This window comes from Candidatus Omnitrophota bacterium, assembly GCA_028693815.1.
Lineage (GTDB): Bacteria > Omnitrophota > Gorgyraeia > Zapsychrales > Aceulaceae > Aceula.
Genome location: JAQUUP010000016.1, coordinates 1 through 44,809, shown reverse-complemented (window position 1 = coordinate 44,809; position 44,809 = coordinate 1). Strand labels below are relative to the sequence as shown.

The window sequence follows — 44,809 nt, the reverse complement described above, 5'->3', positions numbered from 1 at the left end:
CCGAATTTAGTGGATCGCCCAATTTTTCCAAGATCCAAAAACCAGCCCACTCCTAATAGGCCATTCGAAGAACCAGAATTGTACGCAAGCGCAAGTGCCGGCTCAACGCCACCGCGGCCTCGAGGAACCTGGAGAGGAATACTTGCCGAAGCAGTACCACTCGCAGGATCAACGTCTAACTTTTCCATAGACTCAAACGGCCTGTCTCCAGTGATCATCGCTTTTGGTGCAATTTCTGTTTGTTTAAGATCATCTTGATTATTTATTTTCTTTGGCAATTCTATATTTTCTAATATGCTTTGATTTTTAATCTCTTTTCCTTGAACTTGCGATGTCTTTTCTTGAGATTCTTCTGCTAAAGCAGGTGTTGCAGAGAACAAAAATGGAATAATAATTAATCCAAATAAAAATTGATTTTTTTTCATTTTGCTCTCCTTTTTAATATTTATAAATTTTTTCTCGCCAACAAGCTGCAAAAACTTATTTGTGTATTTATTTTTCTACCTTTTGATCTTCTTGCTTTAAGGCAACTTTCTTACTTTCACTTTTGTCGCTAACCACAAGATCTTCTTTGTAGCATCGACCGCAAGGTGTATAACCTTGATCAACAGCTTCTTTTTTGTCCATTTTTGTTATCTCTTTGTCTTTAACAAATCGACATGTTTCTTTGTGATACTTTGCACCGTTTTGTGTTATGTAAACATCTTCGGCAAAAGCAAAGGTGCTTGCCGAAAGAAAAACTAAACATAACACAGCTAGAATTATTTTCTTCATATCTATGCTCCTTGTCTTGTTTCTGCAGCTGTTGTGAGAAATTTATTCTTAACATTTTTCGCTCTTTTCATTAACTATCGTTCCATTTTATTTTGATCTCCTGGCTAAATTGACCGCCAGTTAAAGCATCAATAAGAGCCGTAAGTTCCTCAACCCTCATCTGCTTATCAATAAGAAGCTGATACTCTTGTTCATTCTTTGTTAAGATTTCCACTTGAATTCGCCTACGCTCAAAATAAAGACGCGTGACTTCATCCAAGATATCTTCTCTAAGCTCTACCATCATCTTCGAACGCGAATCAATTGAAGTTTGATCAGAATTCCAAATAATATCTCCTAAATCCCAAGACAAAGAAACATCCCATCCTAAATTGTTATAAGCCGTTTTGTCATCTGTTCCAACATACTGCTGACCTCCGCCTGTATAGCTTCCATAAACACTATCCGACATAGTTAAGTTTCGATCCCCATCTAGACCAAGAGATAAATTCGGAAGCCAGGCCTTATTTCGCGCTTGCTGTCGCCATTGTTTTATTTTGCTAGGACTGACTTCCGCATATTCAATTGCCTTTTTCTGAACCCAACCAACTGAAGGCTCATTCTCAAAAAAATCCTTAATTTTTCTATAATCTGCAAAAAAATCACTTTTCATAGTATCCTGCTTTCTAAGCATAAAAAGACCCTTATCAGACCCGGCATAAACATCTCCCTGCACGCTAAAAGCCAAGCAGTTCGTCTTGTTTGATGGAAAGCCTTTATATAATTGCTTCCACTGATTATCCTTAAAATAGAAAATACCTTTTTGAGTTGAAGCCATCAGCTGATTCTTTTCGATAGCTACTAGAGAAGTCAGATATTCAGAAGAAAAACCTGAAATGAGAATACTGCGCCAAGACTCCTGATCCTCTATCCGATAAAAAATCCCATTTCTTGTGGCAACAAAGAAAATTGGATCTCGTGAATCAAAGATATAAAAACTTAGGATTTCTTTGGCCAGACTTAAAACATCGTCTTCATCTGAACTTTCCAAGGATTCCGTCCTTGAGCCTGAAGATCGAACAGAGAAAATCTTAACAGCATCCTTGTTCTCCATATCTAACTCAAAAATATCTTTTTGAGAAACTGCATATACAAAATTACAACTTTTTTGAAGAAAAAATACTGGATCAGACCCAAGAACACCACTCATTCGATGCCAAATAAAACCTGTCTTTGACCTAAAAAAGAGCCCAGTTGTTGTTGCGACATATATCGTCTTTTCACTATCCAAAACAGAGAAACAGCGCTGATTCTTAGAAGAATCAGCGCTAAAAATCTTTTTCCATCGCTTTCCTTCTCTGTCACCAAGAAAAACACCAGCATCTGATGCAATATAAACAAGATTTTGTTCGGAAATATAAATATCATTAACTCTTTGCTGGCTTCCCTCTATATAGAGCGCAAGCACATAATTCTTTCCACTGTCACTAGATCGATACACGGCCTTTGAAGTACCAACATAAACAATTGATGGCTCTGAGGGAACAATGTCAATAGCTGTGATCTCAAGCTCATTGATTCCATTTCCTGATTTTTCCCAGATATAGTTTTTTAAAAGAATTTCTATTTTATTTTCTTCGGAAGGCTGCCCTATAAAACTTTGCGCTGAAACTGGCCAAAAGATAATTAAAAGACTAATTATCCCAACCATAAAAACAAAGCAATTATTCTTTAAACATAGCTTTTTCATATATTTTCTTCGTGTCAATAAAAAGCAGCGCCCTTGTTACAGCACTCTTCATTTGAATATTATTATTTTCGATCGTCTCGACATTCTTATTCAAGTACTCAAGCATTGCCTCAAGTCCTAACTCTTTTCTCATCATTAAAAGAATCCGTAAACTTGTATACAATGCAATAATGCTTCTCGGCGAGGAAAAAATGTTATTATCGATTTCTGGTGAGTTTGAGAATTCATTCTTAAAATTATCTTCGTTCATTACTATCTCCTTTGGAAGGCAATAACAAGAATAGCATATCGTTGATGATTTGTCAAGAGTATATTGATGAATAATCAATATTAGATGAAGTCGCATCATATTTCATTGCAATAACTTGCAATGTTCATAAAAAGATATACTAAAATTTATTTGTTTTTAATCAAAATAATATTGACTATTCGTCAAAATATGTTATTATTAAAAAGATGAAAACAGGAATAAAGAAATCCTCAACTCGCTTGCGCTCGTGAGGATTAATTCAATCAATAGTTTTACATTCACGAAAGTTCTGTAAAACTAGAGTTCATTAAGATTCACACAGCTATTTTATGTTCGCTAACACTCCGCGTGCGCTTAAGCGCAGCGTAAGTATAAAAATGGAGCTCATTTATGTTAATCGGAAAAAGAATTAAAGAAATTCGAAAACAGCAAAAAATATCGCTAACGGAACTGTCTAAGAAAAGCGGCATTCAACTTGCCACTTTAAGTCGAATAGAAAATTTAAAAATGACGGGGACGCTTGAATCGCACATAGAAATTGCCAAAGCACTTAACGTTGAAATCACAGAACTTTATCAAGATATTTCTCTTGAAACAAACAAAGTTGATGTTAAAACGGAGGAATCTTCAGCTGATTTCTTTAATTACAGCGATAGGTCATCTTATGAAATCTTAACTAACAAAGTTTTATCTAAGAAAATGATGCCTATTCTTTTGCGCATTGAGCCAAATGGAAAAACAAATGTCGAACAAGGTTCAAAATCAAGCGAAAAATTTCTTTTTGTCTTAGAAGGATCTATTTCTGCAAAAATTGGGGATAACAGCCATATATTAAAGGAAGGCAACACGCTCTATTTTGATGCCTCCCTCCCCCACTATTTTGAGAATACTAATACTAAAGTTGCCAAAGTGATTTGCGTAGCAACGCCAGTAGAGCTGTAAAAAAGGAATAAAGGATTAAAGGACTAAAGGAATCAAGTGGAAAAGAAAAAAACTTTAAAAACCTATAAAGATCTAATCGCCTGGCAAAAATCCTATAATTTATGTTTAACAATATACAAAACAACGCAAACATTTCCGAGAACTGAACAATACGGCCTAACATCTCAAATGAATCGAAGCGCATTATCGGTTCCTTCAAACATTGCAGAAGGATATACTCGATTTGGAACAGCGGAATATTTGCGATTTCTTTCTATTTCTTACGCGTCTCTTGCAGAACTCGAAACGCAATTATTTCTAGCAAGAGATTTAAATTATTTAAAACAAGCTAGCTTTAACAAAATTATTGAATTGCACGACGAGGTACAGCGGATTATGCACAAGCTTATGTCTGTTTTAAAAAATAAGCTTTAAACTTTTATCTTTAATCCTCTATTCCTCTATTCCTTTAATCCTTTTATATGGAGTTCTAATATGTCAAACCTAAAAATTCTAATTGTTGATGACGAAGAAGGAATCAGGGAGTCGCTTAAATTAATCCTCGAAGATTATTATAATCTCATTTTAGCCGAAGACGGCGAACAAGCCTTAGAAATTCTAGAGAATTCTTCGGATATTGCTCTTGTCTTAATGGATATCAAGATGCCAAAAATGAGCGGCCTTGAGACACTCGAATCCATGAAAGAAAAACATGCTCAACTTAAAGTTATCATTGTTACAGGATACAAATCAGTCGAAACTGCTACAGAGGCTGTACGCCTAGGCGCTTCCGGTTACATTGTTAAACCTTTCAAGTCAGACGAGGTCTTAGCTACCGTAAGATCAACGATGAAAAAATAAATGCCTGAAAATTTCTATTCATATCTTCAAATATTTTCTTCAATCTTGATTCTTTGGTCAGGAATTATTATTCTGACCAGAAATCCTCGGCAAAAAATAAATCAAATATTCTTCTTTCTATGTCTCACAACATTTTCTTGGCTTTTTCTTTATAAGATTATTTCTCTTTTTGACATAAATAAAAACTTAGAACAGCTCCTCGCAAGAATATCTTATTGCGGAATAACTGCTTTTCCAGCTCTAACTTTTCATTATACACTTCTATTTTTAGATACTAAAATAAACAAAAAACTAATAAGAGTTGCCTATGCTACTACACTAAGTTTTTGCCTCTTAATTCTTAAAACAAACCTAATCGTAAATGGGTTCTACTACTATCAATGGGGTCCATACCCAAAGGCAGGAAATCTCCACTACATCTACTTAGCATTCTTTTTTATTGGCATTCTTTTGTGCCTTAAAATACTTATTAATTTTATTGCAAGAAATCAAAAGCCAAAATCAAAAAAAACTGTTCAAGCAAAATATATTTTAACTGGATTCTTAATTTTTACCCTTGCATCTATTGATTTTATTCCAAATTATGGAATTAATTTTCAACCTTTTGGCTTTATTCCATCACTTTTTTTTATTTCAATATTTGGGTACGCAATAATTAAGCATCAATTAATGGACATTCAAATAATCTTTAAAAAAAGTATTATTTACTCTATTTTAATCACGCTCATTTCTTTGCTCTACTTAATAATTATCATTTTTATAGAAAGAATGCTGCAAGAAATTCTAGGATATCGTTCAATCTCTTTGAGCATTATTACAGCATTTGGATTAGGTCTTATTTCTGTTCCATTACGAAATAAAATTCAGTTTTTAGTAGATAAAGTATTCTTTAAAAACACTCGAGATGAGATTGTTAAGGAAAATGAATTACTCAAACAAGAAATTGTACAAACGGAAAGACTAAAATCTATTGCTACATTGGCAAGCGGAATGGCGCATGAAATTAAGAATCCTTTAACAGCCATTAAAACTTTTTGTGAATATTTACCCGAAAAATTAGAAGACAAAGAATTCCTTAAGAAATTTAGTCGTATTGTTGGAAATGAAGTTGAGAGAATTGACAATATCGTACATCAGCTACTCGAATTTGCACGACCTTCTCCTCTTGCCCTTAAAGATATTGATATTCATAGTCTTATGAATAATATCTTAGAGTTTTTGAACAGTGACTTTATAAAACATAAAATTAAAGTCTCCAAAGAATTCGATAGTGATTATCTAGAATTATTTATTGAAGCTGACTCCAATCAACTTAGGCAGGCTTTCTTAAATATTTTCTTAAATGCCATTGATGCCATGAAAACAGGTGGAAATCTATCGATAAGAACAAAGATTGCCAGTAGCACCCTAAACATCGCAATACAAGATAGCGGTCCTGGAATTAAAAAAAAGGACCTTAAACATATCTTTGATCCTTTCTACACAAGAAAAGACGAAGGAACAGGATTAGGTCTCTCTATAACCCAAAGAATTATAGCAGAACACCGAGGGATTATCTTTGCTGAAAGCCAAATTGGAATTGGCACCAAATTTATTATTCAACTTCCAATAAAATCTTTGGTTAAATTTCCTGCCTAGAACACAGATCAACAAATGCATTGGCCACAATAGGATGAAACTGAATGCCGGCATTCTTTTTAATTTCTTCAACAGCAGTTTCTTTCGAGAGAGCTTTTCGGTAGGTTCTGTCTGAAGTCATAGCATCGTACGTGTCAGCTACAGCCACAATGGCTGCAATAATAGGAATCTCCTCGCCTTTTAATCCTTCAGGATAGCCTCGCCCATCATATCTTTCGTGATGATATTTGACACCTTCGAGACATTGTTCGAACTCAGGAAGATTCTTTAAAATTTCGGCACCGCGAAGCGGATGCTCTTTAATTTGGACAAACTCCTCGTCTGTCAGTCCTCCCTCTTTACACAAAACACTTTCAGGAACACCAATTTTTCCAATATCATGCAAAAGGCCTGCAATATATAAATTCTCAGAAAAACTTTCTGGCAAATCAACTGCTTTACTTCTAACTAATTCATTAGCAATTGTCAGAGAATAATGCGTAACACGCTCGGTATGTCCTCGTGTATATTTATCCTTCGCTTCAATGGTTGAGGCAAGTGAAAGAACAGTATTAATAAAAAGGGCTTTGTTTTGATCAACCTGTTTTTTTAGATCATCAATAAGCTGAGCGTTTTGAATCGCCATCGCCACATTTGATGCTAGGGCCGATAAAAAGTCAAGCTCCTCGGCGTTGTATCCTTCATTGGTAGATTTTTCCCCTAGCAAAAGAAGCGCCAAAAGGTTACCATGAAAATATGCCGGAACGCATGCCAAAACATTAAACATCCCCATTTGACGAATAACACTATTTAAGAATTCCTTTTTTTCTTCTTGGCTTGCTAAAACACTTTCCTGCCAAATTAATTTATTCAAATCGGAAACAATCAAATACCCCTTTTTAGCAAATTGCTCATAGTATTGTTTTTGCGTAAAAAGTTTTACAAGAGAATTTTCTTTGGTAAATTTTGCAAACCCAGGCGGGATTTTCATCCCTTCTTTCCCGCCGGAGATGGTTAAAACATAACAATCTTTTTCAGGCTGAAAAAGCAAAACACCGGCATGCTTGGCATGAACTTTGCGTACAATCAGGCGGATAATCAATTTGATCAAAAGATTAGGGTCATGAACCAAAATCATGCTACGACTGGCGTTCTCAAGTTCTTTTTTATAATTTATTTCCATAATTTTTAAAAATAGTGAAACGTTAAAAGTGAAACGTGAAGCGTTTAAATAACAGGATTGAAAATACTAAAAAACATGCTGAGCTTAAAGTTTCTTAATTAAATTTCTGATCATCCTAGTTTCATAATCAATCTTTTCTAATAAACTATCAAGGCAAACCTTCGTTAGATATTTTAAATCATAGCAGATTTCAGCTTGCGTTTCCAGCTCTGCGCACGAACCAAGAGCAATATACAAAAAATGCTTATATTCTTTATTATGATAACGATTAAAACCTTCAGCTATATTTCACGGAATCGAGACTGCAGCTCTACGCATTTGAGAGCTAATTCCAAAAACTTCTTCTTTTGGAAATCCCTTTATTGTTTCATATATATCAATGACAATTTCTTTTCCAAGTTTCCAGATTTCAAGATCTCTAAAATTTTTTATTTTTTGCATTTTTTCTTCACTCTTCACGTTTCCCGCTTCACAAGCTCGCTTATGCGAGCTCTTTCAGTACAATCTGTTCTAGCTCATCTAAAGCCAGAGGCTTATGAACATAGTTGACCACGCCAAGACTTTTTGTCTCATCAATAACGTCTTGATCCTCAACACCTGTAACCATAATAACTTTGACATTGTTTCCTTTTTCTCGAAGCTTTCGTAACGTCTCAACTCCTGTCATCTCACCCATGCGCACATCTAAAAGCACAAGATCAGGATTATCTTCCTCGATAAGAACCAAAGCCTCCGCACCTCCAGAAGCTGTTCTTACGTCAATCTTTCGCTTCGTAAAAAAACTCTTTGCAAATTCTCTAACATCTTGTTCATCATCTACAATTAATAACTTTGACATTGGTTTTCCTCCGGAAAGAGTGAAGAGTGAACCGTGAATAGTGAAGCGTATAAACAGACAAAAAAATCATTTGGGATTTTAGCCTTTGGTCTTTCTTCCCACTCTTCACGTTTCACATTTCACGCTTCACATTTTTATTATTTCTATTTCTATTTCTTAAATATAGGTAACTTTAAAATCGTAAGTGTGCCAATATTATTTTCTGATGACATAAAAACTTTGCCTCTATGATTCTCTTCCACAATTTTTTGAATCACATAAAGACCAAGACCTGTACCTTTCTTGCTCGACAATTTGGTTGTAAAAAAAGGTGTGAACAATTTATTTTGGTCTTCTTCTTTAATGCCAATCCCGTTGTCCAAAATACTAATCTCGAGAAAACCGTCTGTTCTACGAGTTGATATTTGAATTTTTGCTTTATAATGAGGGTCTTTTTCCTCAGATTTTCTTTGCATGACTGCATCATACGCATTATCAATAATATTAAACATAACTTCTTGAAGCTGTGTAAAATTACCACAAATAGCAGGAACATTTGAATCATAATCTTTAATAATGGTAAGTTGATCTTTTTTAATCTTAAACTGTGCCATTTCAATGGATGCATCAACGAGTTTTCTAAAATCAACAGAGCAAAATCCTTCTTCTCCTTTTCGCGTGTAACGCAAAAGACCTTGCACGATCTCTCCCCCTTGACGAACATTTTCTTGAATTTTAAGAAGAGCACCTGTAACATCACGCAAAAGCTCTTTGATTTCTTCTGAAGACTGATTTGCAGTTTCTGCTTTTAGCTTAATTGAATCGAGCGCATCCCCTGCAATAAAACCAAGAGCATGCAAGCGATTGTTGATTTGATGCGAGAGCCCATCTGCCATAGTACCAATAGTGGCCATTTTCTCTGCTTGAAAAAGCTGAGCTTGCGTTTTTTTAGACTCTTCATAAAACTGAGCATTTTCAATAGCTAATGCAACTTGATTTCCAAGGATTGTAAAAACAGCTAAATCATCTTGGCTATACATCTCTTTAGATTTCTTTTTTCCTAGAATACCGATTGCAATAAGCTGTTTTTCTGTAAAAATCGGAACAACAACCTCAGCTTGCAAACTTCTCATTCCTTCTTCCACTTCTTTGTATTCCTGACCCCCATAATCATGCATTCTTTGTTTTATTTCCTCGTAAACAATCGGAGCATTAACTTTCTCCAAATAACGGATAAAAGTAGAATGCTTTTTGATCACACAATCAAAACTATCCAAACTTTTTCCTCTTGCAGCTTTAAGCAAATACTCTTTCTTTCTAGAATCATAAAGATAAATGCAAGCATGATCTAAGTTAATCGTTCTAGATAAAATATAAACAATTAAATTAAGTAATTTTTTTAAGTCTTTGATGCGCGTCATTCCAGAAGAAGCTTGTTTTAAAGTTGCCTGATATCGTTTTTGATCACGCAACAATTGATTCTCAGCTTTTTTCTGAATAAAAAGATATAAAAATGGTCCTCCAGTAGCAAGCAACGTTGAGGACACCAAAGGAATAAGCCACCACAAATCACCCAGCCAAGCAACAAGCGTCTGCTTCCATCCTAAGGCCATAGCAAATGGAATACCAAGAACGATAGAATAAACAAAAACAAAAGCGCCTGTTCTCGTAATTGCTACGGTTACATCCAAGAACCTATATTTTAAAATCGCGTAACCGAAAATTATCGGATACAAAAACATAAAAATAAAACCAACAGGAGGAAAATTAATCCCATAGCTAGCAATAAAATCAAGCGCACCTAAAGATCCAACCACAGATCCAAACAATGCATACTTAATTCTTGTTCTTTCGATTTCGTTGAACTTATCTCCACCGCGGAGAAGCCTTACGGTCATTAAAAAATTAGAAATAGAAAAAAGCGAAATAAAGAAAATTAAGAATATAAAATGGTTTAAAACAAACGTGTTTGGATAGTACCCCCACTCATATGAAAAAAGACCAACAACTAATGGAAACTTTGTAAAATTTAAAATCACGAACAATAAAGCGATTAGATAGTTCAAAAAGACAACTATCCTATCCTTCTCTCTTCTTGTTAAATAGTAAACAAATGAATAAAAACTGGCAGGTATTCCGATTATTCCAATATATCCTAACCGAAACCAATAAATCTTCTCAGAGAGATCTTTAACGCAATATCCTACTGCGAAAGAAAAAAGCCAAATTGATATAAAAACACCAAAGATGGCAAAAGAGAAGTTTACTTTAGATTTTCTATTCTTGAAATAAACTAAAAAATTAAAAAACAAGACGAAAACCGACGCCGCTAACATTAAAAACGGTTGTAATTTAAAGAATACAGCGGTCATTTTATTTTACTTTCTTAATAAAACCAACATTCGCACAATAGTTAAAAAGTCGAAGATAATAATCATTGTCAATTTTAGGATATTCAAATTTATAATCCTTAAGAGCTTTTTGTGTTTTATCAGATAAAAAAGTAGCTTTATAGTTAAAGTATGACAAGAATGGTTGTATTAACTTATATTGCACTGGGGTCAATTCTTTCATGTTGAATTTCTCTATTGGAATGAATTCTGGGTTAGTGTACCCAAAGAATCTAGCTGCCAAATCAACAAAATCTCCTGCCCTCACATTCGTAGGATTTACGACATGGTATACTGCATTCTTTTTTTCACTCTCTGCCAATAAAAAGATACCTTTGGCGACAAGATCAACTGGCACTATATTTTGAGAACAACGAACATTTGCTGGTACAGAATTAAAGATTCCCTTCGAAAAGAGATACAGCGGCTCGTAGAACATCTTAAAATTTGTTGTACCGCCTGTGCAAAAATCTCCCAAAATTATGCTTGGCCGGAAGATTGAAATAAAAAACTTTTCATTCTTAAAATTTTTTCTGACTATCGACTCTGCTTCAAATTTACTTTGTTCGTAGTGATTATTGAATTTCTGACCGCAATCAAAATCATCCTCAGAAAAACTTCCAACTTTGTTCCCTGCAATAAAAGCGGTTCCAATATAGTTAAATTTACTCAAATTTAAACAATCTGAACAGAAATCTAAGAGGTTCTTTGTTCCGAAAACATTTGCCATCTTTGCCATTTTAGAATCAATGCTAAAACCGGTAAGAGCCGCAGAATGATAAATGCTATTGATTTTTTTACATAGCTCACCATATTCAGACCCTGTTAAACCCAACTTCTTTTTAGAAATATCTCCTGAAACAACAATAACTTTTTTTTCTCTCAAACTACTCGCACAAGAAATTGTCTTTAAAACTTTCTGAGCGCGAGCAATTGAGGTCTCTTGATTGCTCCCTCGAATCAGAAGATAAACAACATTGATGCCTTTGTCTAATAAAAAAAGCTTTAAAAGATACTTGCCAAGAAAACCAGTTGCGCCAGTTAAAAGAATATTTTTCTTGTTAATCATATTTATTCTCAATTGATTTCATGCTCCTTCAGCAAAAGACACGCATTGTTCCCGCCGAAAGCCTGCGAACTATTCAGAGCAATATCAACTTTTTGCTCCCTAGCCTTGTTCGGCACACAATCAATATCACACTCAGGATCTTTGGTTTCAAAATTAATTGTTGGAGGTATTTTGCTATTTTTTATTGATAAACAACAACTTATTGCCTCTAGAGCAGCTGCAGCTCCCATGGTGTGTCCAAGCATTGATTTTATCGAATTAACTGGAATCTTATTCGCACGTTCTTTAAAAATTGTTTTGATTGCCTGAGCTTCAACCTTATCGTTCTCTGGAGTTCCTGTTCCATGAGCGCTAATATAATCAATGTCTTTGAAAGAAATACCTGCATCTTTAAAAGCTTTTTGAGTTGCTTTTAATATTTGCTCATAAGCAGATGCTGTCATGCTGTATGCATCGCAAGAAAGACCGTAACCTAAAACTTCTGCATAAATGTTTGCTTTTCTTTTTTTTGCGTTTTCTAGAGATTCTAAAGCAAGAATCCCTGCACCTTCTCCAAGCATCATGCCTTTTCTATTTTTATCAAATGGTTGACATTTTCTAGGAGCCATTGCAAGTAATCTCTGAAAACCAGTAAACGCAATTTGAGATAGGGCATCGATGCCGCCTGCAAGCATAAAATCCAAAGAACCAGATCGAATAAGATCAAATGAATAACCTAGCGCATAATTGCTTGCAGAACACGCATTTCCAAAAACAATATTATTTCCTTTAAGTTTTAATTCGTGGGCAAGATTTAAAGAAATTGAATTGGATGGATATGCTAAAGCAGAAATACTATTAACTTTTAAAGAATTACTTTTTTTAAGAGACTTTACATATAGATTCTCAAGAATTTGCGGCTCTCCCATGGTTGTACCTAAACACACTCCCATTTCTTCTTGAGGCAAAGCTTTCAAATCGAGCCCGGCATCTTCTATAGCAAGCTTAGCAGCAGCAATTGCCATCTGCGACGCGCGCCCCATGTGAGAAATCTTTTTTCTTTGTATAAACTTTGAAGGATCAAAATTCTTAACCTCTCCACCATAGTGGCGATCATAACCAGAGGTATCAAAAGATTCTATTTTGCTAATACCGGATTTACCTGCAAGTAGATTTTTCCAAAAATCTTGCCAGCCGATTCCAAGCGATGAAACAACGCCCAGGCCTGTTATAACAACACGCCTTGAATCGCTTTCTTTTGTTTTCTTAATCATTTTTCCTTTACACTATAAAATATTTGAATATTTGAAATTTTTTCTTGATTAACGTAAACTTCAATGTTTGGGTATCCGCCTGCTCCCATGCTCTTACCAGAGACAACCTTTATAATAAGCTGATCACCAACATTAGCCTGCCCTAAAAACTCTGCCTCTACTTTTCCCAAAAAGAATAAATTATCTTTTTTCCCACTATTTAAAGAATGAAAAATAATCGCTGCCTGAGCTGCCGCCTCAACCATCAACGCTTCAGGAAAAACGTCTGTCGCCTGCTCTCCTCGCTTAGTCGCCCATTCATTTCCCGTGATGTTCTTTATCGCAGTTAGACTCTTATTTTTTTCATATTCAACAATTTTATCAATCAAAAGAAAAGGATACTTTTGAGGAAGAATTTCCTGTATCTCTTTGAGCCCAAGCATAAATACCTTTTATATTAATATTAATAAATATAATATAAATAATTATAACGTGGAAAAGTTTGGAAAGCACGAAGTTTTTGAGAAAAATGAAAGAAATCTTTGATGCAGAATATTTGATGCTTCATATATAGCATTCAAAAAAAATTATTTCTAAGCTTATTATTCAAAATGCTATATACCAAATACTAAATACTAAATACTAAATACTAGCGCATGAATTTCTTAAAATGGTAAGCTTTCTATGTCACCAGGTTTTTCAATATTGTGCACGCGCAACTCTCTGTCAATCTTCCTAATCAAACCCTTCAAGACAGTGCCAGGCCCAATCTCGATAAAATCAGTGATGCCCTCTGCCGCCATAAAACGAACAGAATCTTCCCAAAGGACAGATGAAGTGATTTGTTTTGGTAGGTTATCAGCAATAGCCACGGGATCTGTCTCAGCTACAGCTTTCACATTGCTCACAACAGGTATGATAAGCGGATTAATAATAATTTTATTAAGCTCGCCTTTGAATTTATCAACAGCTGGACCCATAAGGCTTGAATGAAATGCTCCGGCAACATCCAAAAGAATAACGCTTTTTGCACCGGCCGACTTAATCATTTCGCAGGCCTTCTCAACTTTTTCAACTTCACCACTTATAACAATCTGCACTGGTGAATTAAAATTTGCCACCTCAACACCTGCTTGGCTGCAAATCTCTTTTAACTTAATCTTATCAAATCCAATAACAGCGGCCATCGTACCTTTATTAATATTGCACGCCTCTTCCATAAATGCACCGCGGCGCTCAACTAAACGAATACCGTCTTCGAAGGAAAATGCTTCAGATGCAATAAGAGCAGAATATTCGCCCAGACTTAAACCTGCCGTAAACTTTGGATTAACATTCTTAAACTTTGGACTTTCTTTGAAAGCTGCCAATGCTGCAATACTAAAAGTAACAATCGCAGGTTGACTGTAGGAAGTAAGTGTTAGTTTTTCTTGAGGACCATTAAAGACAACATCCAATAAGTCATTGCCTAAAACATTTTGAGCTTGATCAAAGATTGCTTTTGCCGCCGGAGAGCCATCATAAAAACTTTTGCCCATGCCAACGGTTTGTGCGCCTTGTCCGGGGAAGATGAAAGCAACAGCGTTTATTGAGTTCATAGTGTTTATTGGGTTTGTTGGGTTAATAGAATTTATTAGATTTTAGCATTAATGGTGTTTTTCAAATAAGAAATAAATTTCGAAATTAATCGAGCTGTTTTATCCGAAAGCTGAAAAACCTCATCAAAATCTTTCTTCGTGATATATTTTAAGTCTAAGGCAATATAAAGCTGACTTTGCAGTTCTGATAAAGAACCTTTTGAAATAAAAAGAAACCTTGCAAATTCTTTATTACCGCCTCTGGAAAACCCCTCCGCAATATTAGACATTACAGAAACTGCACAACTAGTTATTTGTGATTTAAAGCGAAGATCCTTTGAAAAACTTTTATTGCTTTCAGAAAGCTCATATATTTTTCTTGTTAAAATTCTGCTTTCTTGCCATGCTTGGATATCTTCAAATTTATTAATTTTCATTTTAACTCAACGAACTCTACAAACACCATAAGCCCTATAAACTCTTCTAAAACTTCAGCACCATCGCTCCCGAAACAAGCCCTGCACCAAAAGCAACTAAAACAACATAGTCCCCTTTGCGAATGCGGCCAACTTCTACCGCTTCGTACAAGGCAACCGCAGCTGATGCCGCAGACATGTTGCCATATTTTTCAATATTAATAAAAACTTTTTCCTTCGGAATTTTCAATTTCTTTGCCACACCGGCAATAATCCGATCATTGGCCTGATGAGGAACAATGCAAGCAACATCAGAGATATCAATCTTTGCTTTCTTGATAGCAAGCTCAGTGCACTCTGCCATGGAATTAACAGCAATCTTAAAAAGCTCTGATCCGCGCATACGAATATACGGAAGCTGCCCTGATCCATGTTTTGGCTTAGACGGGTGACGAGTCTCAGGAATAACAACTTTCATTAAATCGCCATATTCACCAAAACTTTCCAGATGTTCTGACAAAATCCCTTGGCGTCTTCCTTTTGCTAAAATACAAGCTCCTGCTCCATCACCAAAAAGAACACAAGTGTCTCTGTCTTCCCAATCAATCATCGTGGTCAATCGATCCGCTGCAATCACAAGCGCATTTTTATACATTCCCGTCAGCAAAAACTGATGTGCCACCGATAATGCATAAACATATCCTGTGCAAGCCGCCGAAACATCAAACGCTACTGCATGCTTAGCCCCAATACCTTTCTGAACCAGACAAGCCACAGACGGGAAATTGCTGTCCGGCGAAGTTGTCGCAACAATGATCAATTCTATTTTTAATGCAGGAAGTTTTGCATTATACAAAGCTTGCTCCGCAGCTTTGATCGCTAAATCGCTTGTTTTTTCATGCTCGCCTGCAATACGACGCTCTTTGATTCCTGTGCGCGTAGTAATCCACTCGTCGGATGTATCAACAATTTTCTCTAAATCTGCATTAGTTAATCTTTTGGAAGGAACATAATGGCCAAGCGAAAGAATTTCTATATTCTGCATAAATTAGCCTACCTCTTTAATCATGTTTTCAATCAAATTATCTTCAACTTCGCGAATCGTTGCACGAATAGCATTCTTGATTGCCTTGGCACTTGATCGACCATGACTAATCATAACAAGGCCATTAACACCCAAAAGAGGCGCTCCACCATATTCGGTGTAATCAGCATGCTTTTTAATATGCAACAATCGCGACTTCATCAAAAACGCTCCCCATAAAGCAAGAGGGCTTTTTTTGATTTCTCTTTTAATCAAAGCTCCCGCCGATTCCATCACACTTTCAGCCACTTTGATTACAATATTACCTACGTATCCATCACAAATAATGCAATCGCAACGACCAGAAAAAATTTCGTTGGCCTCAATATTTCCAGCAAAATTATAAACCCGTTCGGACAAAAGCCGATGGGTTTCTTTGCTAAATTCTGTCCCTTTAGTTTCTTCAGCTCCAATATTAAGAAGTCCAATTTTAGGTTCTTTGATATTTAGAATTTTTTGAGCATACACATTCGCCATCAACGCAGAATGAAGAAGATGTTGCGGTTTTGGATCTGTGTTGGCACCAACATCAATCAGAAAAGAAAAACGCTTTTCCGTCGGAATAACCAAGCCAATGGCTGGCCGTTCAACACCGGGAAGCATTTTTAATAAAACCGTAGACGCGCAAACAACAGCGCCCGTGTTGCCGGCACTGATAAAAGCATCATATTTACTTGAATCTTTTAAAAGATCGACACCTGTGGTAATAGAAGAATTCTTTTTTCTTCGGATAGATGATGTGGCAGGATCATGCATGCCGATCACGTCGGGTGCATGAACAACTTCAATACGATCTTTTGAATATTTATATTTAGAAAGCTCTTCGTGAACTTTATCTTCAACACCAACTAAAGTCACATTGATATCAAATTCTTCAATGGCCTGAATAACACCTTTGACGATTTCATGCGGCGCATGATCGCCACCCATAGCATCAACAATAATATTCACACAAGGTCCTTTTATAAATGTTTATCGTGTTAGTGGTGTTCTTGGCGTTTATTAGGTTATAAATTTTCTCAAATTTTAGAAACTTTACAACCCCACGAACTCCAAAACTCTAAGAGCTCAAAAAACTATTTCTTCTTTTTCGCCTCTTTCACCTTAATCTCAACAACTAGCTTGCCTTTATAATGCCCGCAATATGGACAGACTCGGTGAGGTACAATTTCTTTTTTACAATTCGAGCAAACACTCACTGCTGGTGCTTCAGCTTTGTAATGCGTTCGTCTTTTGCGTGAACGCTGCTTCGAATGCTGTCTTTTTGGATGTGCCATTTCAATTCTCCTAATAAAAAGTTAAAACATTAATATCAAGTATCTCGTCGTTAGCATATGGTATTTAGTAAAAATTAAAAGAATAAAAATAAGTTTTAGATTTAAAGTTGTAACCTACAAATAAAGCATTGGAAAAATCAAAAACTACACTCTACGGCCTGCAACCTAACTCATCTTTTGTTTGGCCTAAAACTTTAAGCTCAACGCTTAAAACTTTTGTTTTTTTATTTTCTTACCATATACTAAATACCAAATACTAAATACTATTTCTTCTGTTGCAACTACATTTTTCACTATTTAAATCCATCCCACAACTTGAGCAAATCCCCTTGCAATCATCTGCACAAAGAATCTTCGATGGAAAATCTAAAAGAATTTCCTGGCGAACATCTTCGCCAAGCTCAATATACCTTGGATGCTCCTCCAAATCGTAGTGGAAAACCAAATCTTTTACAATTTCTTTTTCAAAAGATCGAAGACATCGCCCACATAAAACAGAAAAATTTGCTTTCACGCTCGCTTTCGCCGATACAACATTACCAATACACTCAAGATATGCGCTCACACAAACAGGAGCTAAGCATTGGATATCTTCACCATCAAAGGTGAAATCTTCTTTTTCAAGAATTCCATCAATCTCCAAGCCGCACAGAGGAATATCTTTAATAGCAATCTTCATGAAGCTAATTTTGCTTTAAGCTTTTTTTCAACAAAATCCGGAACCATCGTCGAGACATCGGCTCCCAACACCGAAACTTCTTTTAAGAGTGTTGATGAAATAAAGGAATGTTTTTCAGATGGCATCAAAAAAACAGTCTCAACGTCTTCTGCCAAACGACGATTAGTTAATGCCATTTGAAACTCGTATTCAAAATCAGAAATCATACGCAAACCACGGATTAAAACGGCAGACTTTTTTTTGCGTGCAAAATCAACAACCAAGCTATTAAAAACCTCTACCCGAACACCCTTTAAATCTTTGGTGGCTTCGCGCACCATATCGATACGCTCTTGAAGGCTAAACAAAAGATTCTTTCGAGACGTTTCTGCTACAGCCACAATCACTTCTGGAAAAATATAACTAGTCCTCTGAATAACATCCAGATGACCAAGTGTAATGGGATCAAAGGTCCCTGGATATATAGCTAACTTATTCACCTATTAACTGCTCCTATAAATGCTCACCAAAGAGGCGCCATATTTTCTAGTCTTAAAAAGCGAAAACCGGCCTTGTTGGTCCGGTAAATCTTCCCTCTTATCATGCTGAAACACTAGCAGAGAATTGGAAAATACTATATCATGTGCACATAAGGTTTTCAAGGCTTTTTTTGCCAGTTCTCGACTATAAGGTGGGTCAATAAAAATAATATCGAATTGTCTCTTTTTTCTTGCAAATTCCTTGATCGCGGCAAACGAATCAAGCTTAAAAAGATCAAAATAACAATCTTTTCGCTGTTGGTACGGCATCTCAAGAATCGCCATATTTTCTTCAAGAACCTTGAAACATTTGATATCTTTCTCGACAAAAATAACATTTTTGGCCCCACGCGAGATCGCCTCAAATCCCATAGCCCCGCTTCCCGCAAAAAGATCTAAAAAACTTAAATCATCTAGTTCTTGACCTAAAATGTCAAAAACCGACTTTCGGATAATATCCGATGTCGGACGAATGCCATGTGGCATGTAGAAATTACGACCTTTTAGTTTTCCGCTTAATATTTTCATAAATGAACACCTGACTTATGGAACCTTTAGGCGACATCAAGTCAGCCTGTGTGAATTTATCCTGCGAAGCTGCGACCCAGTAGCTAAGCAGGATTCTTATCTAACCCGATAAAATATTCGCCAAATAGTTAGGATATCTTCTAAGTATTGTATCCTTTATACCAGTATTTGTTGATTTTTTCAACTCCGGATCTTGTTTTGTCAAATCAATCGCCTCAACCCTTGCTAGCTCTAGAATATCCATTTGTGCTTGAGGATTTGCATCTTTCAGCTCATTAAGTCCATGCTGATGTCGGCCAAAAAACTCTCCAGGACCACGAATCAAAAAATCTTTTTGTGCAATCTCAAATCCATCGTTAGTTGATAAAATTGCATCCAAACGTGCTTGGCCTTCCTGCGTTGTTGGCTCTGAGATCAATAAACATTTTGAATTTAACCGCCCACGTCCGATACGCCCCCGAAGTTGATGCAATTGTGAAAGCCCAAAGCGATCAGCATGTTCAATAAGCATAACTGTTGCATTTGGCACATCAACACCAACCTCTAAAACAGTTGTCGCCACTAAAATCTGAATCTCACCTTGCTTAAACTTGTGCATAACATCTTGTGCTTGATGTTTTTTCATTTGCCCATGCAAAAGTCCCAACCGAAAATCCTTAAATTCTTCTCTCTTAAACTGCCTAAACATCTGTTCTGCAGATTTCAGATCCAACTTTTCAGACTCATCAATAATTGGATATACAATGTATGCTTGTTGTCCGCTTTCAATAGATTCTTTAATTATTTTATATGCGCTAAACGCATCATTATGAGAAAATAACATTGTCTCAATCTTACCTCGGCCAACAGGCATTTCATCAATCGTTGAAACATCCAAATCACCATACAACGTCAAGCACAAAGTGCGCGGAATTGGTGTTGCGGTCATAACCAAAACATCTGGGCTTTTTCCTTTTGCGGAAAGCAAGGCGCGTTGACGAACACCAAATTTGTGTTGCTCATCAATAATGGCAACACTTAAATCTTTAAACTCAACACCCTGCTGAATCAAAGCATGTGTTCCAATCAATACATCAACTTTTCCTTTTTTTACCTGGCTTATAATTTCTTCTTTTTCCCTCTTATCAGTTTCATTTATTAAAATTTCAATGCGGGTATTGCAAAACGGTGAATTCTCTATTATCTTTTTAAGAACTTCATAATGTTGCCGTGCCAAGATTTCGGTTGGAGCCATTAAGGCAGCTTGATGTCCATTTTTAACAGCTGCCAAGCATGCAAAAAAAGCAACCAAAGTTTTACCTGACCCAACATCCCCCTGCAAAAGTCGATGCATCGGACTTATCGCTGTCAAGTCACTTATGATCTCCTGAATTGTTTTTTTCTGTGCCGCAGTCAGATCAAAACTAAAAAGGTTTAAAAACTCCTGATAAAAGTCCTCCGTGATGCGATGCACAATTCCTTTTTTCTGAACAATATTTAGACGACGCAACAAAACAGAAATTTGAAATAAAAAGAACTCCTCAAAAGAAACCCGCTTATATGCAATCACTTTTTTCTTTTCGTCTTCAGGAAAATGAATATTCCATAAACTTTTAACAAGATTATCGAGTTTATATTTTTTTCGAAGGTTATCCGGAAGAACATCTTGAGCAAAAACTGCATATTTATCTAAGCAACGTTTAATTGTTTTTCGAATATAACGCTGTGTTATGCCACGCGTCAAAGGATAAATAGGAACAATGCGCCCAACGCTTAAAGAGCGATCCTCTTCATCGTCAGTAATAATTTCGTAGTCCGGCGAAACGAGCTGTAAACGATCTTTATAAATATCAACTTTTCCATAAAGAACCACTTGCTGGCCCACCTCAAAATAACGATCAAGATAAGGACGATTAAACCAGACACAAAAAACTCGAGAATGATCATCGCCAACCTGCATCTCATAAACATGCTTTTTGGTGTGCCAACTCTTTCGACCCGACTGTTTTAGCACCTTACCGCTAACAGTTTGCCACTCACCAACTTTAAGCTCAGACAATGGCGTCATGCTTGTTCTATCTTCATAACGACGCGGAAAAAGATACAAAAGATCCTCTGCATTAAAAACACCAAGACGCTCAAAAGTTTTTTTACGCTGTGGCCCAACGCCTTTAATAAATTGAACAGAAATTTCTCTTAAATTTTTCACCATGACAAAATTAGATGTTAACACTTTGGTAGGATACGATAAGAAATTCTTAAAAATTTCTCATGCGGCTGACTTGCTTTTCAAATCGCTTTTTATACCCAACATGAAAAACTTCATGAAAATCATAAGCCTGCTGAAAACTTTCCAATGTGTCTTCTTCAGTCTTACTTAAAATTTTATTCTCAACAAGATTAAAAACAATATGACCAAAATCTTCAGTTGTCTTAACACCCCAGTGTTCTAAAACCGTTAAAACCATTAGTCCAAACTTATCTTCCAAAAGTTGGCGGATGCCTTCCAGCAGTTCTTTACCAGCAACATGCTTGGAGCGACGAAACTTTTTTTGTGTAAAGCTAAGCGCCTCCATAACAAACTCATAAGCTTCCCTCTTATAGCGGTTATCTTTAACACAAATCTTATCAACAACATTATCAAATTCTTGATTCATAAATGAGTCCTTTGGCTTGTGGAGCATTCTTAAATGCGACACAAGTCTCTAGGTCGAATTTATTCCGCGCACGAAGTGTGTCGGAATCCCTAATGAGCTCCAATTTTATACTTACACTGCGCTTAAGCACGTGTGGCACGTTAGTAACGTAAATTTGTTGAGCGAATTTACCCCAAAACGATTTTAAACGACGCGGGGTTTCCCTAAACGAACGCCTGACTTACGCGACTGACACGAGCGTCAAGTCAGCCTGCGTGAATTTATATCTACAAAATTGCATTCTAGCAATCGAGCAAATATTTCAATTTATTTATATATTCATCTTATCCTAAAATATCAGTAAAGAAAAGAAAATTGTAAATATTGATAAAAAGAATAAATTTCTTCAAGAAATTGTGGCATAATACCTTCATGAAAAAGAAAATTCACTGGCTCTGGAAAATCTACTTTTTTATTTATTGCTTCCCAGTTATCAATAATCTCATAAGCCTGCTTACCCGAGACTCTGTCATCGATCAATACTACCAAATTTTAATTGCTTTTAAAAAAACTTATTTTATTTGGTACGCCTTCAATATCGGAAGCATTGTTATAGACGGATTATCTCTTATTCCGTTATACTTATTTATTTTTCAAAAACGTTTTTTAAATACCTTTATATGGAAATCACTTTTTATCATACGAGTCACCCTTCTTTTTGTCGGACATTCTTATGAATGGAAAATGATCAAATCATTTTTTTATGCCGATATCGCTATTGCCTCTTCACTTGTCATATTTCTCATGCTTTTCAACATTCCTTCCTACGCAGGATGTTTCCAATATACTTTTCATCAAAAGAAACTGTCTCTATAAAATAACTATTGCGCCATATCCCCATTAACTTTAATTGTAGCATGATGAAAAACTTTTTCTGAGAAATCATCAACAATCGCATAAATACAAGGAACCATAATTAAAGTCAGCCCTGTTGCGAAAAAGAGTCCCCAAATCAAGGCCAAGCCCATAGGCTTTAAAAATGGATCACCGCCTCCAATACCATAAGCAACAGACACCAAACCAGCAATGGTTGTAATCGTAGTCATCAAAACTGGACGCAGCCTTACTCTTCCAGCCTCAATCAATGATTCCCTTCGATCATTTCCAGCTTTTCTTAACTTATTGATAAAATCAACCAAGACAACAGAATCATTAACAACAATACCGGTTAGACCAACAGACCCCATAAGAGCAAGAAACGTCAAAGGCCTTCCATGAGCCATAAAAACAAGAAGAACACCCACGATTCCAAACGGGATGGCAGTCATAACAATAAATGGCTGCAAGAGTGAACCGAATACTGCCGTTAAAATAATAAAAATCAAGAAAAGCGCAACAACAAGAGAAAACAACAAATTTGCCTGAGTTTCTTTTTGCTCTTCATATTCACCACCAAACTTCAAGAAATATCCAGGATATTCATTTTCAATATTAGAAAATTCTTTTTTAAGCAATTCATTAACAGAAAATGAAGTTGCATTCTTGCCATCGACATCCCCGGTTATCCAAACCACCCGCTTGCCATCAAGATGAGCAATTGAAAACAAGCCCTCTTTTTCTTTTATCGACGCAACAGATTTTAAAGGCACCAAGCTACCTCTTTTATTTTCAATTAAAATATCATCAAACACATTAATATCATTTCTATATTCTTGCGGAAAACGCACTAAAACATCGATTTCATCCTCAGCTTTAAGAGGTTTAACCGCTGTGGCTTTCCCACCATAAAAAGTACTTCTAACTGTCAATGCAATATCATTAACATTTAAAAAATATTTATTCGCCTTTTCTTCATCTACAATAACTCTTAAATCTTTTTTTCCAAAAACATAGTTACTTGAAACGTCACTAGCACCTTTCACATTCTCTAAAAACTTAACAATTTTATTAGAAATGGCCTCAAGAACTTCAAGATCATCGCCTTTAACACCAAGCTCTATCGCACGTCCAGTTGGCGGGCCTTCTTTTTGAGCATAAAAATAAAGCTTATCAAATCCTTGAATCTTCTCTAATTTAGGGCGTAAAAAATTAATAATTTCCTTCTGTGTTCGTTGTCTTTCTTGTGCTGGCGTTAAAAAGACGGTTAATTGCGCAAAATATGATCCTTTTTTTGAATTTGGATCAAATCCACGTTCATTAGAAATTTCTCCAATATAAGTTCTGTACGAATCTCGTTCGCTCGCATCAATAGTTTCAATAAGCTGCTCAACTGGCAAAATTAGCTCCTCCATTTTTTTCAGAGGGGTACCAACTTTTGCCTCAGCTCGAATATAAAAATCTTCTATTCCTTCACCCGTAAACAATACCACCTTCATGGTGTTCGCAGCAAAGGCGATAACAAAAACACAAAAAATAACGACAGAGCCAAGCACGACATAACGATTTTTAAGCGTAAATTTCAATATGCGAAGATAAAAATTATTTATTTTCTCAAACCATTTTTTTTCTTTTCGCTTCTCACTGACATGTTTTTTGAATTCTTGCCCTTTTACAAATTCGGCCAAATGAGAAGGCAAAATAATAAATGCTTCCAAAAGCGATGCGCCTAAGGCAATCATTACAACAATCGGAATTTGTCTAATAAATTTTCCCATAATATCTGGAATAAAAAGTAACGGTGCGAATGCCGCACAAGTTGTTAAAACAGCAGCCGTGATTGGAGCAACAACCTCATTTGTTCCTTTAATAGCGGCTTCTCTTGGGGACATGCCGGACTCAACATAACGATACACATTTTCGGACACAATAATCCCGTCATCGACAATCATGCCCAAAACAATAATAAGCCCCAGCATCGAAACAAGATTAACCGTAACGCCGAAAATATGCATACAAAAAAATGTTGTAAATAAAGCAATGGGAATTCCCATGGCAGTCATAAGCGCAGGAACAGGATCTAAAAACAAAAACAAGACAACAACAACTAAAAAAAATCCAATAAAGCCATTCGTGCGAAGAACCCCTAACCGTCTTTTAACATAAAAAGACATGTCATTTGCCGTCGTGACATCAACACCTTTAGGTAATATTTGTTTAAATTGGTCAATGGCATCATTAACCTTTTTGACGACTTTTACGATATCCGCGCCTTCAGACTTTATGACAACCATTCCAAGTGTACGTTTTCCGTTTGTGCGTGCGATGCTTTCTTCGTCCTCAAAAGTTTTGACAACATTAGCAATATCGTGGACTTTTAAATGATTACCCATGTCGTTAGAACGCACAACAACCTCTTGAATCTCTTCAATCGTATTAAACTCTCCAGTTGTTCTAACATTAAATTCTTCCTGCTCTGTTGTCAGATGTCCTCCAGGCAAAGTAATATTCTTTGCCTTCAAGGCATTGATTATCTCATTGATTGAAACATGATATTCTTTTAATTTTTGAGGATTTACTTCAACTTGGAATTGAGGATCTAGCCATCCCATTCGTCGTATGCTCGCGACACCGTAAACATCAAGGATTAGATCCTCTAAATTTTCTCCGTACTCTCTGCGCTTAACATCAGGGATATCGCCGCTAATCGAAATTTCAAGAACAGGAATTTCCTTGCTTTTAATTTCAAACACATACGGATCATCTTTTACCCCTTCGGGCAAATTTTGAACTCTAGCCACAGCACGCTCAATATCATCGACTACTTGCTTCTTATCCGTTGTTTTCGAATCGATCTCTATTCCTATAGTAGAAACGCTTTCCTCAGAAATCGCGTTTATTTCCTTTATACCACTAATGCCTTTAATTTCTTTCTCAATAGGGATTGTAACAAGTTTCTCGACGTCGTTTGCAGGCGCTCCAGGATAAGACGTTGTAACCGTAACCATATCATAATCAACCGAAGGAAAAGCCTCTTTTCGTAAATTATACATGGAAAATATCCCAATGAATATAATCAAAAAAGATATCAAGTTTACTAATGTTGAATTCTTAACTGAAAATTCGGCAATCTTCACTTTAAATCTCTCCTTGCCATAAATGAGGCCCAAGCTTACGGAATATCAATGACGTAAGCTTGCAGGCCGAATTTACTCCCGCTGCTTTCTTGCGAAAGCAAGAAGCGGGAGTTTTCCTTAATTTATATTCCCTCTTGCCAATACTGTTGCAGCAAAACACCTTCTTGAACCTTTAAATCAATCAAAGATGCCTGATAATCAAACAAAGATTGCGACGCCTGCTTTTCAGCCACAAGAGCATCCTGCTGATATCGAATAATTGTATCAACATCGCTTCGACCATAACTAAAAATCTTTTCTTGCTCTTGAAGTTTCTTGCTCTGAAGCTCTGCAATTTCTTTTTGCTGTTTTGCTTTTGCAAACAATGTGTTGCAAAGTCGAACCTGATCGACAACATTGATCATGATGGTTCTCTCTGTCATCTTGAGAGCAACAAGCGCTTGGGCCTTCTCGAGCTCTGCTTTCTTTAATTGTGACTTAGCTTTTCTATTTTCCAAAGGAACGCTTACCTTTAGCAGTGCTAAAAAATCAGGATGATCTTCTCTAGAAATATTCTCGATGGACTCTTTAAAATTATCACCTAATCCATTGCGCGCCATCGATGCACTAAGATTAATTTCTGGCCAAGCATTGTTTTTCTTCATAGAAAGTTTAATATTACGCATTCGAACATCATTAAGAGCCTGTCTATAATCTCGACGATGTTCAAAGGCATTGATTAAAGATGTTTCAATTCTCGACTCTTGTTCTTGCAAAATCAAATCATTGGCAGGCATGATATCAGACATATCTTGTGTTAAATTTAAACCTAATTTTAATGCATTCATCCTTGTCTTTGCGCTATTTTCAGCAACCCAAACATCGGCAACGCGTTGTTTATAGTTTGCCTCTGATGCTAAAAAATCTGGCTGCTCGACTAGCCCATCAGCAAGCTTTTCTTTATTAATTAGATAAAGCCGCTCTGCTTGAACCAGCATGTCTTTCTCTATTTTTACAAAATCAAGCGCCAACACTAAACCCCAAAAATCTATTTGCACATCAGACAAAGATTGTTCGATCTTACCCAACGAAACATATTGTAAATTCTGAATATCAATTTGCGTCACCTTAATGTCGCCTCGATCTTGAATACCAAAGAAATTTCTTCCCAAATCTTGGCTTACTGTAAAACCTAAAGAAGAATCATGGGAAGGATTTGTTGTCACATAAGAAGAATCAGTCCAAGTGCGATTGTTTGTTTGGTCCAAGCTTAAAGTAGTTCCCGTTGGTAGCTTCTTGTTTATACCTACATCATAATCATTGGTCACAGATCTGCTTCCAGAAAAACTCGATGTCTTGGCACTTTTATCTTTACGATACGCCGCTTCCGCAGTCAGAACAGTATCGTAGATAGACTGTGCTTCCCCTTTTTTTGTTTTAGCAATCTCGGCATCATAACGCGCTATCTGAATATCAAAATTATTTCGCAAAGCAATCTGACTAACTTCATCTAAAGAAAGGACATATGGCTTCCCAAGCGAAAGGCTATCTGCAACAATGCGATCAATACTAGTCTGAGCAAAAGCAGAAAGACAAAAAACACCAAGGATACAAAGAATAAAAAAACTTAAAGAAATCTTATTTCTCATAATATTCATCCAAACCCTTAACAATCTTTTTTAAAATACGAATATGCATTTCTTGATCCTTCAAAGAAAGAATATTTGAAATCACTCGCCAACGTTGTGTAGCCATTTTATGAATGTTTTTTTTAGCCTTCTTGCCCTTGGCTGTCAATGTAATATTGACAATGCGACGGTCTTCTTGGCTTCGAATCCGCTTAACATATCCAGACTTGTAAAGCCGATCAACGATGCCTGTTGCCGTTGGCGCCGTAACACCCATATCCTTGCTTAAGCGCCCAAGCGTGCACTGATTTTTATCGGCAAGAATCATAATCGCACTCATTTGTGCCGACGGGATCTCTCCTGTTTTAGTCATACCCTGATTGATTTTCTTTATAAAGGCTGGAAAAATTTCCAGAATTTCTTTTGCTATCTTTCCTTTTTTGTTCATCAAATCCTCTAATGTTTAGCTAAGCTAAATATTTGTTTAGTTAAAGATTAGCATAACAAATAAAGCTGTCAAGAAAAAATTCTTAAAACAATTCATGCAATAAAACAGGCTTAAGATTTCTTTTAAAAAACACTGACCTCATCAAATTCATCGTATAAAAAACCCCATGTCATCTTACGACAACATGGGGTTTAGTTTAAGTCCAGCAACGTTCTACTCTCCCGCCTCCTTGCGAAGGTAGTACCATCGACCTCAAAGGGCTTAACGGCCGTGTTCGGAATGGGAACGGGTGTTGCCCCTTCAGCAATGCTACTGGACATATCTTTTGGAAATTCTAACAATTATTGTAATAGGCGATAATACCTATAAAGTCTTAAGTAAGTAATACTTAAAAAGATCAAGCATTCGGCAGATTAGTACTGTTTAGCTGAAATCATTACTGATCTTACACTTACAGCCTATCAACCTCGTAGTCTACAAGGTGCCTTCATCCCCGAGGGGAAACGATACCTAATCTTGAGGGGGGCTTCGCACTTATATGCATTCAGCGCTTATCCTTTCCGAACGTAGCTACCCAGCCATTACCCTTGGCAGGATAACTGGAACACCAGAGGTTCGTCTTTCCTGGTCCTCTCGTACTAAGGAAAGATCCTCTTCAAGTATCGTACGCCCACACCAGATAGAGACCGAACTGTCTCACGACGTTCTAAACCCAGCTCGTGTACCGTTTTAACCGGCGAACAGCCGGACCCTTGGGACCTTGTACAGCCCCAGGATACGATAAGCCGACATCGAGGTGCCAATCCGCGCTGTCGATATGAACTCTCGAGCGCGATCAGCCTGTTATCCCCGGAGTACCTATTATTCGTTGAGCGATGGCCATTCCACTTTGTACCACCGGATCACTAAGCCCTACTTTCGTACCTGCTCGTCCTGTCGGACTCGCAGTCAAGCCTCCTTATGCCTTTATACTCTACAGACGATTGCCGACCGTCTTGAGGAGACCTTTGGACCCCTTCGTTACATTTTAGAAGGGAACCGCCCCAGTCAAACTGCCCATCTGGCAATGTTCTTTGCCCTGATTCAAGGGTCAAAGTTAGAATCTAAACACTAAGAGGGTGGTATTTCACTGATGACTCCAGCACAGCTAACGCTGCGCCTTCATAGTCTCCCACCTATTCTACACAAGCAGAATTCAAATTCAATACCAGATTGCAGTAAAGGTTCCGGGGTCTTTTCGTCTTGGTGCGGGTAGGCAGCATCTTCACTGCCACTACAATTTCGCCGAGTCTCTCCTTGAGACAGTATCCAACTTGTTACACCATTCGTGCGCGTGGGAACTTACCCCACAAGGAATTTCGCTACCTTAGGACCGTTATAGTTACGGCCGCCGTTTACTGGGGCTTCAGTTCAGAGCCTGATCCGAAGATCGCACCCCTTCCCTTAACCTTCCAGCACCGGGCAGGTGTCACACCCTATACGTCGTCTTACGACTTTGCAGAGTGATATGTTTTTACTAAACAGTCAGCCGGACGTCTTTACTGTGACCCAAAAAGCTTAGTTCCGCAAGGGAATTCACTTCTTGGGCACCCCTTATCCCGAAGTTACGGGGCTATTTTGCCGAGTTCCTTAAGGAGAGTTATCTCGAGCGCCTTCCCATATTCTGGGTATCTACCTGTGTCGGATTACGGTACGAATGGCTATAATACTCACTTAAAGGATTTTCTTGGCAGCGTGGAATCAATGACTTCCCCTTTGGCGTACCTCAGGGTCCCCATCACCTCTCATCTCGCATTTCTGCGAAACTATGGGTTTAAACGAAGACATCCAACACTTCGCTCATCTATCCTCCTGCGTCACTTTAAGCTGATAACGTTTATAGCCAGTTCCGGAATATTAACCGGATATCCATCGCCTACGCCTTTCGGCCTCGACTTAGGATCGACTAACCCTGGGCGGATTAACCTTCCCCAGGAAACCTTGGATTTTCGGCGCTACGGTTTCTCGCCGTAGTTTTCGCTACTTATACCGACATTGTCACTTCTGCTTACTCCAGTGCTCCTTACGGTACACCTTCAACGCTTAGCAGAACGCTCCTCTACCCCTTCTTTTTTCGGTAGAAAAAAGAAAGCCATGGTTTCGGTTATAGACTTAAGCCCCGATCATTTTCGGCGCAAAATCACTCGACCAGTGAGCTGTTACGCACTCTTTAAATGATGGCTGCCTCTGGGCCAACATCCTGGCTGTCTGTGTGACTTCACTTCCTTTACCACTTAGTCTATATTAGGGACCTTAACCGATGGTCTGGGCTCTTACCCTTTCGACACTGAAGCTTAGCCCCCAGTGTCTGACTCCCGGAGTACGGATAACGGTATTCGGAGTTTGGTTAGGGTTGGTCGCCTGGTAGGGCGCCTAGCCTATTCAGTAACTCTACCCCCGTTATCTATTGTCCGAGGCTAGTCCTAGAACTATTTCGAGGAGAACCAGCAATTGCCACGTTTGATTAGCCTTTCACTCCGATCCACAGCTCATCCCCTCCATTTTCAACTGAAGTGGGTTCGGTCCTTCGCTCTGATTTCTCAGAGTTTCAACCTGGCCATGGATAGATCACGTGGTTTCGGGTCTACTGCATGATACTAATTTCGCCCTATTAAGACTCGCTTTCGCTACGCCTCCGTTCCAAAAGAACTTAAGCTTGCAGCATGCAGTAACTCGTCGGTCCATTATGCAAAAGGTACGCCGTCACCCATTCATACCCGAAGATATGCATAGGGCTTCGACCGCTTGTAGGTTTATGATTTCAGGTTCTATTTCACTCCCCTCACCGGGGTTCTTTTCAACTTTCCCTCACGGTACTAGTTCCCTTTCGGTCAGATTTTAGTATTTAGTCTTAGCCTATGGTCAGGCTAGATTCCTACGGAATTTCTCGTGCTCCGCAGTACTTGGGATACCTCTAGAGTTCTTCAAAATTTTGAATACAGGACTTTCACCTTCTTTGGTATGCCTTTCCAAGCATTTCTTCTATCTATCCAAATCCCACATTGAGGTCCCACAACCCCTGCCATAAATGGCAGGTTTAGACTTTTCCCTTTTCGCTCGCCGCTACTGGGGGAATCCCTTACGGTTTCTTTTCCTGAGGTTACTTAGATGTTTCAATTCACCTCGTTTCGCTTCCCATGCCTATTTTATTCAACACAGGATATCTCGACATGACTCGAGATGGGTTTTCCCATTCGGAAACCTCCGGATCAAAGCCTGTTTGCGGCTCCCCGAAGCATATCGCTGCTTACCACGTCCTTCATCGCCTTAATCTGCCAAGTCATTCATCATAAACCCTTAGTAGCTTGACCAAATTTTAAATTACTTTGTACAAGACAAAGCAATCGAGATTACTCTCGACTCTATGTAGTTTTATCACCTATTACAATAATTGTCAAAGAACAAGCAAGCATGCATCAAAAGCATGCGAAAATATTTTAAATATTGGTGGAGCTGAGGAGGATCGAACTCCTGACCCCCTGCTTGCAAAGCAGGTGCTCTCCCAGCTGAGCTACAGCCCCAAAAACTTCTAAATGTTCAAATAATAGTAGTTTTTAGGACGCACCAAATTTATTATGTCAAAATATTATTTTAGTGCAGTCCAAATTTCTCTAATAAAAAATTTAGATCAGTTTAAGTACGCGTTGATTTCTTTACAGCATTAATTAGGAAGAATCAATGCAATCTAAAACTTCTTTAATTAGGACAGCTGGAAAGTATGGTGGGCCCGAGTGAAGTCGAATCACTGACCCCCGCGTTATCAGCACGGTGCTCTAACCAACTGAGCTACGGGCCCATAACTTCGCATGCCGGTCCCAACATCCAACAAAATAAAAGCCAAGTTCATCCTCAAGAGTATCCTGGATAATTATACAAAAGATCTTTCTGGTTTTCTCTAAATAAATAAAGAAAATAGAAAGGAGGTGATCCAGCCGCACGTTCCCGTACGGCTACCTTGTTACGACTTAGCGCCAGTCGCCGGTCTTACCTTCGGCCTATCTACATAGGACTTCGGGTACTACCAACTCCCATCGCTTGACGGGCGGTGTGTACAAGACCCGGGAACGTATTCACGGTAGCGTGCTGATCTACCATTACTAGCGATTCCGGCTTCATGGAGTCAAATTTCAGACTCCAATCCGAACTGGGGCTGGTTTTTTGAGATTAGCTCCCCCTCGCGGGTTGGCAACCCTTTGTACCAGCCATTGTAACACGTGTGTAGCCCAGGGCATAAAGGCCGTACTGACTTGACGTCATCTCCGCCTTCCTCCTGGTTAACCCAGGCAGTCTCTTTAGAGTGCTCATATTAAACCCGAAGGTTAAATATGGTGGCAACTAAAGACAATGGTTGCGCTCGTTGCGGGACTTAACCCAACATCTCACGACACGAGCTGACGACAGCCATGCAGCACCTGTGCAAGCTCCTGATTTGACAGGTCGATCCCCTTTCAGTTCACTACTTCTTGCATGTCAAACCCTGGTGAGGTTTTTCGCGTAGCATCGAATTAAACCACATGTTCCACCGCTTGTGCGGGTCCCCGTCAATTCCTTTGAGTTTTAGCCTTGCGGCCGTAGTCCCCAGGTGGAGCACTTAATGCGTTAGCTGCGGCACTGATCCCGTGAAGGACCAACACCTAGTGCTCATCGTTTACGGCTAGGACTACCAGAGTATCTAATTCTGTTTGCTCCCCTAGCTTTCGCAGTTTAGCGTCAGAGACGGCCTAGAAAATTGCCTTCGCCGTTGATGTTCTTCTCAATATCCACAGATTTCACCCTTACACTGAGAATTCCATTTTCCTCTACCGTCCTCAAGTTTAATAGTTTGAAAGGCAATTTCCCGATTGAGTCGGAAGCTTTCACCCCTCACTTATTAAACCGCCTACCTGCCCTTTACACCCAATGATTCCGAGTAACGCTTGCCACCTCCGTATTACCGCGGCTGCTGGCACGGAGTTGGCCGTGGCTTATTCGTCAGGTACCGTCAGTTTTAGACGTATTAGGTCTAAAATATTCTTTCCTAACAAAAGAGGTTTACGATCCGAAAACCTTCATCCCTCACGCGGCGTCGCATAGTCAGGCTTTCGCCCATTGCTAAATATTCTCGACTGCAGCCTCCCGTAGGAGTCTGGGCAGTGTCTCAGTCCCAGTGTGGCTGACCATCCTCTCAGACCAGCTACCCGTCAAATGCCTTGGTAGGCCGTTACCCCACCAACAAGCTGATAGGACGCGAGCTCATCTCTAAACGGCGGGCCTAAAAGGTCCCCGCCTTTAATCTTAAAATCATGCGATAAAAAGATACTATCAAGAATTACCTCCGTTTTCACGAAGCTATGCTTGATTTAGAGGCAAATTACTCACGTGTTCCTCACCCGTTTGCCGCTATCCAGCGCCAGTCTTTTATCTTTGTGCAAGCACTCCAATAAAAGCCCAGCAAGGATCGCTCGACTTGCATGCCTAATCCACGCCGCCAGCGTTCACTCTGAGCCAGGATCAAACTCTCCAGAATAAACTTGGCATATATATCTAAAGAACGAAAAAACAAAAACTGTGACTAGCACAGAGCAACAAGAATAACAGAGAGCTCTGTCTTTGTCAAGTTTTTTTATTATATTTGTAAGTCTGTTCAAAAGAAAGCACTTACGCGCCTAATGATAAGATATTCTACACTACTTCTATGCTTTTGCAAGCAATAAATTCAGGGCATTTTTCCTTAAAATGGACTGCTTGTCCTCTTCAGTTATCGACGAGGACTGAATCATTTTAATCGATCCAGCAACATCCTGATTAGCAGGAGAATCGCTACCAAAAAAAATGCAATCCGGCGAAACAACTTCTAAAGCACAAGCCAATGCTCCCAGCGATTTCGAACCACTTGTATCAAAAAATAAATTTTTAAAATATTCACTTGGATTTCTTCCAATGTCTTTAACAAAATTACGTTTGCGAAGCATCATATAAGTATTATCAAATCGCTCTTTTAGAAATGGGACAACTCCTCCATAATGAGCAAAAACAAACTTAACATCTGGAAATTTATTAAATACTTGAGCCATCATCATCTTTCCTAAGCAGACCGAAACATCTAACATATATTGTAAAACAGGCGTCAAAAGAGGATCCTTAACTTGGGTCTCCCCAATAGGATTGATAATTTGAGGATGAATATGAACAGGAAGATTATTGTCTTGACAAAATTGATAAACTGGAAAAAATATCTCATCATCTAGATACTTACCATCATAACTCGAGGCTAATGAAAGAATTTTAAGATCTAAATCCTTGATGCGTTTTAATTCGTCTAAGAAATCTTTAGAAGTGTCAATAGGTAAAATTCCGGCACCTACAAAACGATCATCGTAAGCCTGGACGATATTTGATATTTGTTTGTTGTAAATCCGACAGACATTGCTCCATCCTCCCATATTCAGATGAGCATCAGTAGCAGGGTAAAAAAGAAAAGAACGCTCGATGCCATTTTGGTCCATAGTCCTTAATTGCCCCTCAATATCAGACCAATAATTCTTAAAAAAAGCAGTATTTTTCGCAATCTCTGGCGGAATATAATGACTATGAAAATCAATAATTCCGGACATTGTTAATCCCTCGATAATATTTAAATTATCGGTACTCGGCACTAGAGCATTAAACTTTCTTTAAGTGTTTTTTCTACGTCTTCAATGGCTTTCTTTAATTCACCTACAAGATGAATGTTCATTGAAACGCCTTTTGACGTTGGAACCATCTCATCCGTTCCTTGCGTCATCGTCCACGTACGAATGTCGACGAGATCGTTTCCTTTGTACTCTCTTATGCCAACACGGATCTCTTGAAACTTATTCTTCTTGAAGGTCTTGACTGTTTTATCCATAACGTCTCACCCCCTCTCTTTCTTTAATGAGCGTCAAACTTGCGGAGTTAATAACAACGCCAAGTTTGCTACGCGAACCCACCTATCGGCAGGCTAGGTTAATCCTAAAAAACTGAAATCAAACAGCGGATCAGGATTATTATTTGGCCTGCTTTTGACTATAGTCAATCACAGGCTTTATCCACGGCGTTTGCTGATTAATCACCGCCAACTCCAAAGGACAAGTGTTGGCCGGAACAGAAAGCGCAAACATCACCATATCCACAACAACGTCGGGCGACATCAAACGATCTTTCTGTTCTTGCGTAATATTGTCTAATTTATCTGTTAATCCCGTATCCACAACACCGGGTAAAATGGAGGTAACTTTAATATTATGATCACGCATCTCCCAAAACAAACCTTTTAAAAATGCGCGCAAACCTACTTTCAAAGAGCTATAGGTTACAAATGTTTTTGGAATAGGATCACATAAAGTTGATCCTGAAACCATATTAATAATAGATCCACTTTTTCGCTCAATCATCTGCTCAATCACAAGTCGAATAAGACGAACATATCCTAAATAATTTGTGTGAGCAAGTCGTTCGATATCTTCTAGAGGTTGCTTTTCAAACGGATATTGGCTTGAAACTCCAGCATTGTTAACCAAGATATCAATTGACCCAAGCTCTTTATTGGCGGTATCGACGATTTTCTTCAGATCGTCTAATTTGCTAACATCTGATGCAACACCCAGAACCTTAGCGCCAGTCTTGGCTTTAATTTCTTTGACTGTTTCATCCAACGTTGATTGTGTCCGCGCAGCCAAAACAAGATTTGCGCCATTTTCGGCTAAACGCATCGCCACAGCTTTTCCGATTCCCTTGCTTGCACCCGTTATAACGACATTTTTTCCTTTTAAGTCCATATACTATTTTCTCCTAAAGAAATATTTAATGCTCGCTAATAGCTTTGCGAACAAATAAAATTAATAAAAACATCAAAGCACCAATACCTAAGAATGTAACGCCAAAACTCTTCTCTACAAATGGTGCTGTTGCCAAAAATCCTAATCCGCCTGACAAAAATCGCACTGATGAATTCAGACTGGCAACTTCTGCGCGATTTTCCTCTGGAAAATCGGTTAGCGCCGTCGACGCGCCATTATGCCCCACAGTCCATCCTATCGATGTTGCCCCTAAGATAATCGCTAAAATCCAAATCGGATAATGCCCAACCAACAACATTGCTGAAGCGCCTAAAATTAATATTCCAACAAAACAAGACATCAATCTTCCGCGCTGATCCGAAATGAATCCACCTAAAATTTGTCCGGCAAATCCAAGAACTGCCATTAAGATAAAGATCAAACTGATTGACAGCTGATCTAAACCATAATCATGGTTCAAATAAACACCAAACCATTTATGAAGACCATGATAAAGAAAACTAATAATAAATATAAATATAAATATATTTCGTATTTTAATATTATATATAATATTAAAATAATTAACAGGATTTTTTTCTTTAAGCTCTAAGATGTCGGATTTTGCTATAAATATAAGGAAAGATGCCAAAAGACCCAATATAAAAGGAATATAAAACAAATATCGCCAATCTGCTATCCCACTCAGCAAAACGCCAGCCACAGAAGAAACAAAACTACATCCGAAAAACAACCCCACAAGCCGACCGCGGACTTTCTTTTCAAACATTTTTCCTATAATAATCAAACCCAAAGGAATAACGCCTGCACCTGCTATGCCGCAAAAAATACGCGCAATAACAAAATGATCAATAGAAACAATCTGCGCACACAACAAACTACCCAAAGCATACAACCCCATAGAAAAAGCCATTACAAAACGAAAGGAAAAATATCGCGCCAAGGGGGCATACAAAAGCGCACCAATGCCATACGGAATCATATAAGCGGGAATAATACGCGAAACCAAAAAACTTGGTAAATGCAAATTTGCGGCAATCCCTGGGATGGCTGCCGCAATGGCCGCAACATTAAATGATATGACAATACAATTTAAACACAAAAGTGCATAAACAATTTTTTTCGTATTAATCTTCTGCCTCTTTTTCAATAACTTCTTTAAAAATCTTCAAATTATGCTGCGAATGTTCATTGACACCAGCAACAACTTGAGCATCTGTAAATTTCGCTTTAGGATCAACTTCAAAATCCTGGATCCATGTCATCAAAACCCCACCTTCAACTTCTGTATAAAGCCAAATAATTTTCATGTGCTTAAACGGAAATGTCGGTTCATTTTTTTGCGCATAAGCAAAATTATGCTCCTTATAAAGAAGGCGAAACGATGTCCATGACTGGCCTTCATTGTTTGTCAAACGAAATTCGATGCGATTGCCAACGCGGCTCAACACATCCGCCTTAACATATTCTCCGCCGAAGAGCTCAGTCCAGCGTTCAATATTATTCGACGTATCAAAAACTTTTTCATATGGTGCATCAATGACTATACTATTTACTGTGTGTCCCATTATTTATTCCTTTCAATGAATGTCTAACTTAACGGAGCCTCTTTTAGGCGACGTCAAGTCAGCCGTGTGAATTTTAATGAGCCTCAGTTTTATAGAGCCTCGTCGAATATAAAACTGTTAGACGAATTAATCCTAACAAGCGCAAGCGAGTTAAGGATTCCCTTCAAAACTGCAGCCCAGTAGTCGAATCGGGACTAATCAATGTTTAATGCTTACGCGCTAAACTTGCTTGTAATGATATCGACAACTTTATTAATAGCAGCAGCCCGTTTAACAGCTCCAGGATTAATGCTTTTCTTTTTCTCATCAAGAGTGTTGTAAAATTCAAGATAAGCCGGCTCTTGTGCTAAAAGCTGAGCAACATATTCTTCTCTGCTTTTCTCATCCATAAAGCTTTCTCTGATAACTTCAAGCTCACCAGAATCTAAAAAGAATCCGCCACAAGCATAACACTCGTCAACTGTAACCATTTTTGATGCCTTATAAAGATGGGCCACCATCAACTGATTACATTTTGAACAAGCAATTTGCCCTCGATTATCATCCTTATGTCGATCACTTCCAAGTGCCTCGTCTAAAGCCTTACCAAGACCTTCATGTTTTTCATCTAATTTTTCTAATTCAAGCCAATCAAACCAAATTCCTTTGCATCCGTTCTCGCAAACGTCTACTTTGGTACCTCCAAAATCTTTCTCAACCATTTCTGTTTTACATGCTGGACAATTCATTTCTCCTCCTCTTGTTTTAAGGTTTCCACATTTTAAACGGTCGCCACTTTATTTAATCTAAAATAGCGACTGCACGGCACCAACCAGCACCGGCCTCTCGAATTTTAACAGGCAGACACGATATTTTAAATCCAAATGGTTTTGGAATCGCACCCAAATTGGCCAATCGTTCCATGTGGCAAAATTCTCTTTTGCGCCCAAGAAAATGTGACGGCCAAATCTTATCTTTTTGTCGCGTATCTAAAAATTCTTTAAACATTCCAAAACATGGCTTGTCCAAACCCAACGTATCAACACCCATCATCTTAATCCCATGATCTAAAAGATATTCCACAGCCTGCGGCTCAACGCCAAGATATTCTGAAATATATTCCGGCTTTCCGAAATTCTTATCTCCACCGGTATAAAACAAAACAATATCCAAGGGCTTTAATGCATATTGAATTTTCTCAAGCGCTGCAACAACATCATCTTTAGAAATCGTCTGAGGAAATTTCATATGCGTAAAATCCAAAACAACCCCGTCTGAAAAACACCACTCCAAAGGAACATCGTTAATTTTTTTAGCAGGCCTACCTTCACACATGCTGCCATAATGATATGGCGCATCCACATGTGTTCCCATGTGAACCGACGAATGAACAATTTCAAGGCCCAGCATTTCGCCATCAGGAATTTCATCCGCGCTTACAACTCTCTCACCTTTTTCAAAGCGCTCTTTTCCACCTGGCTGTTTGCCCATCACAACCCAATTAAAATGATCAACCCCTTCACAGTGCGTAATGCGGTCAATCTTAGCGCCATGCGTTTCCTCTAACGTATCATCGATAGGAAGGCTTAAATCAATAATCATTATTCGACTCCCATAGCCTTTATTGATTCAACAAGCTCATTAAACGTCAATGTTTTTTTAAATCCATTGTTTGGAATATCCAAATTAAATGCCCTTTTTAGTGCGACAGTAATCTCAACCATTTCCGTTGAATCAAGCCCCAAGCAAATATCCATCTTCTCGTCTGGCTTAATTTCTTCTGGTCCAATTTCCAAAACATCTTTAAAAACTGCTTTTACTTTTTCTTCTAAACTCATTTTTTTTCCTTTCATTTATTTTATTTATTCAAAAGATACTGGAATATGCTGTAAAACAAAATTAACGACAATCGAAACTTTTCGCTCAAACCACTGTGAAAAATTCTCAGCATTTTTATTTCCTCTTACGTCCTGAACTCCTTGTTGTGCATGCATGGTTTCAGCGCTAGAATAATCCCCAGAATTAGTCATAGACATCTGCGCTTCCAACAAATACCATCCTACAATAGCCAAGCATGAGACAAGAATTAAAATAAAAATAACAAATGGTTTTGATTGCAAAATTACCCCCTTTCGAGAATTAATGCACAGTTAATTCCGCCACGACCACGATTAATAACAAGCGCACGCTTAATTTCTTTTTCCTGAGCGCCATTCGCGCAATAATCCAAATCGCATTCAGGATCTGGATTCTGTAAATTGATCGTCGGAGGAACAAGATTATGTTCCATTGCCAAAAGTGTTGTTGCCACATCCACAGACCCGCAGGCCCCTAACATATTTCCAAAAATAGATTTTGGCGCTGAAACAGGAATCTTCTTAGCATGCGGACCAAACGCTTTTTTGATACCCAACGTCTCTGTCACATCACCGATTTGCGTACCCGCCCCATCAGCACAAATATAATCAATTTGATTTGGTTCAAGATTTGCGTCTTTTAATGCCATTTGAATCGCACGACTTAGCTCAAAACCATCTTTAGCCGGCTCAATACGATCAACTCCATCCGTCGTTGTTCCATAACCAATAATATTTCCATAAACAGTTGCCCCTCGTTTTTTTGCACGCTCCTCCGTTTCAAGAATCAAAATACCGGCACCTTCGGCAATCGCCATTCCATCCCGCGTTTTATCAAACGGACGATAAGCAGTCTCCGGCGTATCATTGCGTTTTGTTAAAACACCGGAGGTGTTGCAACACAAAAGCCCATAAGGAGACACTGGCGCTTCCATTCCACCGGCGAGAATAAAATCATTTTTGCCATCATTTAAATTCTTTGCCCCATAAGCAATCGCCATCAAAGAACTTGCTCGGTCAGAAACAATCGTCTTTGAATATCCTTTAATTTGATAATGAATTGAAATCTGCCCTTGCGGTGCTGCTGGAAACCAAGCCGATGCCATAAAAGGACTAACACCCTCACGTCCCTCTAAATACATATCTCGAAGCTCTGTCTCAGCATAAAGCCATCCACCAATCGCATTGCCCGCAAAAATACCAGCACGCTTCAAATTCTCTTTAGCCATATCAATGCCCGCATCTTTTAAAGAAATTTCTGAAGCCACCAATGCCATATGAGAAAACAAATCAATTTTCTTTAAAAGGCGTGACGACACATTGCTATAAGCATCCAACTCGTGAACTTGCCCTGCAATATGAGACGGATATCGAGAAGATTCAAAACGCTCAATTGTTTTAACAGCAGAACGTCCGGCCTTAATATTAGCCCAAAATTTTCTTTTATCAATACCGCTTGGAGTGACAATCCCTAAACCTGTAATAGAAATCTTTTTCATCTGTTATTACCTTTCATTTAACCTTCATATCGCCTTAAAACCATTGCCGAATGAACACCGGAAAAACCGCTTGATGTTTTAAGCATACAATTAACGACCTTTTCTCGTGCCACATTTGGAACATAATCTAAATCACAATCTGGATCTGGCGTCGTTTGATTAATCGTTGGTGGCAAGATATTGCGCTCAAAAATAAGTGCTCCAATGGCCAGTTCCACGCCGTTAGCTCCTGCTAAAGGATGACCAATCATTGACTTCAAAGAACTAATTGGAATTTTATAAGCTTGATCACCTAAAGCCATCTTATAAGCATTCGTTTCAAACACATCATTTTGTCTTGTCGATGAACCGTGCGCATTGATATAATCGATTTCTTTTGGCTTTATTCCAGCATCGTCCATTGCCAGGCAAATGCAATCTTTCATAGGCTCTCCATCTGACGGAAGATCGGTCATATGATACGCATTACATGTTGTTCCAAAACCAATGACTTCGCAATAAATCTTTGCCCCACGTTTTTTGGCATGCTCAAGATCCTCAAGAACAAGAATCCCACACCCCTCAGAAATAACAAACCCATTTCTCTCATTATCAAAAGGCCTAGATGCTTTTTCTGGTTCATGGTTACGAGTCGCTAAAACGTTAACCACATCAAACGCGCCGAATGTAATCGGCGTAATCGGCGCCTCACTAGCACCTGTAATCATAATATCAGCATCACCATCACGGATCGCTTCAAAAGAAAAACCAACAGAATCTGTTCCAGCCGTGCAACCAGTAGAAATTGTGTTGCAAATTCCCTTAAGTCCATACTTTGCAGAAATTTCACTCGACGGTGTATTAAACATTGCAGCGTCATAAAGATCCGGGCGAACTTTTACTGGATCAATCGCATCTTTTCCGCTATCGGTTACAAGAGCAAATTCTTCTTCCATATATTTTGTTCCACAAATTGCATTTGCCAAAGATACTCCCATGCGCTCTCTGTCAACAGCCTCTAAACTTAATTTAGAATCTTCTAAAGCCATGCGCGCAGCCACAACAGCGAATTGAACATACCTGTCCATGCGAAGCGCCTCGTCGTGCGTTAATCCTAGTTTAATCGGATCAAAATCTCGGACTTGAGCTGCAATTTGCGTCATAAACATTGACACATCAAATTCGGTCACACGCTTAATGCCAGAAACACCATTGACCATTCCATTCCAGCAGGCTTCGTTACCCACTCCATTAGGCGCAATAACGCCAACCCCTGTTACCACTACTCGTCTTGCCATTTTTTAATCTCCTTCAATAAGCAGATGCTTTAAAAAACTTAACTTTTTTAAAACATAGGCCAAAGGCCGTCTGCGAATTTATCCCGCAACCGAAGGGTGTCGGGATCAATGATTTATAATCCAAATTCTTTCTTAACTTCATCAAAAGTAAAAAACTTACCACTTTGTTCAACCTGATTAACTAAATCAACAACTTTGCGATTAAGCGGTGCACGTGTGCCAATCTGTTTAGAAAGAACATCGACCTCACCGTTAATAAATTCTATTTCACTTTTCTTTTTTCTAATAATACTTTGCAAAATCGAACCATACAAAGGTTCTTTGCTAAGAGTCGTCAGAGTCTGATTAATAATACCTGCCGCTTGATCTTCAGGCATCTTAGAAAGCCCATAAATACGATCAACCGGAAAATTAGGCAACGACACCAGCTCAATTCTCGCCCGGCTAACAATATCAATGCCCTCTTTTAAAAGCCGAATACTTAATCGACACAAATCCATATCAGCAAAAGTTTCCTGCATCGATTTTCCAACCAAAGCTGGAATGCAATTGTTAAAATTTACAAAAAGCTTAAGCCACTTCATCCCAACAATGTCATCGGTAATAATAACCGAGAATGCTTTTGACAGCATTTTTGAAACATCTTCAACAATCATGCCATTTGGCATATAAGGTTTGCCAATAATCCAGTCACCTTCAAAATTAAAAACAATCTCACCTTCTTTAACATAAGTCGCACCAAACATCACAATGCTAGATATCACCTTTTCCTTTTCGACATGAACACTGATCATACTATCAGACTGCACACCGTTTTGTGTTGTCAAAATAATACTGTGTTCTAAAAAATCATAATTCGCCCGACAGGCATCTGTGACATCCTGTGTTTTCGTCGTAAAAATAACTAGGGAGAATTCTTCTCGAAGTTCGGTATCAACGGGAAGATAAAAAACTTCCTGTCCTCGTACTCCAGAAATTTTTAATCCATTTTCTTTAATCACATCCACTTGACTCGCACGCCCGATAAGCGTTACATCAACACCAGCTTTATGCAAATAAGCCGCAACCGTCGAGCCAATAGCCCCTGCTCCAACAACAGCAACATTCATTTATTTCTTGCTCCCATTTGATATCAATTCCTTGTAATCAAATCCAACTTCGTCCATCAAGCGAATCATTAAGCTATAAAATGCTTTTGGAACCTCAGTCAAAAATGCTGAAACAACATCTTTCTCTTCAATCACAGAAGAACCTCTTTGCTTAGCGTTATCTTGAGATTTTATTGGAACAACTTGATTAATAATTTCACGATGAAACAAAGGAATTTTTGAAATCATCTCTTCATATTTCTTTTGGATTTTCACATCCCAGAGCATTTCTTCTTTTATATCAGACATCAACTTTTATCTCCTTTCGAGGCAGCCTCAAACTTTGCAATATTGCTCATAAAATCTTTAACGCAAAGCTTAACCAGATCACTATAATCGCTTTCCATAATACGGTGGATTCTCTCTGGCTTAGAATAAAATTCTCGCATGCACCATCCTCCAAGTCGCCCAACATCAGCAATTGTTAAATGTTTCGTGGGAACAATTGGATGATGAAAATCCCAAGTTTTAATATCAATATTTTCTGGATCGATCCATCCGTTCTCAATAGCCTTAACCCATGGCTGCGAACCAGGAACAGGGATCACATAATCTAACGCTAAAATATCCGGATCAATACTTTCAGCCACTTCTAAACGTTTTTTAATCGCCGCCTCATCATCTTCTTCAAGTCCAATCAAAACTGTTCCAACAGTCGCAACATTATTTTCCCGAAAAGTTGAAACAGTTTTTTTGATTTGTGCGATTGTTACTCCTTTTCCTAAAGCTTTAAGCTCTTCGTCCGTTGACACTTCAATGCCAACCAGCCCCATGAAAAATCCAGCTTTTGCCATCAAAGGAACAAGATCTAGCTGATTCGCCCAATCGTCTGCACGTCCGAGACAAATCCAATTAACCTGATTACCTCGTCTAATTTTCTCCTCACAAAATTCTTTAACCTTATTTCGATCCACATTAAAAGCATCATCTTGGATAACAACAACATTAACACCATATGTTTTTTCTAAAAGATCAAGCTCATTACAAATACGCTCAGCTGAAAAACCTCGCCAAGAAACAAAATCTGTTTTACTAAATCGAGGATCATACATGCTCCACTCATAACAAAAGTTACATCCCCCTGGACATCCGCGGGACGTCATAAGCTCTGCAAATGGCTTCCAATATGTGTGGCCCACATATTTATCCATTGGGAACAAATCATAAGCCGGCATAGGAAGCACATTGATATCTGGAATAAGCCCTCGATGAGGTCCAATGTGAATTTTTCCATCATCACCTCTTGAAACAAGTCCGTCGATATCCTTAAATTCTTTTTTCTTATCTTTCAAATTATTAATCAAATCTTCAAGTGTCAGCTCGCCTTCACCAACCATAACAAAATCTAATTGTGGATTCTTTTTCATTTCAAGCTCATAAATAGCAGAATACCAAAGCCCGCCAACCGCAATCTTAGTATCAGGCAAAGACTCTTTAATAAGCCTTGTGCTTTCATTAAAATGCCAAATAATAGCAAGACCGCCTGAGGAGTGAAGCAAGTCTCCCATAACAACTAAATCAGGATTAATCTTTTTAACTTCTGTGATCATTTGATCATAATTCAAATCAAGTGCTTTGCAATCTAGCACGACAGGCTCAGCTATTTTTTTTGACCGAACGTACGCTGCCAATTGTGCATAATATTGATTTGGTGCTTTATGGTCTCCATGGGTTACCCATCCTGCAATCGGTGGTGTCAAAAATAAAACTTTCATTTGATCTCCAATTCTAAAAGTTATAAGTAATAAGTTTTAAGCTATAAGTGTTTTGTGAAATCCTTTAAGCATTCTTCCGACTTCATCGGATATTTTATTTAAATCTTGAAAATCTGATTCTTGAATATATTTTAAATCTTTACCTAAAATAAAATAATATTTCAACTCTTCAAGCGATCCGTCAGCAATAACAATAAACCGCGCGTAATCTTTTTTTACTTCTACCCTTGTATCCCTCAACAATATTCGCACAAACGGAAACAGCCGCACGTCTCATCTGCGATACAAGTCCATATTTTTCTTCTGATGGAAAACATTTTGTAA

General features: G+C 38.1%; 42 protein-coding genes, 2 tRNA genes, 3 rRNA genes and 1 pseudogene. 4 read left to right on the top strand and 44 right to left on the bottom strand.

Going from position 1 to position 44,809, the window contains the following annotated elements:
- From PHY73_06280 to PHY73_06265, 4 genes are all read right to left on the bottom strand, one after another.
- The coding region (locus tag PHY73_06280; GenBank protein MDD3375308.1) for a SpvB/TcaC N-terminal domain-containing protein at window positions 1–425 on the bottom strand (425 nt) is incomplete at its 3' end.
- Between the two features lie 67 nt (window positions 426–492).
- Window positions 493–774, bottom strand: coding sequence for a hypothetical protein (locus tag PHY73_06275; protein ID MDD3375307.1), 282 nt, complete (start codon window positions 772–774; stop codon window positions 493–495).
- Window positions 775–844: 70 nt separating this feature from the next.
- On the bottom strand, window positions 845–2,503 hold the full coding sequence (locus tag PHY73_06270) for a hypothetical protein (GenBank protein MDD3375306.1): 1,659 nt from the start codon (window positions 2,501–2,503) through the stop codon (window positions 845–847).
- The gene (locus PHY73_06265; GenBank protein ID MDD3375305.1) at window positions 2,478–2,753 is read right to left on the bottom strand and encodes a hypothetical protein; all 276 of its coding nucleotides are present in this window, start codon (window positions 2,751–2,753) and stop codon (window positions 2,478–2,480) included. Before PHY73_06265 ends, PHY73_06270 begins: the two co-directional genes overlap by 26 nt.
- Before the next feature lie 390 nt (window positions 2,754–3,143).
- On the opposite strand from PHY73_06265, the gene PHY73_06260 reads away from it, so the two are divergent.
- The 4 genes from PHY73_06260 to PHY73_06245 are packed head-to-tail and all read left to right on the top strand — an operon-like array spanning window position 3,144 to window position 6,173.
- Window positions 3,144–3,695, top strand: coding sequence for an XRE family transcriptional regulator (locus PHY73_06260; protein MDD3375304.1), 552 nt, complete (start codon window positions 3,144–3,146; stop codon window positions 3,693–3,695).
- A gap of 36 nt (window positions 3,696–3,731) precedes the next feature.
- A complete protein-coding gene (locus tag PHY73_06255) occupies window positions 3,732–4,109 on the top strand; it encodes a four helix bundle protein (protein ID MDD3375303.1) in 378 nt (125 codons plus the stop codon).
- Window positions 4,110–4,169: 60 nt separating this feature from the next.
- A complete protein-coding gene (locus PHY73_06250; GenBank protein MDD3375302.1) occupies window positions 4,170–4,535 on the top strand; it encodes a response regulator in 366 nt (121 codons plus the stop codon).
- Entirely contained in the window at window positions 4,536–6,173 is a 1,638-nt protein-coding gene (locus PHY73_06245) for an ATP-binding protein (GenBank protein MDD3375301.1), read from the top strand.
- On the opposite strand, the gene PHY73_06240 is transcribed toward PHY73_06245, so the two are convergent.
- From PHY73_06240 to PHY73_06045, 40 genes and pseudogenes are all read right to left on the bottom strand, one after another.
- Window positions 6,157–7,335, bottom strand: a complete 1,179-nt coding sequence (locus PHY73_06240) for an HD-GYP domain-containing protein (GenBank protein MDD3375300.1) — start codon at window positions 7,333–7,335, stop codon at window positions 6,157–6,159. The genes PHY73_06245 and PHY73_06240 overlap by 17 nt on opposite strands.
- An 84-nt stretch (window positions 7,336–7,419) precedes the next feature.
- Window positions 7,420–7,776, bottom strand: a pseudogene (locus tag PHY73_06235) (four helix bundle protein).
- A 40-nt stretch (window positions 7,777–7,816) separates the two neighbouring features.
- Window positions 7,817–8,173, bottom strand: coding sequence for a response regulator (locus PHY73_06230; protein ID MDD3375299.1), 357 nt, complete (start codon window positions 8,171–8,173; stop codon window positions 7,817–7,819).
- 149 nt (window positions 8,174–8,322) lie between these two features.
- Window positions 8,323–10,488: an ATP-binding protein gene (locus PHY73_06225; GenBank protein MDD3375298.1), complete on the bottom strand. Its 2,166-nt coding sequence runs from the start codon at window positions 10,486–10,488 to the stop codon at window positions 8,323–8,325.
- Window positions 10,489–10,525: 37 nt separating this feature from the next.
- Window positions 10,526–11,611: an SDR family oxidoreductase gene (locus tag PHY73_06220; protein ID MDD3375297.1), complete on the bottom strand. Its 1,086-nt coding sequence runs from the start codon at window positions 11,609–11,611 to the stop codon at window positions 10,526–10,528.
- 8 nt (window positions 11,612–11,619) lie between these two features.
- On the bottom strand, window positions 11,620–12,864 hold the full coding sequence (locus tag PHY73_06215; GenBank protein MDD3375296.1) for a beta-ketoacyl-[acyl-carrier-protein] synthase family protein: 1,245 nt from the start codon (window positions 12,862–12,864) through the stop codon (window positions 11,620–11,622).
- Window positions 12,861–13,286, bottom strand: coding sequence for a 3-hydroxyacyl-[acyl-carrier-protein] dehydratase FabZ (locus PHY73_06210; protein MDD3375295.1), 426 nt, complete (start codon window positions 13,284–13,286; stop codon window positions 12,861–12,863). The genes PHY73_06215 and PHY73_06210 overlap by 4 nt, the downstream gene beginning before the upstream one ends.
- Window positions 13,287–13,508: 222 nt before the next feature.
- Window positions 13,509–14,441, bottom strand: coding sequence for an ACP S-malonyltransferase (gene fabD / locus PHY73_06205; protein ID MDD3375294.1), 933 nt, complete (start codon window positions 14,439–14,441; stop codon window positions 13,509–13,511).
- A 35-nt stretch (window positions 14,442–14,476) separates the two neighbouring features.
- A complete protein-coding gene (locus PHY73_06200) occupies window positions 14,477–14,857 on the bottom strand; it encodes a four helix bundle protein (GenBank protein ID MDD3375293.1) in 381 nt (126 codons plus the stop codon).
- Window positions 14,858–14,903: 46 nt separating this feature from the next.
- Entirely contained in the window at window positions 14,904–15,881 is a 978-nt protein-coding gene (locus PHY73_06195; GenBank protein ID MDD3375292.1) for a ketoacyl-ACP synthase III, read from the bottom strand.
- Window positions 15,882–15,884: 3 nt separating this feature from the next.
- A complete protein-coding gene (gene plsX / locus PHY73_06190) occupies window positions 15,885–16,871 on the bottom strand; it encodes a phosphate acyltransferase PlsX (GenBank protein MDD3375291.1) in 987 nt (328 codons plus the stop codon).
- Window positions 16,872–16,996: 125 nt separating this feature from the next.
- Window positions 16,997–17,197, bottom strand: coding sequence for a 50S ribosomal protein L32 (rpmF, locus tag PHY73_06185; GenBank protein MDD3375290.1), 201 nt, complete (start codon window positions 17,195–17,197; stop codon window positions 16,997–16,999).
- Window positions 17,198–17,453: 256 nt separating this feature from the next.
- On the bottom strand, window positions 17,454–17,876 hold the full coding sequence (locus PHY73_06180) for a DUF177 domain-containing protein (protein MDD3375289.1): 423 nt from the start codon (window positions 17,874–17,876) through the stop codon (window positions 17,454–17,456).
- The gene (coaD, locus tag PHY73_06175) at window positions 17,873–18,355 is read right to left on the bottom strand and encodes a pantetheine-phosphate adenylyltransferase (protein MDD3375288.1); all 483 of its coding nucleotides are present in this window, start codon (window positions 18,353–18,355) and stop codon (window positions 17,873–17,875) included. The genes PHY73_06180 and coaD overlap by 4 nt, the downstream gene beginning before the upstream one ends.
- 3 nt (window positions 18,356–18,358) lie before the next feature.
- Window positions 18,359–18,922: a 16S rRNA (guanine(966)-N(2))-methyltransferase RsmD gene (gene rsmD / locus PHY73_06170; protein ID MDD3375287.1), complete on the bottom strand. Its 564-nt coding sequence runs from the start codon at window positions 18,920–18,922 to the stop codon at window positions 18,359–18,361.
- A 100-nt stretch (window positions 18,923–19,022) separates the two neighbouring features.
- The gene (recG, locus tag PHY73_06165) at window positions 19,023–21,113 is read right to left on the bottom strand and encodes an ATP-dependent DNA helicase RecG (protein MDD3375286.1); all 2,091 of its coding nucleotides are present in this window, start codon (window positions 21,111–21,113) and stop codon (window positions 19,023–19,025) included.
- Window positions 21,114–21,159: 46 nt separating this feature from the next.
- Entirely contained in the window at window positions 21,160–21,558 is a 399-nt protein-coding gene (locus tag PHY73_06160; GenBank protein ID MDD3375285.1) for a hypothetical protein, read from the bottom strand.
- Window positions 21,559–21,894: 336 nt separating this feature from the next.
- Window positions 21,895–22,086, bottom strand: a complete 192-nt coding sequence (locus PHY73_06155; protein MDD3375284.1) for a hypothetical protein — start codon at window positions 22,084–22,086, stop codon at window positions 21,895–21,897.
- A gap of 332 nt (window positions 22,087–22,418) precedes the next feature.
- A complete protein-coding gene (locus PHY73_06150) occupies window positions 22,419–25,550 on the bottom strand; it encodes an efflux RND transporter permease subunit (protein ID MDD3375283.1) in 3,132 nt (1,043 codons plus the stop codon).
- A gap of 122 nt (window positions 25,551–25,672) precedes the next feature.
- Window positions 25,673–27,178, bottom strand: coding sequence for a TolC family protein (locus PHY73_06145; GenBank protein MDD3375282.1), 1,506 nt, complete (start codon window positions 27,176–27,178; stop codon window positions 25,673–25,675).
- Entirely contained in the window at window positions 27,168–27,605 is a 438-nt protein-coding gene (locus PHY73_06140; GenBank protein ID MDD3375281.1) for a MarR family transcriptional regulator, read from the bottom strand. Before PHY73_06140 ends, PHY73_06145 begins: the two co-directional genes overlap by 11 nt.
- Window positions 27,606–27,805: 200 nt before the next feature.
- Window positions 27,806–27,922: ribosomal RNA gene (gene rrf / locus PHY73_06135) — 5S ribosomal RNA — on the bottom strand.
- A 76-nt stretch (window positions 27,923–27,998) separates the two neighbouring features.
- Window positions 27,999–30,955, bottom strand: a 23S ribosomal RNA gene (locus PHY73_06130).
- Between the two features lie 134 nt (window positions 30,956–31,089).
- A tRNA-Ala gene (locus PHY73_06125) sits at window positions 31,090–31,165 on the bottom strand.
- Between the two features lie 198 nt (window positions 31,166–31,363).
- Window positions 31,364–31,440: transfer RNA gene (locus tag PHY73_06120), tRNA-Ile, on the bottom strand.
- A 120-nt stretch (window positions 31,441–31,560) separates the two neighbouring features.
- Window positions 31,561–33,150 (bottom strand): 16S ribosomal RNA (locus tag PHY73_06115).
- Together the 16S, 23S and 5S rRNA genes with 2 tRNA genes alongside form the textbook arrangement of a ribosomal RNA operon.
- A gap of 166 nt (window positions 33,151–33,316) precedes the next feature.
- A complete protein-coding gene (locus PHY73_06110) occupies window positions 33,317–34,237 on the bottom strand; it encodes an amidohydrolase family protein (GenBank protein MDD3375280.1) in 921 nt (306 codons plus the stop codon).
- A gap of 41 nt (window positions 34,238–34,278) precedes the next feature.
- A complete protein-coding gene (locus PHY73_06105; protein ID MDD3375279.1) occupies window positions 34,279–34,512 on the bottom strand; it encodes a transcriptional coactivator p15/PC4 family protein in 234 nt (77 codons plus the stop codon).
- 139 nt (window positions 34,513–34,651) lie between these two features.
- On the bottom strand, window positions 34,652–35,422 hold the full coding sequence (locus tag PHY73_06100; GenBank protein ID MDD3375278.1) for an SDR family NAD(P)-dependent oxidoreductase: 771 nt from the start codon (window positions 35,420–35,422) through the stop codon (window positions 34,652–34,654).
- Window positions 35,423–35,447: 25 nt separating this feature from the next.
- Window positions 35,448–36,593, bottom strand: coding sequence for an MFS transporter (locus PHY73_06095; protein MDD3375277.1), 1,146 nt, complete (start codon window positions 36,591–36,593; stop codon window positions 35,448–35,450).
- On the bottom strand, window positions 36,571–37,011 hold the full coding sequence (locus PHY73_06090) for an SRPBCC family protein (protein MDD3375276.1): 441 nt from the start codon (window positions 37,009–37,011) through the stop codon (window positions 36,571–36,573). The genes PHY73_06095 and PHY73_06090 overlap by 23 nt, the downstream gene beginning before the upstream one ends.
- Window positions 37,012–37,223: 212 nt before the next feature.
- Entirely contained in the window at window positions 37,224–37,739 is a 516-nt protein-coding gene (locus tag PHY73_06085; GenBank protein ID MDD3375275.1) for a zf-TFIIB domain-containing protein, read from the bottom strand.
- 52 nt (window positions 37,740–37,791) lie between these two features.
- On the bottom strand, window positions 37,792–38,592 hold the full coding sequence (locus PHY73_06080) for a cyclase family protein (GenBank protein MDD3375274.1): 801 nt from the start codon (window positions 38,590–38,592) through the stop codon (window positions 37,792–37,794).
- Window positions 38,592–38,828: a phosphopantetheine-binding protein gene (locus PHY73_06075; GenBank protein ID MDD3375273.1), complete on the bottom strand. Its 237-nt coding sequence runs from the start codon at window positions 38,826–38,828 to the stop codon at window positions 38,592–38,594. Before PHY73_06075 ends, PHY73_06080 begins: the two co-directional genes overlap by 1 nt.
- Before the next feature lie 24 nt (window positions 38,829–38,852).
- The gene (locus tag PHY73_06070; protein MDD3375272.1) at window positions 38,853–39,110 is read right to left on the bottom strand and encodes a hypothetical protein; all 258 of its coding nucleotides are present in this window, start codon (window positions 39,108–39,110) and stop codon (window positions 38,853–38,855) included.
- Between the two features lie 2 nt (window positions 39,111–39,112).
- Entirely contained in the window at window positions 39,113–40,345 is a 1,233-nt protein-coding gene (locus PHY73_06065) for a beta-ketoacyl-[acyl-carrier-protein] synthase family protein (GenBank protein MDD3375271.1), read from the bottom strand.
- Window positions 40,346–40,362: 17 nt separating this feature from the next.
- A complete protein-coding gene (locus PHY73_06060) occupies window positions 40,363–41,622 on the bottom strand; it encodes a beta-ketoacyl-[acyl-carrier-protein] synthase family protein (GenBank protein MDD3375270.1) in 1,260 nt (419 codons plus the stop codon).
- A 113-nt stretch (window positions 41,623–41,735) separates the two neighbouring features.
- Window positions 41,736–42,731 (bottom strand): 2-dehydropantoate 2-reductase, encoded by a 996-nt coding sequence (locus tag PHY73_06055; protein MDD3375269.1) that lies wholly within the window; start codon window positions 42,729–42,731, stop codon window positions 41,736–41,738.
- Window positions 42,732–43,019 (bottom strand): hypothetical protein, encoded by a 288-nt coding sequence (locus tag PHY73_06050; GenBank protein MDD3375268.1) that lies wholly within the window; start codon window positions 43,017–43,019, stop codon window positions 42,732–42,734.
- The gene (locus tag PHY73_06045) at window positions 43,019–44,485 is read right to left on the bottom strand and encodes a radical SAM protein (GenBank protein ID MDD3375267.1); all 1,467 of its coding nucleotides are present in this window, start codon (window positions 44,483–44,485) and stop codon (window positions 43,019–43,021) included. The genes PHY73_06050 and PHY73_06045 overlap by 1 nt, the downstream gene beginning before the upstream one ends.
- Window positions 44,486–44,809: the final 324 nt, after the last annotated feature.

Excerpts from the sequence above, each read along its gene's own strand:
- rpmF (MDD3375290.1), bottom strand. The coding sequence starts at position 17,197 with ATGGCACATCCAAAAAGACAGCATTCGAAGCAGCGTTCACGCAAAAGA.
- PHY73_06225 (MDD3375298.1), bottom strand. The coding sequence starts at position 10,488 with ATGTTAGCGGCGTCGGTTTTCGTCTTGTTTTTTAATTTTTTAGTTTAT.
- PHY73_06110 (MDD3375280.1), bottom strand. The coding sequence starts at position 34,237 with ATGTCCGGAATTATTGATTTTCATAGTCATTATATTCCGCCAGAGATT.
- PHY73_06065 (MDD3375271.1), bottom strand. The coding sequence starts at position 40,345 with ATGAAAAAGATTTCTATTACAGGTTTAGGGATTGTCACTCCAAGCGGT.
- PHY73_06230 (MDD3375299.1), bottom strand. The coding sequence starts at position 8,173 with ATGTCAAAGTTATTAATTGTAGATGATGAACAAGATGTTAGAGAATTT.
- PHY73_06195 (MDD3375292.1), bottom strand. The coding sequence starts at position 15,881 with ATGCAGAATATAGAAATTCTTTCGCTTGGCCATTATGTTCCTTCCAAA.
- PHY73_06045 (MDD3375267.1), bottom strand. The coding sequence starts at position 44,485 with ATGAAAGTTTTATTTTTGACACCACCGATTGCAGGATGGGTAACCCAT.
- PHY73_06180 (MDD3375289.1), bottom strand. The coding sequence starts at position 17,876 with ATGAAGATTGCTATTAAAGATATTCCTCTGTGCGGCTTGGAGATTGAT.
- PHY73_06275 (MDD3375307.1), bottom strand. The coding sequence starts at position 774 with ATGAAGAAAATAATTCTAGCTGTGTTATGTTTAGTTTTTCTTTCGGCA.
- PHY73_06080 (MDD3375274.1), bottom strand. The coding sequence starts at position 38,592 with ATGATTATTGATTTAAGCCTTCCTATCGATGATACGTTAGAGGAAACG.
- PHY73_06055 (MDD3375269.1), bottom strand. The coding sequence starts at position 42,731 with ATGAATGTTGCTGTTGTTGGAGCAGGGGCTATTGGCTCGACGGTTGCG.
- PHY73_06220 (MDD3375297.1), bottom strand. The coding sequence starts at position 11,611 with ATGATTAACAAGAAAAATATTCTTTTAACTGGCGCAACTGGTTTTCTT.
- PHY73_06050 (MDD3375268.1), bottom strand. The coding sequence starts at position 43,019 with ATGTCTGATATAAAAGAAGAAATGCTCTGGGATGTGAAAATCCAAAAG.
- PHY73_06210 (MDD3375295.1), bottom strand. The coding sequence starts at position 13,286 with ATGCTTGGGCTCAAAGAGATACAGGAAATTCTTCCTCAAAAGTATCCT.
- recG (MDD3375286.1), bottom strand. The coding sequence starts at position 21,113 with ATGGTGAAAAATTTAAGAGAAATTTCTGTTCAATTTATTAAAGGCGTT.
- PHY73_06200 (MDD3375293.1), bottom strand. The coding sequence starts at position 14,857 with ATGAAAATTAATAAATTTGAAGATATCCAAGCATGGCAAGAAAGCAGA.
- PHY73_06260 (MDD3375304.1), top strand. The coding sequence starts at position 3,144 with ATGTTAATCGGAAAAAGAATTAAAGAAATTCGAAAACAGCAAAAAATA.
- PHY73_06060 (MDD3375270.1), bottom strand. The coding sequence starts at position 41,622 with ATGGCAAGACGAGTAGTGGTAACAGGGGTTGGCGTTATTGCGCCTAAT.
- PHY73_06105 (MDD3375279.1), bottom strand. The coding sequence starts at position 34,512 with ATGGATAAAACAGTCAAGACCTTCAAGAAGAATAAGTTTCAAGAGATC.
- fabD (MDD3375294.1), bottom strand. The coding sequence starts at position 14,441 with ATGAACTCAATAAACGCTGTTGCTTTCATCTTCCCCGGACAAGGCGCA.
- PHY73_06140 (MDD3375281.1), bottom strand. The coding sequence starts at position 27,605 with ATGAACAAAAAAGGAAAGATAGCAAAAGAAATTCTGGAAATTTTTCCA.
- PHY73_06090 (MDD3375276.1), bottom strand. The coding sequence starts at position 37,011 with ATGGGACACACAGTAAATAGTATAGTCATTGATGCACCATATGAAAAA.
- PHY73_06245 (MDD3375301.1), top strand. The coding sequence starts at position 4,536 with ATGCCTGAAAATTTCTATTCATATCTTCAAATATTTTCTTCAATCTTG.
- PHY73_06265 (MDD3375305.1), bottom strand. The coding sequence starts at position 2,753 with ATGAACGAAGATAATTTTAAGAATGAATTCTCAAACTCACCAGAAATC.
- PHY73_06075 (MDD3375273.1), bottom strand. The coding sequence starts at position 38,828 with ATGAGTTTAGAAGAAAAAGTAAAAGCAGTTTTTAAAGATGTTTTGGAA.
- PHY73_06085 (MDD3375275.1), bottom strand. The coding sequence starts at position 37,739 with ATGAATTGTCCAGCATGTAAAACAGAAATGGTTGAGAAAGATTTTGGA.
- PHY73_06145 (MDD3375282.1), bottom strand. The coding sequence starts at position 27,178 with ATGAGAAATAAGATTTCTTTAAGTTTTTTTATTCTTTGTATCCTTGGT.
- PHY73_06215 (MDD3375296.1), bottom strand. The coding sequence starts at position 12,864 with ATGATTAAGAAAACAAAAGAAAGCGATTCAAGGCGTGTTGTTATAACA.
- PHY73_06250 (MDD3375302.1), top strand. The coding sequence starts at position 4,170 with ATGTCAAACCTAAAAATTCTAATTGTTGATGACGAAGAAGGAATCAGG.
- rsmD (MDD3375287.1), bottom strand. The coding sequence starts at position 18,922 with ATGAAAATATTAAGCGGAAAACTAAAAGGTCGTAATTTCTACATGCCA.
- PHY73_06240 (MDD3375300.1), bottom strand. The coding sequence starts at position 7,335 with ATGGAAATAAATTATAAAAAAGAACTTGAGAACGCCAGTCGTAGCATG.
- PHY73_06270 (MDD3375306.1), bottom strand. The coding sequence starts at position 2,503 with ATGAAAAAGCTATGTTTAAAGAATAATTGCTTTGTTTTTATGGTTGGG.
- PHY73_06160 (MDD3375285.1), bottom strand. The coding sequence starts at position 21,558 with ATGAATCAAGAATTTGATAATGTTGTTGATAAGATTTGTGTTAAAGAT.
- PHY73_06100 (MDD3375278.1), bottom strand. The coding sequence starts at position 35,422 with ATGGACTTAAAAGGAAAAAATGTCGTTATAACGGGTGCAAGCAAGGGA.